This window comes from Streptomyces sp. NPDC048424 (genome assembly GCF_040651555.1).
In the GTDB taxonomy this organism is placed as follows: domain Bacteria; phylum Actinomycetota; class Actinomycetes; order Streptomycetales; family Streptomycetaceae; genus Streptomyces.
On the sequence record NZ_JBEZKE010000008.1, the window covers coordinates 169,825 to 227,495 of the forward strand.

The window sequence follows — 57,671 nt, forward strand, 5'->3', positions numbered from 1 at the left end:
ACGGCGCCAACCTTGAGCTGAAGCCCGACCTCGGCCTGCTGCGCAGCCCGGAAACCGCGTTCCCCGTGTACATCGACCCCCCGGTGAGCGGTCTCACCGCGGCCGACTGGACCGCACTGTCTTCCGACGGCGACCGGTTCTGGGAGTTCACCGGAGACAAGGGCGTCGGCCGCTGTTCCAACTACGGCGGCTACCTCTGCTCGAACTCCGCATACACGCAGCGCATGTACTTCGAGTACCCGATGACTTCGCTGTACGGCAAGAAGATCCTGGACGCGACCTTCGAGGCGTACCAGACCTGGACCTTCACCTGCTCGCAGCACAACTACTGGCTGGTGCGGGTCGACCAGGACATCTCGAGCTCGACGTCGTGGGGCTCGAAGCCCAACTATGCCGACCTGATGAGCGACCGCTGGTCCGCCATGGGCAGGGGCACGCTGTGCAGCCCGTCCCAGCCTGCAGACTGGCTCCGGTTCAACGACAACCCGGACGAGTCGGACGAGAACCTGACGCCCACCGTCCAGTGGTCCGTGGACACGCAGCGCCCGAACCTCACCCTTGAGCTCCGTGCTGAGGACGAGTCCGACGCCGCTTCGTGGGCCCGGTTCCGCAGTGACGCGAAGCTGTCCGTCACCTACATCTCCAAGCCCGGCGTGCCGGACCCCGTCGGAGTCCAGAGCGGCACCACGGGGCGGGCGTGCAACACCTCGACCGCGCCTTTCGTCACCAGCACCACGACCCCGCGGTTCCTCGCCGGCGTCCAGTCCCCCGACGGCTCGCAGGCGCAGCTCCAAGCCGCGGTGGAGGTATGGAAGGCCGACGGATCCCAGATGGTCTGGGGCGCCTCGTCGCCCGACAACGCCTGGGTGGCGGACGATGCCCTACGGGACTTCACCGCCCCGGCCCTGGCTCCCCAGACCGACTATGCGGCACGGTTCGTCACCAAGGCCCACTACGCGACGGACCGGGGAGAGACCGGGGTCCTCTATTCGGACTGGTCCACCTGGTGCTACTTCCGCATCGACACCGACAGTCCACCGGCGCCCACGGTGGCCAGCGCGGACGGCATCTACAAGCCGGCCACCACAGACCCTGCCGCGGGCGGAGTCGGCGTACCGGGGAAGTTCACCTTCACCCCGGTCGACACCAACGCGACGCTGGCCGGGATCCAGTCCGATGTCGTCTCGTACAAGTGGCGTCTCAACAGCGGCGCACAGAGCAGCCCGATCGCCGTACCCGTGGGTACGGCGACGACGGTGAGCATCTCTCCGGACCAGCCCGGGGAGAACACGATCCAGGTGTGGGGCTACGACGCCGCCGGCCACAGTTCCCTGACGGGGTACTACAGCTTCAAGGTCAAGGGCGGTGAAGCTCCCGCCGGTGTCTGGTCCTTCAACGGCTCCGGCGCCGACACCAACTCCGGCCAGACGAAGCGTCCCCTGACTCTCGCAGGCTCGGCATCCGTCACGCCGCAGTCCCGGGCCGGGTCGGGCGCGCTGGCCACGAACGGCACCACCGGCTACGCCGCCTCCGCGGCGTCCCCGTTCGACAACACGAAGTCCTACTCGGTCTCGGCATGGGTCCGCCTGAATCCCGGGACAACCGGAGTCAAGACCCTCCTCGGGGTCGACGGCACGGCGGGCAGCGGCTTCTACCTCTCCTACGAGGCCACGGCCAACGTCTGGTCGTTCCGCATCCCGAAGGCGGACACCACCGAGGCCGTCACGTACCACAGGGCCGCGGGCAAGCAGCCCGCGACCCCGGGTGTCTGGACGCATCTGACGGCCGTATACGACTCTGCCGGCCAGCAGATGCGCCTCTACGTCAACGGCCGGATGCAGGAAGCAACCGCCGTACCGTCCGTCTGGAAGGCCAACGGTCCCCTCCAAGTGGGCAGGGCCCTTTGGCGCGGCACGTACGTCGACTACTTCCCCGGTTCGATCGACGAGGTCAAGACCTGGTCCAGGGAACTGACGGCATCCGAGATCGCCCAGGAAGCAAGCCTCGAGGACGAGGACGCGAGCGACGGCAGGGTGGGTGATCCGATCGCGGCCAAGGCGGGAGACTGGAACGCGACCACGGCCACGGCCGGCGGCACCACGGTTGCGGACAAGTCCGGCTACGGCCGGCCGATGACGCTCTACGGCGCCACGCTCGGAATCGACCCCGACACCGTCGGGAACCCGGACCTGGGGCTTCCCACGCGGCAGGTGATGGCTCTGGACGGAACCAGCTCGTACGCCAGCGTCACCGGCCCGCTGGTCGACGAGACCGGGTCCTTCACCGCCACGGCCTGGGTCCGACTGGACGGCGAGAAGTTCAAGGACACGACGAAGAGCTACAACGTCCGCGTGATGGGACAGTCCGGAACGGCGAATTCCTCCTGGTCGCTCCGCTACGAGCAGGCCGCTGGTTCCAGTGCCGGCAAGTGGAAGTTCGCCCGTCCCACCAGCGACGTGAACGACCCCGTTTACGCGACCGTGACCCAGTCCGACGTCGCCGACAAGGACCGGTGGGTTCGCCTGACCGTCGTCTACGACGCCCAGCAGGCGAGGAGCACCGGTGACGGCGACGCCGTCACCCGCGGAGGGATGTTCCTCTACGTGAACACCGCCCAGTCCGGTGGATCCACGGGCATCTCTCACACGACCCCGTGGCAGGCGGCCGGCAACTTCGAGGTGGGCCGTGGCATGTCCGACAGCGTGCTGAAGCGGTACTTCCCCGGACACATCGCGGACGTCCGCGTCTGGACGGGCGCCATGTCGGCTTCGACCATCGGTGACCTGTACGCGGGCGAGCAGTAGGCCCCAGTCCAGCTGGTGTGGCCCGGCCGTTTCGGCCGGGCCACACCCACACCTTCCCCACGCACGGCCCGGAAACCACCGGGTCCGCTTTGTCCTGCCCAACTCACAACAGGAAGATCCACCGTGAAACCTGTCGCACGCGGAACGAGGGTGCACAGCACCCTCGGCCGCTGGCTCGCTCGCGGCGCAGTGACCGTCTCACTTGCGCTCCTGCCACCCTTGCTGGGCTCCGGCCTCGGAGCTACGGCCGCCGGCAACGGGAACAAGTTCCCCGAACCCACGAAACCGAAGATCGACAAGGTGGTGCCGTTCAAGAAGCGGGACACCAAGGCGCCCACCGACCAGGTCGGCCCCGCCGCCGAACGCGCAAAGGAGGCCGTCGCCACCGCGCACTGGCCCAGCGCCGGCGCGGTCACGCTCAGCGCGGCCCCCGGGAAGAGGACCCAGAGAGCGACGGGCGACCTCGTCGTCGCCCTGCGCGACGGCCGGCAGCCCGCGAAGGCCGGATCCGGCATCAGCGCCGCGGAGCGGAAGGACCCTCGTACGGTCACCTCCGACGCGAACAGCGTCCGGGTGGAGGTCCATGACCGGAAGGCCACGGAGCGCGTCGGCGTGGCAGGCGTTCTGCTGGGCCTGACGGCTGCGCAAGCACCGTCGGGCGAGACCGTGCAGTTCTCCCTGGACTACTCCACCTTCGGTTCCATGTACGGCGGCGACTACGGTGCCCGCCTGCGCCTGGTGCAGCTTCCCGCCTGCGCACTCACGAACCCCGAGCGCACGGAGTGCCGTGCACGAAGGCCCATCGCCGGCGACAACAACACCACGGCGAAGACGCTGACGGCAGACGTACAGGCCCAGAGCCTGGCCGCGGGCCCGATGCTCCTGGCTGCGGAGGCCGGATCATCCTCCTCGGCGGGCGACTACGGCGCGACCCCCCTGGGGCCGTCCGCGACGTGGGAAGCCGGCGGATCCACCGGCGACTTCAACTGGAACTACCCGATGCGGGTACCGCCCGCCACGGCAGGACCGGCTCCCCAGCTCTCCATCGGCTACAACTCGGGCAGCGTCGACGGCCGCACTTCGGCCGAGAACAACCAGACCTCCGTCGTCGGCGAAGGCTTCTCGATCACCGAGTCGTACATCGAGCGCAAGTACGGCTCGTGCAGGGAAGACGGGCAGACCGGCAAGGGCGACCTGTGCTGGAAGTACGCCAACGCCGCCCTCGTCCTGAACGGCAAGGCCGCCGAACTCGTCAACGACTGCACCACCGAGGCCGCCTGCGCGACGGCCTCACAGTCCGAGGCGACCGGCGGGACGTGGCGCCTCAAGAACGACGATGCCACCAGGGTCGAGCACCTCACGGGCGCCCCCAACGGTGACAACAACGGCGAGTACTGGCGCATCACCACGACCGACGGTCTCCAGTACTACTTCGGCCAGCACAAGCTCGCCGGCTGGAGCGATCACGGCACCGCGGCCGACGACGAAGTCACCGATTCGACCTGGACCGTCCCGGTCTTCGGTGACGATGCGGGTGAACCGTGCCACGGCGCCAGCTTCGACGCCTCCTTCTGCAACCAGGCATGGAAGTGGAACCTCGACTACGTCGTCGACCCGCACAACAACGCCATGACCTACTGGTACGGCAAGACGCAGAACAACTACGCCAAATCGGGCGTCGCATCACCCGGTACCTCCTACACCCGCGGCGGGTACCTCAAGCGCATCGACTACGGCCAGCGCGCCGACCAGCTCTTCACCAAGCCCGCCGCGCAGAAGGTCACCTTCATCTACGCGCAGCGGTGCGTCGTGGCCGGCGGCTGCACCTCGCTGACCGTGGACACCAAGAAGGACTGGCCGGACGTCCCGTTCGACATGATCTGCGACACCGGAAAGGCCTGCACGGGTCTGATCGGTCCCTCCTTCTTCACCCGCTACCGGCTCACCGACGTCAACACGTACGTCTGGACCGGCACCGGCACCACCAACCGGCAGGTGGACAACTGGCACCTGGACCACTCCTTCCCGGCCTCCGGAGACGCCTCGGCGCCCAGCCTCTGGCTGAAGTCGATCCGGTCCACGGGCAAGGCAGGGGGGACGGATGTCGCCATGCCACCGGTCGTCTTCTACGGCGACCAGATGCCGAACCACGTGGAAGGCGGTGACAACACCCTCCGCTACTACAAGTGGCGCGTCAGACAGGTGAAGTCGGAGAGCGGCTCGCTCGTCACGGTCAACTACTCCGATCCGGAGTGCATCAGCGGCACCAAGATGCCCGCATCACCCGACAAGAACACCCTGCGCTGCTTCCCCGTCTACTGGTCGCAAGCCGGCGGTACCCCAGAACTCGACTGGTTCCACAAGTACGTCGTCACCTCGGTCTTCCAGGAAGACCCCACCGGGGGAGGCGACACCCAGGAGACCTACTACGACTACGCCGGCGGCGCCGGCTGGGCGTACGCGGACGACGACGGCATGACCAAGGAGCAGTACCGTACCTGGTCACAGTGGCGCGGCTACTCCAAGGTGACGACGACCACGGGTGACGAGACCGGCCCCAAGGGCAAGAACTTCACCCTCTACATGCGCGGCCTCGACGGAGAAAAGGAACTCGACGGCACCCCACGAGCGGAGAAGGTCACCGACTCCACCGGCACGGCCGTCGACGACTCGCGCCAGTACGCCGGTTTCATTCGCGAGACGATCACCTACGACGGCCAGACCGAGATCAGCGCGGCGGTCAACGACCCTTGGTCCCACCGCACGGCATCCCACAAGTACGCGTGGGGAACTACCGAGGCATGGCTCGTCAAGGCCGGCACGACGACCTCGCGCACGGCAGTCACGGGCGGCACCCTCAAGAAGTCGACCACGACCACGTACGACACGACGTACGGAATGCCGACCAAGGTCGACGAGAGCGGAGACCTCGCCAAGTCGGGCGATGAGACCTGCTCCGTCAAGACCTACGTCCGCAACACCGCAGCCTGGCTGGTCAACTTCGCCTCGCGGATCGAGACCTACGCCGTGGGCTGCGGCGGCCTTGGTGCTCTCAAACTCCCCGAGGACGCCATCTCGGACCTGACCACCGGCTACGACGGCCAGGCCGTGGGAGTTGCCCCGACCAAGGGCGACGCGACCTCGGCCTACCGGCTCAGCGGGTACACGGCAGGCCAGCCCGTCTACCAGAACGTCTCGACGTCCACCTACGACCAGCTCGGACGGCCCATCACGGCGAAGGACGCCCTCGGCCGCCAGATCACGACGGCCTACACGCCGTCCGACACCGGCTACGGTCCCCTGACCAAGAAGACGGTCACCGACCCCAAGAACTACTCCGCGACGACCGAGATCGACCCGGCGTGGGGCTCGGCAACCAAGCTGACCGACGCGAACGGCAAGGTCACGGAGTGGGGCTTCGACGCACTCGGCCGCCTCGTCGCCGTGTGGCAGCCGAACCGCGTCCGCGCCCTCGGCGATGGGGCCACCACCGTCTATGCATACGGCGTGCAGCAGGACAAGGCGACCTGGGTGCGCACCGACACCCTCAAGGCTGACGGCGCCACGTACAACACCTCTTACGAACTCTTCGACTCGGCCATGCGGCCCCGGCAGACGCAAGCCCCCTCGCCCGCCGGCGGTCGCGTGATCACGGAGAAGCTCTACGACGACAGAGGCATGGCCTACAAGGCCAATGGCCAAGTCCACGACAACACCGCGCCGAGCAGCGACCTCGCATCCACGCTCTCCGGGTCGGTCCCCGCTGCCACGGAGACCCTGTTCGACGGTGCGGGTCGTCCCACCGCAGCGATCTTCTCCGTCTACGGACAGGAGAAGTGGCGAACCAGCACGAGCTACTCGGGGGACGAAACCGCGGTCACTGCTGCTCCCGGGGGGAGCGGCGTACGCACCTACACCAACTCTCTCGGCCTCGTCACCGAGCGGCGGGAGTACGCCGGTCCTGCGCCGACCGGCACCAACTTCACCAGCACGAAGTACACGTACGCGCGCGGCGGTCAGATCCAGGCCATGACAGGGCCCGACGGCGCGAAGTGGACTTACAACTACGACCTCAGAGGGAGGCTGATCTCCAAGACGGACCCCGACTCCGGAACCGTCACCTCCACCTACAACGACAACGACCAGGTCCTGACCGCTGCCACCACCCAGGGCGGCGCCACCAGGACGATCATCCAGGAGTACGACGAGCTCGGTCGCAAAACGGGTACGTGGGACGGCGTAAAGGACAACGCCCACCAGCTCACCAAGTACACGTACGACACTCTGGCCAAGGGCAAGCTCACCGCCTCCATCCGCTACGTCGGCGGAACCACCGGGCAGATCTACGCCAATTCCGTCACCGGATACGACTCGATGGGCCGGGCCACCGGCGTGAGGACGGTCCTGGCGGCCACTGACCCACTGGTGGTCGCCGGAGCCCCGCAGACGTTCACCACGTCCACGGCCTACAACGTCGACGGGACGGTCGGCAACCTCAGCCTCCCGGCGGTCGGCGGCCTGCCCGCCGAGACGGTCGCCTACACCTACAACAGCCTCGGCCTGGCGATGGGCGTGGAGGGCATGGCGGACTACGTCCGGTCCGTCGGCTACTCCCCATTCGGAGAGGCCGAGCAGACCACTCTGGGCATCTCCAGCACCGCCAAGCAGATGCAGGTCCTCAACCGCTACGAGGACGGCACACGCCGCCTCATGAACATCCACACTCTTGACGAGACGAACCCCGGCTACACCAGCGACATCGACTACGCCTATGACGCCAGCGGCAACGTCCTTTCGGTCAAGAACAAGGCCGGTACAGCGGACAGTCAGTGCTTCGCCTACGACGGCTACCGCCGACTGACCGAGGCTTGGACGCCCACGTCGAACGACTGCTCGACCACCCGCTCGGCAGCAGCACTTGGTGGCCCCGCGCCCTACTGGAACAGCTGGACCTACAAGGTAGGCGGGCTTCGCGACACCCAAACGGTGCACGCCGCCGCGGGTGACACCAAGACCACCTACACCTATCCCGCCGTGACCGCCGCCGGCGGAGGCCAGCCGCACACGCTCCGCACGGCCGTAACCGGGGCGAAGACGGATGCCTTCGCCTACGACGAGACGGGCAACACCACGGCCCGCAAGTCTCCGGCCGGCGCCGACCAGACCCTCAAGTGGAATACCGAAGGGAAGGTCGAGAGCCTCACCGAAGGCGCAAAGACGACCCAGTACCTCTACAACGCCGATGGCGAACTGCTCATCCGTCGCAGCGGAACAGAGAACGTCCTGTACCTCTACGGCCAGGAACTCCACTACGACCCGGTCAAGAAGGCCTTCTCCGGTCAGCGCTACTACGCGGCGGGCACCGGTAAGGCAGTTCGAACCAACGCCGGCCTGAGCTGGCTCGTCGATGATCACCACGGCACCGCCTCGCTGACCGTCGACGCGACGACGCAGGTGGTTACCCGCCGCTTCACAAAGCCGTTCGGCGAGAGCCGCGGCCCCAGCCCGTCCTCGTGGCCCGACGACAAGGGTTTCCTCGGAAAGCCCGCGGACTCGACGACCGGCCTCACTCATGTCGGTGCACGCGAGTACGACCCGACGGTGGGCCGGTTCCTCACGGTCGACCCGGTCTTCGATGCCGAGGACCACGAGTCCCTCAACGGGTACGCCTACGCGAACAACACGCCTGTCACCATGTCGGACCCCACCGGCCTCAAGCCCATCATCACGCAAGAGGGCGGACAGGCAGATGAGGCATACCTCAAGGCGAACAACGCGTTTTGGACGGGCGGGCCGGGTGGGTGGACGTACAACCAATCACGCGTGGACAAGCTTCAGTTCGCTGACGGGTCAAGTGGCGCCCTGATTACCACGACCAGCTACGGAGGAGGAAGCGCCAGCAAGATCACGCAAACGCTGATCAAGGGCCCCAAGCCGGCACCCACCACGAAGGAGGGCGAAAAGCCGATCAGGAATTCGAAGGGCTACATGACCTGGGGAGCGGGAGAGGGGTATGTAGACCCGGACAACATCGAGCGCGGACCGCTGGCCATGTGGCAAAAGGTTGCCATAGGCATCGCGGCAGTCATTGGACTGGCGGTCACGGCAGCCCCGGTTCTCGCCCTTGCGGGCGAGGCCTGTATCGCAGCAGCCATAGCCTGCGCAGAAGGCGCCGCGGACCTCATAGCTGGGGAAGCGGCGGGCAGTGGCGTCACCGTCATGGGTGTCGGCGGCGGTACCTACCTGATGGGTGAGGCTGACACCTTCCAGCAGGTCGCGATAAGGAAAACCGATTCGGTTGAGAATTTCCATGACGTTGTGGTGCATGGAACGCCCCACGATTTCGGACGCAACCTCGACTCCTGGGACAAGGGTGAAAACTTCGGCCACCGAGTCCTGGCAAACATCGTGAAGAACGATGAGGCGTGGGGTGGAGGTCCGATCCGACTGCTGTCCTGCAATACTGGGGTGGACGGCGCCACTGCGGCACAAAACCTCGCCAACAAGCTCGGCGTGGACGTCCTGGCCCCCAATGGGTTCGTGTACATTTACTCCAGCGGGCGTGTCGTTCCTCGCTTTACGGAACACGGATCGTCACAGGAATGGCGGCTGTTCACGCCTGGAGGAAATAAATGAGTAGTGGAGCCCGCCTGATCCCAGTCGGTTTCTATTCAGACATCGAGTTTGGCCATTCGGGGCAGCCGACGCTTTACGAGTCGATCGTCAAGCCGCACCCGGACAAGGATCTCATTCTCGGATATCTGAGATCTGCCTACATGATTCTCGTGGGGGGCATGGGCATGCGCGACGAACTTTCACCCGATCGGGAGTTCGTTGACGAGTTCAAGCTGATGACGGATGGCGTCTGGATCTGGCCCAGCAGCTATCCGCACTACGTCGAGCGCTATGACGCGGAGATCCCGCCCCTCCTCGCGGAGCTGGCGGCATCTCGAAACTGGGTTCCCCCAACCTTCCACGAAGAAGAGTTTGAGGATCGAATGCCGTTCGGCGACTAAACTGACTGGCAGCTACTAGTTGGAGGGGGTGCGAAGTGGTTCGCACCCCCTCTCAACCCCGGGCGGTGGGCCACCACCCCGCCGCGCGACGAGACGCCAACACACCTGACGAACCGTCACCAAAGTCGACATGGGGACAGGCCGACCGAGCGGCCGCCTCGGAAAGGTGCCGGTCAGCGCACCGACACGGACCCGGGGGCGGTAGAGCTTGCATCACGTCGACAAGAATGTAGACGCAGGGGTGGAGATTTAGGTTAGCCTTCCCTTATGCAGCTCATACATCTGGCCGCCGCGGCCGGCTACACCACGCCTCCGCTCTGGCGCGTCCTCACCAAGGCCGGCTACTTCGTCGGCCTGTCCGGGGCCATCGGAGCCACCGTCACCTACGCGGCATCAGTACGCCCCACGCTGCGCGCCCCGGAGAGTCATAGCGGCGACGTGGCGGTCATACGACGAAGAACGGCAGGCTACCTGGCCTGGGCCGGAGTTGTTCTGCTCGTCGCGGGCTACTTCCAGCTCGCGGCCCGCCTGGCCCGTGCCGGAAAGGGCATGCCGTTCGGCGACGCCCTCTCGCCCAGCCGAATCTGGGACTTCCTTCTCGCTCCTGCGGCCAAGGGCGCGTGGATCGCTCAGGGCACGATCTACCTGGCGCAGAACGCCGTCCTGGTCATCGCCTCCGCCACGTTGATCGCGCTGTTCCTCCCGAAGGTGCGTCAGCGGCTGGACGTCCTCGCGCTGACCGCCCTGCCCCTGAGCCTCGCGGTCACGCTGATCGGGGCGGTGCCGGCCACCAAGCCGAAGGACGCGGACAAGGTCCTGGACCTCGTCTTCGGCCAGACCCACATCATCAGCGGTGTGGTCTGGGTCGGCGGCCTCGCGTTCCTCGCCGCACTCGCCACCTCCCGCAGCCGCCTCGGCGACAACGCGGGCCTGCTGTGGGCGGACGTCTGGCGCCGCTTCTCCCTCGTCGCCCTCGTCAGCGTCGGTGCGGTCCTCACCTCCGGGCTGTGGCTGAGCTGGAAGCACGTCGGCGCCATCAGTCAGCTCTGGACGACGACCTACGGGCTCTTCGTCCTCATCAAGATCCTCCTGGTCCTCGGCATGATGGCGGCCGGCACCGTCAACCAGTTCTGGTTGATGCCGCGCATCGTCAAGGCCCGTGAGGCCGACGACACTTCCTCGCTCCTGCACCTGACCCTGCGGCACTTCCCCAAGGTGGTCTGGGGCGAGGTCGCCCTCGGGATCGCCGTTCTGGCCGTGGTCCCCTTCCTCAGCGGCTCCGCCCGTTCCGAGGCCGGCAGCCCGGCCGCCGTCTCGAGCGGCAGCATCTTCACCGTGGGTGTACTCCTCGTCCTCACCCTGGCGGCTTCGCTGTACATCACCGTCAAGGCGTCGGACGCCCTTGCCCGGCGCGCGGCTGCCACCACGGCCTGACACCCGATCCGATCTCACAGCCGGCCCGCACTGACGGGGATCCGGACCGTGGAACGACCTGAGGGCGGCCCCGTTGCGGGGCCGCCCTCACCGTTGTATCTCCGCCTGCGCACGAGCCCGGAGCCGGGTCTCGGCTCAGGTGAGGCTGCCTCAGCCGGAGGCGACCTGATATGAGTTGATCATGAATGCAGAAACTCTTGACCCGATGGAGCGCCTGCTCGCAGAGCGGGCATGCGAGCGACTGGTCGTCGAATTCGTCCACCGGCTCGACCTCGGGGACCCGAGCTCGGTGGCGGACCTCTTCACGCAGGACGGCACCTGGGAATGGCCCGCCGGCGACCGCCGCATTGCGGGGCACGACGCCCTGCGCATCTACTTCGGCACACGGCCCGCAGACCGACTGTCACGCCGCATATGCACCAACATCCTGGTCACCGTGGCCTCTGCGGACACCGCCTCCGCCACCACCTACTTCACCACGTACCGTGTCGACGGCTACAGCGAGGGCCTCGTACCGCCGCGGCCCCCGGTTCAGGTGGGGCACTACGAGGACACATTCCGCAAGGTGGACGACACGTGGCTGCTCACCACGCGGACTCTCTTCCTCTCCTTCGCCGGTCCCACGGAACGCCTCGACGTGCCCGGCCGGTCATAAGAGCCGGCAAAGCCCTGCTCGCCACCGACGCCCTCATGCTCGAATGACCCGGGCGTGGCCGCGTTGTGGACGGTCACGCAATTCCCCAGGTGCTCGTGGCGGGGGCGCCTGGTGGGTCGCGGGTCAGTCCCACCAGAGCACGACGAGCAGGTGGCGCTCGGCTGCGTCGAGGTAGAAGTCGCGCAAGGCGTTGAAGTGCGCCAGCAGGTACGGCCTCAGACCGCCGGTGATGGGGCCGCCCGTCAGACCGATCAAGGATTCGGCGTCACGCTCGTCGGCCGGCAGGGCGGCGAGAAGGACGGGCATGTCGATCTGGCCGAGCAGTTCGCAGACGCGCGCCACTTCAGAGACGCCCAGGCCGCTGGGGGCAGCCCCGAAGGGGGCTATGGCGTGGGGGTGAGTGTCGAGGAAGCCCAGGTCGAGAGCAGTGTCGCCGTCGGTGGCCCGGCGCAGGGCATCGAGATGGACCTCTTCGAGTCCGGCCACCTCGCCGACGCGTTTCAGCAGCGCCGGTGCCCAGTCCAGGTCCAGGACGTCATGCGCCGGTGGATCCCAGTGGGGATCGCGGTCCGATGACGCGGCGGCGGACTGACGGCATGCGGCGAGATACCCCTCGGGGATGCGGGCGAGCTGCTGCGTAACGGCCATGTCGGCAGTATCCCTGCCGCGTCCACCGGATTTCGGGCTGCGGGCTTGGAGGCACCCAGGTCGCCACCCCCATGGGGACTCGCGACCGCCGGGGTGGGGATTTGCGTGACGCCCAGGTCCCCAAGCCCGGGGAAATCCGTGACCGCTCACACGCGTCGATCGTCAGCCCCGTATCCGTCCCGCTCGTCGGTACGGTGGCTGCGTGAACGCCGAGGTCGTGAGCGTCTGCGGGCCGAGGGCGGACCTGGCCATCAACTGGTCTTCACCGATCGGGTGATCGCCAACCCGATGGTCCTGCGGTTCCAACTCCCGCATGCGGCTCTGGCCGTCTTCTACGGCGTCGACCGCTCCACCATCACCCGGGCCGTCCCTGCTCGCCCGCCGCGGCTTCGCGGTCCCCGGCAAGGCCGGACTGCGCCTGCACACACTGGCCCACCCTTTCGCCTACGCCGACGCGAAGGCGTTGAGATGCGGCTCAACGGCGCCGAGGCGCGCGTACGACGCCCGAAGGCAGGTCGGCCCGAACGGCGAGGCGCTGCCTCCGGAAGCCCGGGAAAGACGCCGCGCGTACCATCGCGCACCACGTCGTGAGCCGTTCACACCGCGCCGGCACGGGCAGCCGTCGCGCACACCCGCCGCAGGAGATAGTGCAGCTGGGCGCGCTCGCCCTTGGTGAGGCAGCCGAGCAGGACGTCCTGCACCGACCGCATGTCCTCATGCGCCGCATCCAGCACCGCGGTTCCGGCCGGGGTGAGCGTCACCACCTCGTGACGTCCGCCGATGTTCACGACCATCTCCTGTACCAGCCCCTGCTCCAGCAGATCACCGACTGCGCGCGCGACGTCGGCCACCGGTGCCTCCACCTGCGCGGCGAGATCGTGCCTGGCATGCGGCCCCAGATCCGCCAGCGTCCTGAGAACCGACCGGTGGAAAGCGCCCAAGCCGCGCGCTCCCAGCCGCTCGGCCACCAACACGTCCACGGCCCGGTTCGCTGCCGCCAGGAGATGCACGGTCTGCTCGGAGGGATTCGAGAACCCGTTCCCCCTGTCGTACACGTCGCGTCCAATCACTGGGAGTGGAAGGTCACCTCCGCCCCGGGACACGCGGACCACTGACGCCGACGGCACATTGCACTCAGGGTACGAGGCGCCCCGGATCGGGGCCCACGCAACGCTCGGGCCTGGAGAGGTAGGTGAAGCAGGCCTAGGCTCACCATACTTTCCCCAGACCCTTCGGTCTACGTCAATGTCGTCACTCGGGCGCTCATTCGGCCAGGAGGGCCCGCGAGGCGAACTCCACGTACTCGTGCAGTCCGTAGGCCAGCCCCAGGCCCAGCAGGGCCGACACCGCCACCGCCGTCACCAGCCCCGCTGCGGCCGCCCGCGTCCTGCGGGCCTGCGGCCGTACCGGCACCGGCCCCAACAGGGCCTCGACCCGCTGCGGAACCGGACCGGTACTCACCGACAGCAAGGGACCACGGCGTCCGCCCGTCTTCTCGGCGGACGCGGCGGCCAGCGCCGCGCGTGCGATGGCGGTCGCCGCCAGCCTCCGGTTGCCCACCGAGGAGGCCGCCGACTCGTCCGCCCACCGCTCGAGGTGGAAGTCCAGGGCCGGGCGCAGGGGCCGCAGCGCGGGATGGACCGCGGCGGCCAGGTAGGCGACGACGGACCACACATGGTGGCGGCCCGTCAGGTGTGCCCGCTCGTGACCGAGCAGCACTTCGCGCTCCGCCGGGCCCAGGGTCTTGAGCATGCCCGTCGTCACCACGACCCGGCCGCCGCGCTTGCGCCACCCCGGCAGCGCGAACGCCTGCGGTTCGGCATCCGGCACGACCAGCAGATCGCCATCGGACACCGCGTCGCGGGTGGACGCCCAGGCCCGCGCGAGCACCGAGCGACGCTCGCACCAGCGGCGGACCACCAGCACCGCCTGCAGGAGAAGCACCGCACCCGCGACAGCGGCGACCGGCACGGCGGCCGGCCATTCGGAAGCCGCTCGCGTCAGCGAGATCTGTTCCAGGGAGGCGAGGAAGGGCACGTGGAACAGACCGATGAGCGCCGCAACGGTGCCACCCGCCAGCAACACGGCGGCCCCGGTCAGTGCCGCGCACGCTTCCCTCGGAGGCAGGAGCGCGGCCAGCCGGCGGGTGGCCGGCGCCGCGCCCCACGGAAGCACCAGGGTCAGCATGACCAGGGCGAGGACCAGGGTCATCAGCCCTCCTCGGACTCCAGGAGCAGGCGCCTCAGCGCTTCCTCGTCGGCATCGGACAGCGAGGACACGAACCGCTTGAGCACGAGGTCCCGCTGGGGCTCCCGTTCCAGCTCGCGGTGCATGCGTCCGGCCGCCAGCCCGGCGGCGTCGTCCGCCGCGGCGTAGCCGAAGCCCCTGCCGACGCGGGTCCGCACGACCGTCCCCTTCTCGTAGAGGCGGGTGAGGATCGTCGTCACGGTCGTCCTGGCCAGGTCCCGGCCGAGCGCGGTGTTGATCTGCTGCGGCGTCAACGGCCCATCGGCCGCCCACAGAACCGCCAGCACGTCCGCGACGAGTTCACCGTGCGGACGCCTTGCGTCCGCGCCGCCCTCCACCATCCCGCTACCGCCCTGCTGCCGCCCCGGGCTGATGCGCCCGGTCATCGATAAATAGGTTTGCCTCATCTCACTCTACGGGGGCACCAGCCGAGCCCCGCGCGCCTGCCCCGCCGCTCGGCCGCCGCCGGACGCCGGACGCCGATCGCCGCCGAGGCCGGCGCCGTAGGAACCGCGCGGCTCACTCCTCGCCCGTCTCGCCCTGTGCGATTTCGATGCCGGAGTGCAGATCATCGGCGGCCTGGAGGGACGCGCCGGCCGACACGACCAGGCAGGCCAACAGCGTCACGGCCGCCAGGCGGTGCGGGGCCCTACGGGCACGGGCCCGGGCGGGCCCGTCGAGCAGGGCCGCGACCCGCCGGGGCACCGGGCCCGTCGTGGCGGCCAGTGCGAAGCCGGGCCGGTACCGGTCGGGAGAGGTACGGGCAGCCAGTGCGGTCCGGGCGATGGCGCGGGCCGCGAGGCGGCGGTCCCCCACTGCCCGCGCGGCGGATTCGTCGGCGCAGCGCTCCAGCGCGTAACGGAGGGGCTCGCGCACGGCGCGCAGCCCCGGATGGCAGTGGGCGGCCAGCTCGGCCATCGCCACCAGGAGGTGGTGGCGGCCTTTCAGGTGGGCTCGCTCATGGGCGAGCAGGACCTCGCGTTCCTCCGCGGACAGGGCGCGCAGCATGCCCGAGGTGATCACGATGCGGCCGGGTCGGCCCGGCAGCGCGTACGCGTCGGGGTGCTCCTCCTGCAGGACCACGAGTTCGCTCCGGCTGTCGGCGGCAAGCACGCGCGCCTGCCTCAGCTGCCGCCACCACCGGTACGCACCGTGCAGCAGCAGGGCGCCGCGGGCGGCGAGCAGCGAGCCCGCCGCGACGGTGATCGCGATGACCGTGCCCGGCGAACCGGACGCGAGGGGGGTGAGCAGGTGGCCGAGCTCCGCCACCGGCCGCAGGTGCGTGGCACCGGGGACGACCAGCAGGGCGAGGGCCGCGGTACTGCCCGCGGCGAGCCCGGAGGCCGAACCGGCCAGCAGCCGCACCGCCTGCCGCGGCGGCAGGCTCGTCACCAGCGCGCGGCACGCCGGGCCGGCCAGGAAGGGCAGCAGGAGCGGCAGGAGCAGCAGCGACAACCACATCATGCGGCGCCCCCGGTGCCGTCCTCTTCCAGCAGGGCGCGCAGCAGGGCCTCGTCCTCGTTGCTGAGCTGGGAGACGAAGCGGCTCAGTACGGTCACGCGGTCCTCGGTCCTGGCGAGTTCCGCGTGCATGCGGCGTGCGGTCAGCCCCGACGCGTCCTCGGTCGGCTGGTAGGCGAACCCGCGGCCGGACCGGGTGCGGGCGACCACGCCCTTCTCGTAGAGGCGGGACAGGACCGTCGTCACCGTGGTCCGGGCGTGGGAGGAGCCGAGCGCCTCCTGGACCTGCCCGGGTGTCAGCGGGGTTCCGGCCGCCCACAGCACCGCCAGGACGCTCGCCCCCAGCTCACCGGCGGGCCGCCGCTCCGCATGCGCATCCCCCATGAGAATCTCCTCATCACCGCGATCGTCTACAGTGACGTAGACCGTCTACAGGACTGTAGTCGATGATGCCGCCACCGCCCGATCCACTCGCCGCCCGATCCACTCACCAGCAGGGGAGCCCCCCACCATGGCCCTATCCGCCCACACGGCAGTGCCACAGGCCGTGAACCTGCTCGACGCCGGATCCCTGCTGTCCACCTTCGGCGCGCTCGGCATCGCCGTCGTCCTCTTCGCCGAGACCGGACTCCTGGTCGGGTTCTTCCTGCCCGGCGACTCCCTCCTGTTCACCGCCGGCCTGCTCTGCGTCCCGGGCGGGGACCGCCCCGTCCACCTCTCGCTGCCCCAGGTGCTGGCCTTCGCGGTCATCGGCGCGCTCCTGGGAGCGCAAGTGGGCTACCTCATCGGGCGGCGCGGGGGCCGCACACTGCTCGGCCGGAGCCGTAGCCGCAAGCTCCACGAGGGGGCCGAGCGAGCCGAGGAACTCCTCCACCGGTACGGCCACGCCAAGGCGATCGTGCTGGCCCGCTTCGTACCGGTCGTACGCACCGTGCTCAACCCCCTGGCCGGCGCCCTGAACGTGCCCGCCCGCGTCTTCACGCTCTGGCAGGTCGTGGGCGGGCTGGTGTGGACCGTCGGCCTCGTCCTCGCCGGCTACGCACTCGGCTCCTCCGTGCCCGACGTGGACCGCTACCTCCTGCCGATCGTGGCCCTCGTCGCCCTCGTCTCCGTCACCCCGCTGGCCGTCGAAATGATCCGTCGGCGGCGCCACCGCGCCCCGAACGGAAGCGCGCATTGAACCTGCGCGCCCCGGACGGGCCGTCCGTGAACGCACCGCGGTCCCACGGGCGCCCACGGACCCCAGCGCCTCCACCCACCGCCTCCACGCCCACCGACCGATCCACGACCGGTCCACACCGGTCCACACCGGTCCCTGAATCCTCTGGACGGGAGATGACCCACCACCCCGGTCGCGCGCTGATCCTCGCCGCCGCGCTGCCGCTTGTCGTGAGGCACGGCGCCTCGGTCACCACCTCGATGGTCGCGCGGGCTGCCGGGGTCCCGGCAGCGGCGGTCTTCACCGCGTTCCCCGACCAAGCCGCCCTGCTCGAAGCCTGCGCGGCCGAGGCCCTCAGGGCGGACGAAGCGGCAGCGGCCATAGCCGCGGTCGACCTGGACCAGCCGCTCGCCCACCGACTGGCATCAGCCGCCGTCCATCTCCGCGGCTACGCGGCCCGCGTCCTCCTGCTCGCCGACGCCATGCCCGCAAGCCGGCACCGGCGCCCCGAGCCGGAGGACACCGACGGGCGCCGCGCCCGGCACGAACAGGAACTCGCGTCGCTCCGATCAGCGTTGACGGCCCTGTTCGAACCAGAACGCGAACGCCTCAGAATGCCCCCCGAGCACCTCGCCCGGCTGTTCCAGTCGATGGTCTTGGCCGACACCCCGACCGGCCCTGCGGAGACCCTGCCGACCGAAGAGCTGGTGTCGCTGCTCCTGTGGGGCGCACTGACCCCTCCCTGACCGAAAGCAGCGCCCCTCCCGTGCCCGATGCCATCCGACCGTGCCGCCGTGGCGGTCTGTCCGGACAGGACGCCCGCCCCATGTCCCGTTTCCCCCCGGCCGTTCCCCGCGCCGCCGGCGTTCAGTGGTGGCCGGCCGTACCGGTGTTCGTGTGCTCGATGCTGCTGGCGGCACTGTTCGCGGCGACCCGCGTCGCGCACGGCTCACCCTTCGGGGTGGACGACGCCGTGCACGGCTGGGTGTTGGAACACCGCCCGCGCTGGGCGGTCGCAGCAGCCGTCACCGTGACGGGCAGCGGAGTGCCCGCCTACCTGCTCGCGGCGTTCGCCGGGGCACTGGCCTTCAGAACCGATCGGGGGTGGCACGGGGCGCCGGCAGGGGCTCTGGCGGGAGCCCTGGCCCTGCTGTCGGTGCAACTTCCGCGCATCGCCCTGGCGTCATGGCTCGCCCGACCCCGGCCGCCCTCCGACGACTGGGCGTGGACGGCGAGCGGATACGCCATGCCCTCGGGGCACACCACGACCTCCGCGGCCGTGGCGGTCCTCCTCACCGCAGGGGTCCACCGCACGGTGCGCGGCCGAGCCCGGCCGCTGCTCCTGGTCGCGCCCGCCCTCTGGGCCGCGACGGTGGGCCTCAGCCGCGTCTACCTCGGCATGCATTGGCCCACCGACGTCCTGGCGGGGTGGCTGCTGGTCTCCGCATGGGCCGGGCTGCTCGGATTGTCCCTGGTTCTCCTCCGGCGCCGAAAGAGCGGCGCCGTCCCGTCGAACGAAAGCGAAGGCACGTGAGCGCGATCAGTGTGGGACAGGCCGTGGTCCTGGGCATCGTGGAAGGGGTGACGGAGTTCCTGCCGGTCTCCTCCACCGGCCACCTCAAGATCACCGAAGGGCTGATGGGCATCCCCGTCGACGACAAGTCCGTCGTCGCCTTCACCGCCGTCATCCAGGTCGGCGCGATCGCGGCCGTCCTCGTCTACTTCTTCAAGGACATCGTGCGCATCGTCTCCGCCTGGGGCCGCGGGCTGGCCAACCGCGAGGAGCGCTACCACCACGACTACAAGTTCGCCTGGTGGGTCATCTACGCCACCATCCCGATCGTGGTCGTGGGGCTCGCGGCGAAGCCGCTGATCGAGGGACCGCTGGCCTCCCTGTGGGTGGTCGCCGGATCCCTGATCGTCGGCAGCGGCCTGATGTGGGCGGCCGACCAGATGGGCCGCCACAAGCGCGGTGAGGACGACACCGACCTCAAGGACGCCATGCTGGTGGGCAGTTCCCAGATCCTCGCCCTGCTCTTCCCCGGCTTCTCCCGCTCCGGCGCCACCATGTCCACCGGCCTCATCCTCGACCTGGAGCGGGTCGCCGCAACCCGCCTGTCCTTCTTCCTCGGCATCCCCGCCCTGACCGGTGCGGGCCTGTACGAGCTGAAGGACGCCGTGGGCGCCGGCGTCGACATCCTCCCGCTCGTCGTCGGCACCGCCGTGTCCTTCGCCGTCGCCTACGCCTCGATCGCCTGGCTCCTGAAGTACGTCGCCCAGCACTCCTTCAACGCCTTCGTCATCTACCGGATCGCCATCGGCGTACTCCTGTTCGGCCTGCTGGGCACCGGCGTCCTGCACGCCTGAAGCGCGGGCCCCGAGTTCCGTTGGACTGACACCCAAGTCCGACGGGCCCCGAGTCGCGCATTCTGGCGAATCGACCGCTGAAGGGCGACGACCGCCCGGTGCTACGTTCAGTGCGGCCGAGGCGAACCCCCGGTCGCACACGCCCCGGGTTACTGCGGGTCTTGGGGCGTGTCAGACTCCGGACGAGGGCGCGGCGGCACTGCTCCGCCGCGCCTCCGCTCGGTCGCACCTCCGCACGGCGGGCGCTGCACAGCTTGTCGCCACGTCCAATACTTCCTGCGCATACGCCGCGAACTTTGGGGATTCTGACAAGCATTTGCCAGGAGATTGTCGAATATTCACCGCAGATGCAGGATGAGACCTGAAGGTGTCCGGTGGAGGAGGCGGCAGGTGAGTGACCGAGAGCAGGGCGACAGGCTCCGCAGCTGGCTTCGGGGCATCGAGGTCTTCGCAGGGCCGCTTCCCGAGTTCGCGCCCGAGCAGGCCCCGGAGGACCCGGTACGCCTGTTCCTGTCCTGGCTGTCCGACGCCGTCGCGGACGGGCTGCGCGATCCGCACGCCATGACCCTGTCCACGGTCGACGAGGCCGGCGACCCCGACGCACGCGTGCTGATCCTCAAGGGCGTGGACAGCGCCGGCTGGCAGTTCGCCGGGCACGGCTTCAGCCCCAAGGGGCACCAGCTGGCCGTGCACCCGCGGGCCGCGCTCACCTTCTACTGGCCCGAGCACGGCCGTCAGGTCCGCTTGCGCGGGCCGGTGACGCCCGGCTCCGCGCAGGACAACGCGGAAGACTTCCGCGCCCGGTCGGCGACCGCCCGCGCCGAGGCCCTGCTGGCCCGCCAGAGCCAGTACCTGGCGGACACGGCCGAGCGTGACCAGGCCCTGGAGAAGGCGCTGGCGACGGTCGAGAAGGAACCGTCGCTCGTCGACTCCGCCTGGACGCTCTACACCCTGTCGCCGATGGAAGTGGAGTTCTGGCAGGCAGCGAAGAGCCGCGTCCACACCAGGCTGCGCTACGAGCGGACCCCGAAGAGCTGGGAACGGTTCCGACTCTGGTCGTGAGCCTCCAGCCCATCCCCATCCGCCCCCAACCGTCCCCCATGCCCGGTCGGCACAACCGCGGGCGTGCGGGCACCCTCTCCACCGTCCCTGCTCACAAGGCGAGGTAACCCCATGACGACACGTACCCAGGACGGCAGCGCCGGTGACGTCGACTACGGCGCGATCGGCGGCGGCTACGCCTCATACCGCCGGCCGGACGAGCACATCGCCCGGTTCATCGCCGAGGCCCTGGGCGACGCCCGTACGGTCCTCAACGTCGGGGCGGGCACCGGGTCGTACGAGACCGCGGCGCGCACGGTGACCGCCGTCGAGCCCTCCGAGTCGATGCGCGCCCAGCGGCCGGCACGGCTCGCCGGCGCGATCGACGCCGTCGCCGAGGCACTGCCGTTCGCGGACGGGGAGTTCGACGCGGCGATGACGCTGTTCAGCGTGCACCAGTGGTCCGACGTACGGGCGGGTCTGCGCGAGATGCGGCGCGTCACCCGCGGCCCCGTGGTCATCCTCACCTGCGACCCCGCCCTCGTGCGCGACTTCTGGCTCTACCGGTACGCCCCCGAGGTGCTGGACACCGAGGCCCGCCGCTACCCGAGCGTGGAGGAGCTGGCGTCCGCCCTCGGCGGCACCGGAGCCGTGCAGACCGTGCCCATCCCGCTCCACTGCACCGACGGGTTCAACGAGGCCTACTACGGCCGCCCCGAGATGCTGCTCGACCCGGCCGCCCGCCAGGCGTGCTCGGCCTGGAGCTTCGTCGACGACCAGGTCCGGGAACGCTTCGACGAGTCCCTGCGCCGCGACCTGGGATCGGGGGCCTGGGACGCGGAGTTCGGCCACCTGCGTCGCCGGCCCACGTACGAGGGTTCGCTCGTCATCGTGCGCGCGACCCCGTAAGCAGAGCAGCGCGAGAAAGAGACACGGCGCGATGGCGACATTGCCGACCCCCGGAAGGAACAACGGCACTCCTACAAGGAGGAGGACTCCCCCTGAGGGCCCGTCCGGCGGATCCGATCGGATGCTGCCGGACGGGCCCCGGGCTGGTCGAAGGACTCAGCGCTTGAGCGGGAGGGTGACGCGCCCTGGAGCCGGCTACTCAGCGGCCCCTTCGGCGATCAGTCGCACCGGCCGCACAGGTATTCGCGCGGCAAGGAGGACCGAGGATCCGCCACCCCCGGCACGGGGGCCCACCGGCCACGCTGCGCCCGGCCCGACGGCGGACCGTACGGCGACTGCCAGGCCGGCCGGTCCCTTCGACCCGAGACGCCCAGGTCGGGGAGCTTGTGGTGCGCGTTGACACGGAACGTGCCGTGCGCCCGGAAGTGCCCGGAGGGGCACCCGCGGCAACGGCGGAGAACGATCGGCAGGCAGGCGGGAACGACCACCCAGGTTCTGGACATGGAGATGCACCGGTTCCAGTGAGAAGACCACAGCGAAAGGGAGCACGGCGCACAGGTGCGACGCGCGACGGTTCAGCGCTCGGGGATCTCACTTGGTGTACATCGGCACGTCCTTGCCGGGGGCGACTGCGGGCGGGAGCACGCTAACGGCCCACGGGAGTACGGCACCACTGAATTTCGGGCGACATCGCGGCGAAGAAGCTCCCCCGGCGGTCGCCGAACGTCAGTCGAAATATGAGGAGCACGGCAGTAGTTACCGAAGTGTCCGTACTCCGCGGCCACATCCTCGAACCGCGCTGTTTGCATCCCCGCCGGGAGGACTGTTCGCCGCGGGTTGAGGAACCCGAGCTCCGGGTCGCCGGGGCGATACTCGAGTGGGAGGCTAGGCGGTCACCGTCCACGGGAAGTTCGGCAGGTTCGCTGCGAACCACCCGTCAGCCAGCTCCAGCACCCGGTCAATATGCGCGGCATCGAAATACTCCCAGCCCATCGTCGGTCGGATGCCCTGGCCGGCCAAGCAGTCCAGGACGTGCCGCTCGACATCGCGAGCTGCGCCGACGGGCAGGTCGGTTATGAGCCTGCGGATTTGCCCCAGACCGTGCTGGCTGCGGTGCGTATCGAGCCGTCCTCTTCCGTCACCCGAGGAGATTCCGGGCTTCACCACGGCCCCGTCGGTCACCACGTAGTACACGGTTGGTTCGGGGCGAACGCCCGCTCCGCCGCATCGGGCGCACAGCAACTCGCGCTTCAACCCTGTGTTGATTGCCGCCGAGGTCAGGTGCCCGGCAACGCAGCACAGGCGCACAGTCTGGGCGATGCGGTCCGACATCACGTCCAGGATCATCACGTTCTGCTCGCGGGCGCGGCGCCTGAACTCGACGAGCTTGGGCGTCTGTGTGATGCCGAGACACGTAACGCAGGGGTCGCCGGCACCGTCGAAACCCGTTGTGAACCCGTAGGTACACCCCGGCATGCGCCCGGGGGTTCGTGGATTCATCGCGGTGATGGTGAACTCATGCCCGTGCAGGCAGCGAACCTCTTTCGCCGGATACCCGTGAGGAGATGCGGCGTCGGCCAGAATTCGAAGATCGGTCTCGATGGCGTAGGCAGTGAACGACGCACGGGCGGCTTCCTCCCACCGCTTCCGCGCGCAGTGCTCGCATTCCTCCAGTGCCTTGGGGAACGCCGCCACCTTCGTCAATCCCGTCGGCAGGAGGAACGCGCCCCCCGTCTCTGCCCGGACGATCGTGCTGCCGAGCTTGGGGTGCAGCGCGGTCACGGGTGTGACCTGCGTCGAATGTCCCGCGTCGCACGACAGCGTCACGTGGTCCAGCATGCCGCTCAGCTTGCTCCGTACCGTCCAGCCCAGTTCGTAGACCCGCGTGGCGAAGAGCGCCATGACGGCCGCCTCGGCGCGGGCAAGCAACCGGGCAGAGCGCAGCGCGTCCTCCGGTGAAGGCTCGGACGTCCGTGTGGCGTCACTCATGTCGTCCCCCATCTCAACAGGCGCGCCGGCTGCACGAGCGCTTGGGCCAGGCTGAGCGTCGCATGGCGCGCTGACAACGGGCCCGGATGCGAGCCCGGTTGGTGGACGCGGCCGACGTACGGACCGCGTGGAGGGACTCACCACGACACGCTGTCGCGCCTTCAACTCAGCGTTCGACTCGCGGAGGCGGCCGTCCGTCGCGAGCGACGCCACCTGAGCTTCCGGGAGCACCTGCAACCAGCCTCTCAGGAACGATCTCCGAGAGGCGTCACCTCCGACGCGACCGCGAGCCGCGGCTACCAGCGCCTCCGCGCCCTCGACGGGCGGCGGCCGAGCGGCGCGGCGTTATCGGTGAAGACCCAGGACTCGGCGCCATGCGTACGGCCCTCGCCCCTGGTCCGAGTTCATGGTGACCTGGTGGCTGGTGTTGAACAGGGCCGCCTCTTCGTCGACACCGCCCACGAGCCGTGTTGAACGCGTTCAGAACATCTGACAGCATGGCGTGCGGAAAGGCCCGCCAGACCAGGGGGACGTGCATCCGTCTGCCTTCGGCACGAGTTGGCCACGAGATCCGGAGGTCGGTACGACATGATCATCGCCTTGCTCGTCTTCTTGTTCCTGGGCCTGATGGCGGCCGTCGCGCCGGGCCTCCTCGTCGGGTATGCCTTCGTCGCGGTGAGCGGCAAGCTGTCGCTCACCGCGAGGATTCCGTTGCTGGTGGCTCTGGCGATGGGTACGGCGGCGCTGTGGCTGAGCCTGGGGGAACCCGCCAACGTCCTGCTGCCGCTCGCCATGTTGGTGTCGTTCCTCGCGACCGTCACCTCGGGAGCCACGTTCCTCGGGCTCGAAGCCCGCAAGCGGCACGCACGCCACTACCCCGCCCCGGCGTGGCAGAGCTGGTAGCCCCAGCCCCGTCCGGGCTGCTCTGCGGCACCGGGCCCCCGTGTGCAGAGCGCGCCGGTCCGAAGGGCCTGCTTGGGGCATGCCCCCCTCTGGGCTACCAGCCGCCCGTCACGGTGTGGGGTGCAAGACGGACACAGGGACGCAGCGCCCGCCGGCCCCGGCAAGAGAGTTCTTGCCGGGGCCGGTGGGCAGGTGACGTCGGGGTCCGGGCCGGGGGCCGGTGCCGGGTCAGCTGATGGACTTGATGGCGCCCCAGCCGCCGCTGCCGACCTGGGTGCTCGGGCCGTCGATGGGGCCGTGGATGTCGGTGCCGCCCTTGTAGAACTTGAGGGTGCCGTCGCCGGCGGTGGCCCACATGTCGGCCGTGCCGTCGAGGTTGGCGTCCGCGGCGCCGGCGATGAGCGGCCGGTTGGCGGTGGTGTAGGCGCGGCCGAACTCGTTGAGGTCGCTGAAGGTCTTCCCGTCCGGCTGGCCGAGGTATGCGTAGAGGATGCCGTCACGGGTGTCGCGGGCCAGCAGGTCGGGGCGGCCGTCCTTGTTGGCGTCGCCGAGAGCGCTCAGGTCCATGACGTCCCAGCCGCCGTTGCCGATGACGACGGGAGCGCCGACGGCCGCGGCAGTGCCGACGACACCGGGGTACAGGAAGAGCTTGTTGGTGTGCGTGACGACCAGGTCCGGCTTCCCGTCGCGGTTGGTGTCACCGATGCTGACGACCTGGGCGGTGGCGGGCAGACCACTGGCGATCTTGATCGGCGCGCCCAGGGTGCCGTTGCCGAGGTTGGGGTAGACGCGGATCTCGCCGCCGACGCGGGCGACGACGTCCTCCATGGCGTCGCCGTTCCAGTCGCCCCGGTGCGTCACGGAGGCTCCCGACCAGCCGCCGCTGCCGATGATCGTGTGCGCGCCGAGGCCGCCGGTGCCCGTACCGGGGTACAGGCGCAGCTTGCCGGTGTCGTCGACCGCGACGAGGTCCGGCTTGTTGTCGCCGGTCAGGTCGCCCGGAACGGCGTACGACGTGCTCGCGACCCAGGAGCGCACGTCGTCCACGCGAGTCGCGACGGCCCCCGTACGGGTCTCCGTGGACGGCGTGCCGAGGCATCCGCCCTGCCACGAACGGCTGGTGACGGCGAGGAGCTCCTGGGTGCCGTTCTTCTCGCGCAGCACGGGGCCGCCCGCGTCACCCTGGCAGATGACCCCGTCGCCGGAGGCGGTCAGAGCGAGGTCGGCGGAGCCGTTGCCGACGGCCGTGAAGGCAGCGGTGTGCAGGCGGTCGGGGACCCAGGTGGTCTTGGTCCGGCCGAAGCCGGCCGCCCGCACGGCCTCGTCGGCGCCGGCGGGAGTGGTGGCCAGGACGGCCGGCTTCAGGTTGGCGATGCCGGTGTCCAGTTTCACCATGACGAGATCCCGCTCAGGGTGCGGGACGAGCCGGATCGCGGAGCGGGTGGCTCCCGCGGTGGTCTGGGTCAGGTCCGTCCTGCCGACGGTGACCGTGGTGGCGGTCTTGGGCTTGCCGGGCTGGACGGCGCCGGTCGCGTCGGCGAAACAGCTCGCGGCGGACAGGACCCACTGGGGGGCCACGAGGGTGCCCGTGCAAGCGCGCTCGGCGTTGCCGATGACGATGCTGGCGGTGTGGGCGTGGGTGGCCGCGTCGGCCGCGGTTCCCTGCAGGGCGTGCGAAGGCGAGGCCAGCAGGCCTCCGGCCACCGCGGCGAGGACGGCGGAGCCGCCGATCCAAGCTCTGCGCCTACGTGCGTTCGACATGACGTTCTCCGAAAATCGAGTCAGGGCGTTCCGGCCGCGCGACACGGCGGACGGAAGGGTGGTCGCATGCGACGCTCCGGCGGGATCTCCCCCGCCGGCCGTCGGTGAAGGGCTACGAGGAGACGGTGATCTCGACGAGGTCGTGGTCGCGGCGTTCGGGGTCGGCGGCCTGGCCGACGCCCTTCCACTCGTTCGGGGCCACGGTCACGTTCTGCGTGCTGCCCTCGGCGGTCAGCGTCACATCGGCCTCGTGGGTGGCGTCGCCCTTCATCCCGTAGACCGCGGGTATCTCCAGGCTGAGGTGGCCGGTCTTCCCGGTGGCGCGGAAGCAGATCTTGCCCGCGGTCCGGGAGTACACCTCCATCAGGCCCGTGGCGGAGGCGCAGTCGGCGAGGGTGATGTGCCCGTCGCCGCGCTTGAGGGTGATGCCGAGTTCGGTCTGGATCCTCGTGGCGTCCGGGTACCTGAAGTCCTCTGTCGCGTAGGGCGGCAGGTCGGCGCTCACCGCGGCCTTGTCCTGGGCGGGGGCCTCACTGGCGTGCGTCGCGGTGACGGCGAGGGCGATGCAGGCCGCCGCTGCCGCGGTGGTCGCGAGGACGCGTCGTACGAGCTTCATTGCGTTGTTCCTGTCATGCGGAGGGCGGAGGGTTGCGGGCCGTCGATGCGGCCGTGAACGCTGAGGGGGTTGAGGGGCTGAGTGGGTCGATGGGCTGGGGAGGGCTACCACTCCAGCCAGCCGATGACCGTGGTCACGGCTTCACCCGTGAAGTCCGCGACCTTGCCGCCCACCGTGTGGGCCAGGCCCGTCCTCTCGAGATAGCCGGACTTCCCGAGGAACATGCCGCCGAGCACGAACATCCCGAGCGACGTGTGGAACTCGCTGCTGTCCCAGCCGTACGCCTGGCCGGTGAAATAGGCGCTCACCCCCTTGAGGGCCACGGAGACACCGCCGAGCACGAGACCGGCCTGCAACAGGAAGGGTGAGGCCGGGGTGGGGATGAGGCCGAGCCCCATGGAGACGAGCGAGGCCGTGCCGGCGAGCGTGGACCAGTGTTTGGTGACCTTCGCCCAGTCCTTGTCGCTGCCGGTGTCCGAGGGCCACAGTTCCTTTTCCACGTACCAAGGAGTGTCGTTGGCGGTGGTCTGCGAGGGATGGGTGCCGTCCGCCTCGTACCGCCGCGCGTCCTCGGCCGCCTGCCGCGCCTTGGCGATGGCCTCGGCCCTCGCCTTGACGTCGGCGGTCCGGCGGGCCTCGCTGGCCGCGTCGGCGGCCACCCGCGCGTCCTGGCCGGCCTGCAGGGCGGAGTCACGGGCCTGGCCGGCGCTCGCCTGGGCGCTCGACGCCGAGGAGACCGCCTGCCGCGCCGATGCCATGGCCTGCCGCATCGAATAGTTCGCGGAACGGGAGGCCACCTGGGCCGCGGAGGCCGCCTGCTTGGCACTCGCCGCCGACTTGGCCGCTTCGGCAGCCGATGCGTCAGCGGCATTCGCGTTCGTCTTCGCGTCCCGCGCCGCGGTCTCGGCGTCCGCGGCATGCTCCTGTGCCTTCAAGGCCCACTTGTTCGCGTCGGCTGCGGCCTGCCGGGCCTCGGCCGCCGCCTTGCAGGCCAGCGCCGCGTCCTCCAGGGCCTTCGCCGCCACCTTCGCGGCGTGCGCGATCGAGGCACGGATCGCGCAGACGTGGGTGGCGTGGTCCTGGTCCAGGCGGGCGATGTCGAACCTGTCCTGGAGGATGAAATTCCGCCGCATGCGGGCGGGTCCCTCCAGGACGATCTGCGCGGCCGACTTCATGTAGGGGCCGCCGGCCGAGAGGAGGGTGAACACCTGGGCCTGGTCGTCGACCTTCACCGCGTCCGCCAGTTCGACGGTGAGGAAGCGGTGCAGGGCTGCGGCGCTTCCGTCGGCCAGGGCGGCCTCGGCCTTGGACTTGACGTTGCCGCCCGGGTTCTGGTTCAGGAACTCGAACACCATGACGCGGTTCCGCGTGGCGGAGGCTTCGATGACCCCGTGGGTGAGGAAGTCGCGCGCCGCGTTCGGGTCGTCGCTCGCCAGCGCCCGGTGGGCGGCTGCGGCGACCTCCGAGCCGGCCGTCCCGGCCATGGCGAGCACGGTCTCCCGGTCGTCCTGCCGCTCGGCGAGGAGACGGTCGCTGTCGATCCAGTTGGCGACGTCCTGTTCGCCACCGGCGAGGGCGAACTCCGCGGCGTCGCGCGTCCACGTGCCCGGTGAGTCGAGGAGCCGTACGGCGGCCTGCCGGCCGGCCGTGACGGCTGCGGCCAGGTCACCGCCGCGCAACGCCTCGGAGGCGGCCGCGACGAGGTCCTTGATGTCCGTGGCGGTCCTGTCGGCCTGCGTGCGCTCCCTGGCCGCCCGGGCGATTTCCTCGGTCTCGGCCTGCGTCCTGAGGCGGGCCTCCTCGACTCCCATCGTGGTGTCCTCGGCGATACGGGCGCTCTCCGCGTCCCGGGCCGCCCGCTCCACGGCCTGCGCTTCCTTGACCGCGTCGGCTGCCGTGTTGGCGGCCTGCAGCGCGGCCTCCGCGTAGGCGGTGGACCGCTTGGCGTAGTCGATCGCCTTGCCGGCGTTCGCCGCGGCGTCGTCCGCCGCCGCCGCGGCCTTCTCCGCATGGTCGGCGGCGCTGTTCGCGGCGTCGCGTGCGACACGGGCGGCGGCGGAGGCTCGGTTCGCCAGGGTCTGCGAGATGGTCGCGGCGCGGGAGGCGCGTGCGGCGGCCCGATCGGCCTCGGCCGCTGCCGCCCGCGCCTCGGCCGCCTGAGACTTCGCGCTGCCGGCGGAGGCGGCCGCGTCGGCGGCGGCGTTGGCCGCGGCCGCCGCGTTCTGGGCCGCGCTCGTGGCGGCGGCGCAGGCGGCGGACGACTGCTGCGAGGCGACGCCGGCCTGCTCGGCGGCAGCGGCGGCGGTGCGCGCCCGCCCGGCCGCGTCCCGTGCGCCCTGGGCGGCCTGGCGCGCGGCCGAGGCCTTGCCGGCGTCCTTCGAGGCGGCGATGGCTGCGCCGTAGGCCCGCGAGGCGGCGCGGCCCGCGGCGGCGGCGGCGCCGGCGGCGGCCTGCGCGGCCTGCGCGGCGCGGCTGGAGGCGGCCTGAGCGGTACGGGATGCGGAGATGGCCGTGTGTGCGGCGCTCGCGGCGCCCCGTGCGGCACTCGCGGCGCTGTTCGCCGCCTTGGCCGACTTCCGTACGTCGTTCTGCGCCGCCCTCGCCTCGTCGGCGGCCTTCAGCGCGGCGGTCTTCGCCTTCTCCGCCGCGTCCTTGGCCCGGTTCGAGGCGGCCACGGCCTGCTCGGTCTGCAGCTTCGCCCGTCGCCCCTCCCGCACCACGATCCTGACCAGTTGGTCGACCGTCGCGGCTTCCTCGTCACGGGCCCTCGCGATGTGCTGGCCGGAGACGAGGAACTGGCGGATCGCCTCGGGCGACCCGTCGTTCAGGGCGCGCTCCGCGTACTTCTTGACCTCGGGGGAAGCGGTGGTGAGGATCGTGAAGACCTCGGCCCGGTCGTCCTCCTGCTGCGCGGTGTGCTGCGTCGTCTGCAGGAACGTGCGCAGGGCGGCCGGAGTGCCGAGCTCCAGCGCCTTGGCGGCTTCCCGCTTGACGGCGGTCCCGCTGTTGTCCATGACGGTGAAGACCGCTGCCCGCGTGTCCGTGTCGAGCGACTGCGCGTAGCCGCCGCGCAGGTAGGCGGCGATCGCCGCGTCCCCGGCGGACAGGGCCGCGTTCGCGCTCTCGCGGACCGACTTGTCCGCGAGGGGGAGGACGGCGAGTACGCCGAACCGGTTGTCGTCCGCCTTCGCGGGGGGCAGTTCGCCCGTGAGGAAGGCGGAAACTGCGGCCGGGCTGCCGACGAGGGCGGCGGCAGCGGCCTCGCGGACCGCCCGCCCGCCGCTCTGGTAGGCCCGTACGGCCTTGCCCCGGTCGGTATCGGGCAGGCCGTTGCCCGGGGCGCCCTCCGCGGCCCGTGCCGGGCCGGCGCTCAAGGTGACGACGGACCCCATGGCCGGAACGACGGCGGCCCCGGCCATGGTGCTGAGTATCCGGCGTCTGCTCCACAGCGACGGTGGCGTCACGGGCACACCTCTGTGACGTCTTCGCGTGACGGGCAGGGCAGGGTGACGAACTTGCCCAAGGGAGATCTCCTCGGTTCGGATGAGAAGCGGGTGGTCGCGGCATCCTGGCCGGGCGATCGATCGCCGGCCGGGCCGACCCACAGCCTCTCGTTTTGGAGATCGTCCGAACAACACCCAATATTGGAACCCGTGTTTAGCCAGGTTCAACGCACGGGCCGAACAAAGGGGTGGTGCCCGGGTGCTCGAACGCCTGGAAATGGAAGCGTTCCTCGGGCTGGCCGTGGAGCTGCACTTCGGACGTACTGCGGAACGCCTGCACGTGACCACCGGCAGGGTCAGTCAGCTCATCAAGAAACTCGAACGCAGGGTCGGGGCGCCGTTGTTCGAGCGGACCAACCGCAGCGTGCGCCTGACTCCGCTCGGCCAGCGGCTCTACGACGAAGTCCGGCCCGCGTACGAAGAGATCCAGGCCGCCTTCGCCCGCGCCGTCAGCAGCACCCGGGCGACCGTCGACACGTTGCGGGTCGGCTTCATGGGTGCCGCCGCCGGCCAGATCGCCCACCAGGCGGGCGACATGTTCCCCGAACGCGAGCCGGGCTGGCGCGTCCGCATCCGCGAGGTCCAGCTCTTCAACGCCCTGGCGCGACTTCGCGAGGGAGAGGTCGACGTCCTCATCCTCGCCCTGCCGATCAGCGAACCCGACATCGTCGTCGGGCCCGTGCTCTTCTCCGAGGCGCGGATGCTGGCAGTTCCCGCGAACCACGCCCTGGCCCGCCGTGAAAGCGTGACCATGGAGGACCTCGCCGACGTCGCGCTCGTACGCGTCGCCGGCACGCCTCCCGGGGCATGGCTCTCCGAGCTTTGGCCCGACCGCACGCCACAAGGCAGGCCGATCGCCCCGGGCCCCGAGATAGAGACGTTCATGGAAGCCCTGCAAGTGGTCGCTTCAGGAACCGGCGCCGTCATCGTCGGCGAGCAGGTCACCCGGTTCTACACCCGTCCCGGCATCGCCTACGTCCCGCTCACCGGCATACCACGCCTGGACCGGGCTCCCGTCTGGTTGAAGTCGTACAACTCCCCCGCCCTCCGCCCCTTCGTCGCGACCGCCCTCGAGTCGGCCCGCCGCCTGCGGCTGCAGGAGGCGGCCGCCGGCGTATATGAAACGTAGATGGACGGCTGCGAGTGTCCTCGGCAGAACCGCCCGCAAGCCAGCCAGGGGCCGCACACGGCACCTGGACCAACAGACAGGATCCACCGTGCCGCACATCCGCACGTCCGTCACGCGCCGTCTGGCCTTCGTCGTCCCCGCCGCGCTCGTCGCGCTGCTCGCCGTCGGTGCCACCGCCGGCGCCCCCGTCCTCACGGCGGACCGCGGCACGAGCGTCTCGGCCGACGACGCCACCGGGCCCCGCCCGCGCCACGACCACAACGAGTTCAACAGCCGGGCCTGACCGGCACGCGCGTCTCCAGCAGGGTGCGGGCCTCCTCGGCCTCCGGGAGGCCCGCCCGCTCGAACACCTCCAGCGCCTCGGCCGCGTGCCTCAGACCCTCCTCGCGCCGGCCCGCCGCCAGGCAGACCCCGGCGTGGATCAGCAAGGCGTAGCCGCGGTCCCGGCCCCGGCCCGGCACCGTGCGCAGATGGGCCACGGCCCGGGCGGAGGCCTCCAGCGCCTCCCGGGGGCGGCGGAGGTCGCTCAGCGTCCGGGCGCAGCGGTAGTCGGCCTGCGCGCGCTGGCCCGGGATCCGGACCGCGTCGCACAGGTCGAGGCACTCCTCGTACGCGGCCAGCGCCTCCTCCAGCCGGCCGAGCTCGTGCAGGGCCTGCCCGCGCACGCACAGGGCGTGGGCGACCCCGTGGTGGTCGGCCATCTCCCGCAGCGCCTCCAGGGCCTCCTCGCACCCGGGGAGCGCCTCGGCCGCACGGCCCCCGCGGACGCGGGCCAGGGCGGCGTTGAGGGTGATCGTCAGGGCGCCCGAGCGGTGGCCCTGCTCCCGCGCCAGGACGAGCGCCTCGTCGAAGCACTCGGCCGCCTCGCCGAAGCGGTGCTCGAACTGGGCGATCACCCCGAGGTCGTTGTACGCCTGCTGCAGGATCGCCCGGTCGCCCGCCCGGCGGCAGGCCCGCACGGCCAGCTCGGAGGCGGCGCGGGCCCGGCTCAGATCGGTGGCCTGGAGCGCCGCGTTCCCGGTGAGGAAGTGGGCGCGCCCGGCCGCGCGGTCGTTGCCGCGCAGCGTCGCGGCCCGGGCCAGTTCGGCGGCGGTCGCGGTGATCCGCGCGTACGGGATGTCCTGCCCGAACGAGCTGAGCGCGACCAGCAGGTCGGCGGCCATCGTCAGCTGCTCCGTGTCCGCGGCGTCGGGCCGCCGCACCACGTTCTGGACGGCGTGCAGCGCGCAGTCGAACTCCGCGACGACCCAGTCGCGGGCCTCGGTCAGGTCCGCGAGCCGTCCCTCCCCCGGTTCGGCGGCCGCCGCGACGATCGAGCGGTGCACCGGGTCCCCGGGGATCATCCACTGGAAGGCCTCGGCCGCCATGCCCAGCAGGTGGTGCAGGAGGCGGTGCTGCACCGGCGGGCCGGACTCACCGGCCGGGGCGGGCAGGTTGAGCGCGAAGTCCCGTCCCAGCTCGTGGTGGCGGTAGCGGCCCGGCTCCGGTGATTCGAGCAGGGCGGCGTCCACCAGGGCTTCGAGCAGTTCCTCGGCCGCCGGCTCGGCCAGGTCCAGGGCGGCGGCCGCCGCGGCGAGCCCGATGCCGGGCCGGGAGACGGGGGCGAGCCGGCGGAACACGCTCGCCTGGGGCCCGGTCAGCTGGCGGTGGCCCAACTCGAAGACGGCGGCGACGGCCAGGTCGTCGGCGCGCAGTTCGGTCAGCCGGCGCCGCTCGTCGGCGAGGCGAGCCACCAGGTGTGCGACGGTCCAGCCGGGCCGGGCGGCGAGGCGGGCGGCGACGATGCGGACCGCCAGCGGCAGCCGGGCGCAGGCCTCGACCAGCGCGGCCGCGGCCTCCTCCTCCCGGTCCACCCGGTCGGCGCCGACGATCTGGCGCAGCAGCCCGAGCGCCTCCGCCGGGGTGAACTCCGCGAGCTGGACGTGGCGTCCCGACAGCAGCCCGCCCAGGCGGGCCCGGCTGGTGACGACCACGGCGCAGCCCGCGGCGCCCGGGAGCAGCGGTTTGACCTGGGCGATGTCCCGGGCGTCGTCGAGCAGCAGGAGCAGCCGGCGGCCGTCCAGGACGGTGCGGAAGAGCCGGGCGCGGTCCTCCGTGGAGGGCGGCACCTCACGGCGGGGCACGCCGAGGGCGCCGAGCAGGCTGGCCAGGACGGTGCCGGGGTCGGCGGGGTCGCTGCCGGTGCCGCGGAGGTCGGCGTAGAGCTGGCCGTCGGGGTGGGCGTCCTTGACGTGGTGCGCGACCCGCAGGGCCAGGGCGCTCTTGCCGATGCCGCCCATCCCGCTCACGGCGGCGACGGCCAGGGCGGTGCGGGCCGGGTCGCTGAGGACGCCGGTGAGGGCGGCGAGTTCGGCGGCGCGCCCGCTGAAGTCGGTGATGTCGGCCGGGAGCTGGGCGGGCCGGACGTACCCGGTCGCGGCCGGGCCCTGCCCCTGCGCGAGGTCAGGCGCTGCGGCAGCCCCGGACACGGCGGCCCGGGCCGCGTCCTGCATCCCGGCACGGTCGGCTCCCGGGTCCCCGACCCGTGGAGCCCCGAAGGCCTCGGGAACCGTGGCGACCCCGGTGGCTGCCGCGGTCCCGGGCCCGTGCGGCCCCGCCACAGCGGTCCCCGGCACCCCGGCCGGAACGATGCCGTACGCCCCCGCCGGCCCGGCGGCGGGCGCCCCCGTGAACCCGGCCGGTGCCCCGGCAGCCCCGGCGGACGCCGCCGCGAACCCCTCGGGTCCCGCGGGCGCGCCCCCGGAAGCCGGTGCGCCGCCCGGGGCGAGACCGTGCTCTCCCGCGGGTGCCGTCGGCGCGGCGCCGGAGGGCGCGGCCGGGAGGCGTGCGGGCGGCTCGCCCTCGCGGCCGGGGGCCGGGGATGCGGGGGCGGGGAGGAGGGCCGGGTCGCCCGACAGGATGCGGGCGTGCAGGGAGCGGAGGTCCGGGCCCGGGTCCAGGCCGAGTTCGTCGGCCAGCACCTCGCGGGCCCGGCCGAAGACGGCGAGGGCGTCGCCCTGCCGCCCCGCGGCGTACAGCGCGCGCATCAGGAGCCCGTACGGGCGCTCCCGCAGCGGCTCCTCGCGGATGAGGGCGGTGAGCTCGGGAACAGCCCGCTCGTGCCGCCCGAGCAGCAGGTCCACCCCGAGGCGCTCCTCCAGCAGGTGCAGCCGCAGCTCCGCCAAGCGCGAGCGCTGGCTCTCGGCGAACGGACCCGGCACCCCGGCCAGTGGCTCGCCCCGCCACAGGGACCCGGCCTCGGCCAGGGCTTCGGCGCAGACCTCCAACTCCCCGGCCGCGTGGGCGCGGGCGGCCTTCGCCGCCAGCTCCTCGGCCCGTACGGCGTCGACCGAGCCCGGCGGCACCGCGAGCCGGTAGCCGTCGTTCGCGGACTCCAGGATCTGGGCCCCGGTCTTCCCGGACTCCCCGCCCTCCAGCAGCTTCCGCAGCCGCCAGACGTAGGTCCGCAGGATCATCACCGCGGAGCCCGGGGCGGACTCCCCCCAGACCGCGGCGGTCAGTTCGTGCAGCGGCACGACATGGCCCGCGCGGAGCACCAGGACGGCGAGGGTAGCCTGCTGCTGCGGCGGTCCACCGTTCAGCACCGGTCCCCCGTGGGACACGCCCACGGATCCGAGCACGAAGAATTTCAAGAGTTCCCCCTGTGCGCGCGCACAGCTCCACACGGCGGTTGGTCCCCAGTTGTCCTGGACCGCCGTTGTACGGAGCGTCATCCTAAGCGGTTCACATGACCATGCCGTCGGTATGGGTCGCGGCGGCCCGGCCGGGCCCGCGCGGCGGAGCGGAGGGTTGGCGTCCGGGTCACACCCATCCGAGGCGGGCCGCGCGCAGCCCCGCCTCGAACCGGCTGCGGGCGCCCAGCCGTTCGATCAGCGAGGCCATGATCCGCCGGGCGGTGCGGGCCGAGATGTGCAGCTGTCCGGCGGCGGATTCGTCGGTGTGGCCCTCGGCCAGCAGGCCCAGCAGGGAGCGCTCCTGCTCAGTGGGTACGTACACGGCCTCCGACGGGTCCGCGCCCAGCGGTACGGCCGCGCCCCACTCCCGCTCGAAGAGCGCGACCAGCGGGGCGATCATGCCGGGCGCGGAGAGGAACAGCGCGCCCTGGCGGCTGTTCGCCGGGTCGATGGGGACGAGGGCGTGCGTCCGGTCGACCAGCACCATCCGGGTGGGCAGCGCGGCGACCGTACGGAAGGCCCCGCCGCCCGCGAGCAGCGCCCGGCTGTAACGCAGGGTGCCCGCATCCTCCCGTACGAGGTCCAGCCCGATGGTGCGGATGGCTACGCCGCGGCCGAGCACGAGGGCGTCGTTGCGTTCGGCGGCCTCCAGCGCGGCCGCGGACTGGGGACCGCCCGGCATGAAGGTCAGCACCTCGGTCCGGGCCTCCAGCGCCAGGCGCTCCAACCGCCGCTGCACGGCGTCGAGTCCGGCCAGCCGCTCGACGCCCTCGGCCGGGCGGCCGCCGGAGCCGGCGCCCGCGAGGATGCGGACCAGGGCCTGCTGGTGACCCGCGGCCTGGCGGTGCCGACGCACCAGTTCCTCGTGCTGCTGGTCCAAGAGCCGCTGCATCCCGAGGACCGGGTCGACGACGGTGAAGCGGCCGGGCGTCTCGAAGGACGCCTGGACCAGGCGCAGCGCGAAGAGCCGGTCGAGGCAGTCGCGGACCCGGTCGGGCTCCACCCCGAGCCGGGCGGCAAGTTCGACCAGGCCCAGTTCGGGCCGGGCGAGCACCTCCTCGTACACCGTCTGGTCGAGCTCCTCCAGGTCGAGCGTCACGGACATCGGTTCCCCTCTTGGCATGCGGTCGCCCCCGTCGATCTGCGAGCAGCCTGCCTGCCGGAGATCTACGTGACATAGACGCGATCTCTACGCGCGTCGACGGGGCTCCGGTCGGCCGTCGGCGGGGGCCCGGCCGGGGGCGGCTGTCACAAAGCGTCCTGGCCGCTTCCGCCACCCCTGAACCCGTTCCCCCAGGTCAACACCTTGGCCAGGATGGAGGTGTGCCGCTCGGCACCCCTTCCCCACTCCCGATGAGGGCACCTCCATGACTTCTCGCGTCCACACCGCAGTCCGTCCGGTCCGCACCGCTGCCGTGGCCGTCGCCGCGGCCGTCGCCTGCGCCGCGATCGCGCTCACCGCCGGCGGGCCGTCCGGTGCGGACACGGCCGGGGCCGCCGCCGTCCGGGCGGCCTCGGCGCCCCTCCCGGCCGCCCCGGGCGCGGTCACGTACGGCCTCATCTGGGACTGACCCGGGCGCGTGGAGCTGACCCTCGTCTCCCTCATCCCGCCCGGGACCGGGCCCGGCCCCGGTCCCGCGGACGACGGCCGCCTGCTCCGCCTGCTCTGGGGCGCGGCCCGCCCGGAGGAGCGGCTGGAGCACATCAGCGTGCGGAACGGTCCGCACGGCGTGGACCTCGGACTCTTCACCGTGGCCACGCCCGGCACGACCGCCGCGGAGGCCGCACTGGCCATCTGCCGCCGCGTGCTCGCCCCTCCCTCCCCCTTCCACGGCTGGCACCTCGCCACCGGATCCACCAGCCTCGCGCGACCCGGCGCGATCCCCACCACCACGACGTGACAGGAGCACCCGTGACCAACCCCTTCGAGGACGACGAAGCCACCTACTTCGTCCTCGTCAACCAGGAGAACCAGCACTCCCTGTGGCCCGCCTCGATCGAGGTGCCCGCCGGCTGGACGGCCACCCACGGCCCGGCCGGTCGCCAGGACTGCCTGGACCACATCGAGAAGACCTGGACCGACCTGCGCCCGGCCAGTCTGGTCGCCGCCCTCGGGGAGGTCTGAGCCGATGACCGTCCAGCGCACCGCCCGTCCCCGGCACTACCTGATGTGCCGCCCGTCCCACTTCACCGTCGACTACCGCATCAACCCCTGGATGGACCCGGCCAAGCCGACCGACACCGACCTGGCCGTCCTGCAGTGGGAGCGGCTGTACGCCCTCTACCAGGAGCTCGGGCACACGGTCGACCTGATCGACCCGGTTCCGGGGCTGCCCGACATGGTCTACTCGGCCAACGGTGCCACCGTGCTCGGCGACCGCGTCCTGATGGCCCGTTTCCGCCACCCCGAGCGCGCCGCCGAAGCCCCCGCCTACCAGGCCTGGTTCGAGGCCAACGGCTACGCCGAGGTGGTCGCCCCGGAGCACGTCAACGAGGGCGAGGGCGACTACCTGGTCGCCGGGTCCCGGATCCTGGCGGGCACCGGCTTCCGTACCGACCCGGCCTCGCACGCCGAGGCCGAACGGGTGCTCGGCGCCCCGGTGGTGGGCCTGACCCTGGTCGACCCGCGCTTCTACCACCTGGACACCGCCCTCGCCGTGCTCGACGACGACGAGATCATGTACTTCCCCGGTGCCTTCTCGGCCGAGTCGCAGGCCGTGCTGCGCGCGCTGTACCCGGACGCGCTGCTGGCCACGGAGGAGGACGCCGAGGTCTTCGGGCTGAACGCGCTCTCCGACGGGCGGAACGTCCTGCTCGCCGAGGCCGCCCGCGGGCTCGCGGACCGGCTGGCCGAGCGCGGATTCACGCCGATCGGCGTCGACCTGTCCGAACTGTTCAAGGGCGGCGGCAGCGTCAAGTGCTGCACCCTGGAGCTCCGTCACTCCGCGCAGGCGCCGACCGCGGGCGGTGCCGCATGAGCCCGCACCCGACCACCCCCGCACCGGCCACCACTGCCGAGGCCACCGCCGCCGAGGCCGCCCCGTTCGCAGGCGTCCCCTTCGCGGGTGTCCCCTTCGCGGGCGTCCTCGACTGGCTCACCGAGCCCGGCGCCCCGGCCACCGTCCGCGCCCCCGAGCTGGCCGACGCGGCCGCCGCGCGGGACTGGATCGCCGAGCACCACGCCGAACTGCGCGCCGGACTCGACCGGTTCGGCGCCGTGTACGTGAGCGGGCTGCCGGTCCGCAGCGTCGACGACTTCGCCGTCGTCCGCGACGAGCTGGTCCGCCGGGCCACCCCGTACCGCGAGAAGGCCACCCCCCGCAGCGACTTCGGCTCCGGCGTCTTCTCCTCCACCGACCTGCCCGCCGCGCAGGCGATCCGCCCGCACAACGAGAACAGCTACACGCTGACCTTCCCCGGCCTGCTGCTCTTCGGCTGCCTGACCGCCCCCGAGGAGGGCGGCGCGACCCCTGTCACCGACTGCCGCGAGGTGCTGCGCTCGCTCCCCGCCGCTCTGGTCGAGCGGATGCGCGCCTCCGGCTGGGTCCTGACCCGCACCTACTCGCAGACCCTCTCGGTCGCCTGGCAGTCCGCCTTCGGGGCCACCACCCGCGAGGAGGTGGAGGCGTACTGCGCCGAGAACGCCATCGCCTGCGCCTGGGACGAAGAGGGCACGCTGCGCACCAGCCAGGTGCGGCCGGGCATCGTCCGCCATCCGCGGACCGGCGACGAAGTCTGGTTCAACCACATGGCGTTCTGGAACCGCTTCTCGCTGGACGAGGAGCTGCGCGAGGTCCTGCTGGACGAACTCGGCCCCGGGGGGCTGCCCTTCGACACGGGTCTCGGTGACGGCGTCCCGCTGACGGAGGCGGACCTGGCGGCCGTCAACGCCGCCTACGAGCGGGCCACCGTGCGCCGCGCCTGGCAGCCGGGGGACCTGCTGATCGTCGACAACGTCCTGACCGCGCACGGCCGCGACCCCTTCCGCGGCGACCGGCGGATCGTCGTCGCCATGGGCGACCCGGTCGCGGTGGCGGACTGCGCCCCGACCGTCGCCCCGCGCGCCGGAACCGTGGCGGCGGTGTCCCGTGGCTGAGCCGACGAACCTGGTGGAGCGGTTCCTGGAGACCGCCCGGACCTTCCCCGGCCGGGCCGCGGTGCACGCCGCGGACGGCGCCCTGACCTTCGAGGAGCTGGCCGGGCGCACGGCCCGGCTGGCGGCGGCGCTGCGCGCGCTCGGCGTCCGCCCGGGCGACCGGGTCGGCGTGAGCCTGCCCCGCGGCACGGGCTGGGCCGTGGCCCCGCTGGCGGTGTGGCGGGCCGGTGCGGCCTACGTCCCGCTGGACCCGGCGTACCCCGGGGAGCGGCTCGCGCACATCGCGGCCGACGCCGGGCTGCGTGCGGTGGTCGGGCGGGCGGGGGACGCGGCCGAGTGGGCCGAGGGCCTGCCGGTCCTGGACCCGGACACGGCCGCCCCGGACACGGCGCTCCCGGACACGGCGGCGCCTGCCGCGCAGGCCGACGCGGAGCCGTCCGGCCGTGCCGGGCACCCGGCCACCACGGCCTACGTCATCCACACCTCGGGCTCCAGCGGACCGCCCAAGGGTGTGGAGGTCACTCACGCCGGCGTTGCCGCCCTCGTCGCGGGCCTGGAAGAGCGGGGCGTCTACCCGTCCGGCCACCGCGTGGTCGCCTGGAACGCCAGCCTGTCCTTCGACGCGTCCGTGCAGCAGTGGGTCCGCGTGTGCCGCGGCGACACCCTGGTCGTCCTGGACGACGAGGACCGCACGGACCCGGCCCGGCTGGACGCGCTGCTCGACGCGTACGGCGTGACCGACCTCGACTGCACCCCCTCGCACTGGCGGCTGACCGGTCCGCGGCTGCGGCCCGGGCGTCCGCTGCGACTGCTGCTGGGCGGCGAGCCGGTGCCGGTACCGATGTGGCGGGCGCTGGCCGAGGACCCGGCCGTGGAGGCCTGGAACCTGTACGGCCCGACCGAGTGCACCGTCGACGCCACCGCGACCCGGATCACCGGGGCCGCCCCGCGCCTGGGCGAGCCGCTGGTCGGGGTCCGCGCCCAGGTCCTCGACGAGGGGCTGCGGCCGGCCGCCACGGGCGAGCTGTACCTGGCCGGTCCGGGCGTGGCCGTCGGCTACGTCGGCCGGCCCGGGCTGACCGCCTCGCGGTTCGTCGCGGACCCCTTCGCCACCGACGGCAGCCGGATGTACCGCACGGGCGACCTGGTGCGCTGGCGGGCCGGCTCCGGTCTGGAGTTCCTGCGCCGCACCGACCGGCAGCTCAAGGTCCGCGGCTTCCGGGTGGAGCCGGGCGAGCTGGAGGACCGGCTGCGCGACCACGCGGCGGTGGAGGCGGCCGTCGCCGTGACCCGGACCGGGCCGGACGGCGACACCCTCCTCGCGGCGTACTGCGTCCTGGCTCCCGGGGCCCGGGTGAGCGACGCGGAGCTGCGCCGGCACTGCGGGGCCGCGCTGCCCGCGTACTTCGTCCCGTCCGTCTTCGTCACGCTCGACGCGCTCCCGCTGACGCCGAACGGCAAGGTGGACACCGAGGCGCTGCCGCCGCTGCCGACGGCCCCCGCAGCCGGGCCGGAGTCCTCCGGGCGCGCCCCCGAGGGCCCGCTGGAAGTACTGATCGCGACCGTGTGGGCCGAGGTCCTCGGCCGGGACGGCGTCGACGCGGACGCGAACTTCTTCGCGCTCGGCGGCCATTCGCTGCTGGCGCTGCGCGTGGTGTCCCGGCTGAAGAAGAACGCCGGGATCGCACTGCGGACCAAGGACGTCTACCGCTTCCCGGTCCTCGCGGACCTGGCCCGGCACGCGCAGTCGGTGCACGCCCTGGCCGCCGGGGAGGCCTCGTGAGCGTCCTCGACACCACCGCGGTGCGCCTGAAGGAGACCGGGGAGGGCGCGCCCACTCTGGTCTGCCTCGCCTTCTGCGGCGGGGGCACCGCCACCTTCCACGACTGGATCCCGGCACTGCCGGACGGCGCCGGCCTGGTGGCCGTCTGCTATCCGGGGCGCGAGGGGCGGTTCGCCGAGGAGTTCGCCCGTACCTGGGACGAGCTCGCGACGGACGCCGCCGCCGGGGTCGCGGCGGTGGCCGGACAGGGCCCGTACGTCCTGTTCGGGCACAGCATGGGCGGCTGGATGGCCTTCGACGTCACCGTACGGCTCGCCGCGGCGGGCGCGCCCGCGCCGCGCGCCCTGGTCGTCTCCGCCTGCAACGCCCCGGACCGCGGGGTCACCGACCGGGACCGGTTCCTGGACCGGGGACAGCGCGACGACGAGCTGCTCGGCTGGATGAGCACCCACGGCCTGCTGCCCGAGCACGTCCTCGAAGAGCCCGAGCTGACCGAGATGGCCGTGGAGCTGATGCGGGCCGACCTGGCCGCCCGGGACACCTTCGCCCACACCCCCGGCGCCCGGACCGGCGTCCCGCTCCAGGTGTTCTCCGGGGACGCGGACCCGGTCATCGGCGCGGACGCGGGTCCGCGCTGGGCGGCGCTGACCGACGGCCCGTTCCGCCACGACGTCCTGCCCGGCGGCCACTTCTACACCCCGGAGGTGTGGCGGGGCCTGCCCGCCCGGATCACCTCCCTGACGACCGGGGCCGCCGCGGCCCCCACCCCCGTGCTCTCCGTGTCCGCCGCCCCGCGAGGGACGGCGGCCCCATGACGAACGGCAGCTCCATGACCTTCTCCCCCGCCTTCGGCATCAGCCACGTCGAGTCCTACGTCGCCGACCTCGCGTCGGCGGCGGCCGAGATGACCGGCCGCTTCGGTTTCCGTGCGGTCGCCCGCGCCGCGTCCGCCGACGCGGAGTCCCTGCTCCTGCGCCAGGGCCGGATCTCCCTCGTCCTCACCCAGGCCCGTTCGCCGCACCACCCGGGCGCCGCCTACGTCCTGGCCCATGGCGACGGCGTCGCCGACATCGCGCTGAGCGTGCCCGACGTGGCCGCCGTCTTCGACGAGGCGGTCTCCCGCGGCGCGGTCCCCCTGGCCGTGCCGCGCCGCGACCCCGACGGCCGCACCCGGGCCGTGGTCGCCGGGTTCGGCGACGTCGTGCACACCCTCGTCGAGCCGGACCCGGCCGGTCTGCCCCCGGGCTTCACCCCGCTGCCGGACGCCGCCGCACCGGACGCGGACGGCGAACTCCTGGAGGAGCTGGACCACTTCGCGGTCTGCCTGCCCGCCGGACAACTCGCCCGGACCGTGGAGTTCTACACCCGCGTCCTCGGCTTCCGCATGATCTTCCAGGAGCTCATCCGGGTCGGCGGGCAGGCCATGGACTCCAAGGTGGTGCAGAGCGCCTCCGGCGGGGTCACCCTGACCCTGATCGAGCCCGACACCTCCCGCGAGCCGGGGCAGATCGACCGGTTCCTCGCCGAGCACGGCGGCGCGGGCGTCCAGCACATCGCCTTCGCCTCCCGGGACGTCGTCCGGGCGGTCGGGGCGCTGCGCGAGCGCGGCGTGGAGTTCCTGAGCGTCCCCGACACCTACTACACGATGCTCGCGGACCGGCTCGACCTGGCCCGGCACTCCACGCAGGAGCTCCAGCGCATCAGCGTCCTGGTCGACGAGGACCACGACGGGCAGCTCTTCCAGATCTTCACCCGCTCCACCCACCCGCGCCGCACCCTCTTCCACGAGGTGATCGAGCGGTTCGGCGCCCGCACCTTCGGCAACGGCAACATCAAGGCCCTGTACGAGGCCGTCGAGGCCGAGCGGCTGGGCGCCGGAGAGGTCCTGCGGTGAGCGCCGGTCACGACACCGCCCCGGTCCCGGTCCGGCTGGAGGACTTCGCCGGTCCCGCCCGCCGGGCCCTGCCCCCGGAGGTCTGGGACTTCATCGCGGGCGGCAGCGGCGAGGAGCTGACCCTGGCCGCCAACCGGGCCGCCCTGGACCGGATCCGCCTCGTCCCCCGCGTCCTGTCGGGTCCCGGGGCCCGCGACACCTCGGCCGAACTCCCGGGCGGCCGGGCGGCCCTGCCCGTGGCGGTCGCGCCCATGGCCTACCAGCGGCTGCTCCACCCCGAGGGCGAGCTGGCCACGGCCCGCGCGGCGGCGGCCGCCGGGGTGCCGTTCACCCTGAGCACGCTGAGCAGCGTGCCGGTGGAGGAGGTCACGGCGCTGGGCGGGGTCACCTGGTTCCAGGTGTACTGCCAGCGGGACCCGGGGCTCACCGCCGAGCTGGTGCGGCGCGCCGAGGACGCGGGCTGCACCGCGGTGATGGTCACGGTCGACGTCCCCTCGATGGGCCGGCGCCTGCGCGACCTGCGCAACGGCTTCGCCCTGCCGGCGGGCGTGACGGCCGCTCACCTCGACCCGGCCACGACCCGCCGGGCCGCCGAGCGCCGGGCCGGGACGTGCGCGGTGGCGGAGCACACCGCCGAGTCCTTCGCCCGCGCCCTGGGCTGGGACGACCTGGCCCGGCTGCGGGAGCAGACGGGACTGCCGCTGATCGTCAAGGGGATCCTCGATCCGGGTGACGCCGCGACCGCGAGCGCGGTCGGTGCGGACGCCGTCGTCGTCTCCAACCACGGCGGCCGCCAGCTCGACGGCGCGGTCGCCAGCGCGGACATGCTGCCCGCGGTCCGGGAGGCGGTCCCGCCGTCCTGCCGGCTGCTGCTGGACAGCGGGATCCGCGGCGGGACCGACGTCCTGAAGGCCCTGGCGCTCGGCGCGGACGGGGTGCTGCTGGGCCGCCCCGTCCTCTGGGGGCTGGCCGCGGACGGCGCGGAGGGCGTGTCCCGGGTGCTGGGGCTGCTGGCGGCCGAACTGCGCTCCGCCCTGGAGCTGTCGGGCTGTGGCACCCCCGCCGACGCGCCCTGGCTGACGACGCTGGGGGCGGGCCGGTGACCCTCACGACCGTGGCCCTGGACCGGGCCGATCTGCACGCGTCCCTCGCGGACCCCGCGCTGCTGTCCATGACCTTCCTCAACGAGATCGCGGGACGGTTCCCCGAGGCGGTCTCCTTCGCCCCCGGGCGGCCGACGGAGGACTTCTTCGACCCGTCCGACCTGCACCGCTACCTCGACGCGTACATCCGCCACCTCACCGCGGACAAGGGCTACGACGCGGCCGGGGTGCGGCGGGAGCTGTTCCAGTACGGCCGCACCAAGGGCGTCGTGCACGAGCTGATCGCCCGTCACCTCGAACGGGACGAGGGCATCGTCTGCGACCCGGAGGCCGTCCTGGTCACGGTGGGCGCGCAGGAGGCGCTGTGGCTCGTGCTGCGCGCCCTGAAGGCCGGCCCGCGGGACGTGGTGCTGGCCCTGGACCCGACGTACGTCGGACTGACGGGCGCGGCCCGGCTGCTGGACCTCCCGGTGCGGTCGGTGCCCGAGGGCCCCCGCGGGGTGCGTCCGGAGCAGGTGCGCGAGCGGATCCGCGAGGTCCGCGCGGCCGGGGAGCGGCCCCGGGCGCTGTACCTGGTGCCGGACTTCTCCAACCCGAGCGGCCACTCCCTGGACACGGGGACGCGCCGGGAGCTGCTGGAGGTCGCGGAGCAGGAGGACGTGCTGCTGCTGGAGGACAACCCGTACGGGTACTTCCGGGTGGCGGACGACGACTCCCGGCCGCCGACGCTGAAGGCCCTCGACACCGGGCAGCGGGTCGTCTACCTGGGCTCGCTGTCCAAGACCTGCTTCCCCGGCGCCCGAGTGGGCTTCGCCGTCGCGGACCAGCGGGTCACGGGGGCGGGCGGCCCGGCACTGCTGGCCGACGAACTGGCCCGGGCCAAGAGCATGCTGACCGTCAACACCCCGCCGGTGACGCAGGCGCTGGTCGGCGGCATGCTGCTGGAGCACGGCGGCAGCCTGCTGGAGGCCAACCGCCGCCAGATCGACGTCTACCGGCGCAACCTGCGCTGTCTGCTCCAGGGGCTGCACCGGCGGTTCGCCCGGATGTCCGGGGTCCGGTGGATCGCCCCCGCGGGCGGGTTCTTCGTCGTGCTCGACGTGCCGTTCCCGGTGACCGACGCCCTGGTCGAGGAGGCCGCCGTCCGGCACGGGGTGCTCTTCACCCCGATGCGCCACTTCAGCGAGCAGGAGCGGGCCGGGCGGCAACTGCGGCTGTCGTGCAGCTCCTTGGACCCCGACCGGATCGAGGACGGGCTCGACCGGCTGGCGGCACTGATCGACGAGCACGGCGCGGCAGCGCATGGCTGAGCCCGCCGCCCCGCCCGTACCCCTCCCCGCTCTCCTCCCCGCTCCACCCCCAGAAGGGACGTCCATGCACACCGACGACGCGCGCGGACCACGGCATTCGCTCGTCCGGCCCCTGATCCGTGCCGTCCGGCGCGACCCCGCGGCGGTGGCCGTCGTCGACGGCGGCGTCGCCCGCACGTACGGCGAACTCGACCGGCTGTCCGCCGAGATCGCGGGCGGTCTCGCCGCCCGCGGCCTGGGACCGGACGACGTGGTCGCCGTCCACGGTCAACGGTCCTGGGAGCGCTGCGCCGCGGTGCTCGGCGCCTGGCGGGCCGGCCTGGGCGTGGTCTGCGTCGACCCGGGCATGCCCGCGCCGCGGGCCGCGCGGATCGCCCGGCTCTGCGCCCTGCTGGTCCGTCCCGATCACACCGCGCCGACCGGGCTCGGCCCCGCCGAGGTCGCCTTCGGCGAGCTGCGCGGCGCCCCGCTGGAGGAGCTGCGCGAGGGGACCGTCGGGTACGTCATCCCCACTTCCGGATCGACCGGTGAGCCCAAGTCGGTGGCCGTTCCCCCGTCGGTGCTGGCCGCGCTCGGCGACTGGCACGTACGGCACTGGGTCCACGACCGCCCGCCGCACACCCTCCAGGCGGCCTCGATCGGCTTCGACGTGGGCTACGAGGAGATCGTCACCACCTGGCTGGCCGGGGCCGCGCTGGTCGTGGTCTCAGACGAGGAACGCCAGGACCCCTTCGCGCTGATGGACCTGATCCGCGAACAGCGCGTCGCCCGGCTGTTCCTGCCGGTGGTGGGGCTGCACGCGCTGGCCACGGCCGCCGTGTTCGAACCGGACGCGATGCCCGACCTGCGGGAGATCGCGGTCGCGGGCGAGCGCCTCGTCGTCAACTCCGAGGTGCGGGAGTTCTGCGCGGCCGCCGGGGTCGCCCTGGTCAACGAGTACGGGCCCAGCGAGACCCACGTGGTCACGCAGTACCGGCTGGACCCGCGGGAGGCCGCGTCCTGGCCCGAGCACCCGCCGATCGGCGGTGCCGTCGCCGGGGCGGAGCTGCTGCGCGAGGCGGACGGCGTGCTGCGGCCGTTCGCGGCGGGCGAGGAGGCGGAGCTGGTCGTCGGCGGGGGCAGTGTCGGCCTCGGCTACCTGGGCGACCCGGAGCTGACCGCGGCCCGCTTCCGGACCCTGCCCCACGGCGACGGGACCCCGCGCCGTACGTACGCCACGGGGGACGTCGTCCGGTTCGACGGGGCGGAATTCCACTTCGTGGCCCGGGCCGACGACCAGCTCAAGGTGAGCGGGTACCGGGTCGAGCCCGGCGAGGTCGAGGCGGTCCTGGGCGCGGTCCCGGGGGTCCGCCGGGCCGTGGTGGTGACGGTCGAGGTCGCGGGCTCGCGCCGGCTCGCAGCCGTGTGGACCCGGACGGGGGCGGACGGCCCCGGGCCCGAGGAGCTGGCCGCGGCGTGCGCGGCGCACCTGCCCGCGTACATGGTGCCCCGGCACTTCCGGCCCGTGGAGGACCTGCCGGTGACCGCCAACGGAAAGGTCGACCGGGCCGCCCTGCGGGCGCTGTTCGCCCCGGCCCGCACCGCCGTCTGACCAGCACGCGCAGGCCCGTGGAGGCCCGCGGCGAACGAGAACGAGGAAGACCATGAGTGGAATCGACGTGACCGAGGCGGAGCGGATCCTGTGCGGCGTCCTGGCGGACCTGTTCGGAATCCCGGAGGTCGGCCCGCAGGACGGCTTCGTCCGGCTCGGCGGTGACAGCATCATCGCCGTGCAGGTGGTCGGCGCGGCCCGCCGCGCCGGGCTGCGCATCACCGTCCGGGACGTGCTGACCCTGCCGGACGTGGCGGCCCTGGCCGCCGCCGCCCGGCCGATGGCCGGGTCCGCCCGGCCGGGTGCCGACGACGGGGTCGGGCCGGTCCGGCCGACGCCGGTGATGCACTGGCTCGACGAGCGCGGCGGGCCCGCCGACCGCTACTACCAGTACCTGGTGGTGCGGACCCCGGCCGGACTGACCGGGCAGAGCGCGGCCGAGGTGCTCCAGGCGGTCCTGGACCGGCACGACATGCTGCGCGTGGTCCGGGACGGCTCCGGCTGGCGGACCCGCCCGGCCGGCTCGGTGCGCGCCGCACAGTGCCTGCGCCGGGTGGCGACGGAGGGCCGCGAGGCCACCGCCGAGGAGGTCGGGCGGGAGGTGCACGCGGCCCGCGACCGGCTCTCGGTGGGCGGCGGGGTGATCGTGCAGGCCGTCTGGTTCGACGCCGGGGCCGGGCTGCCCGGGGCGCTGGCCCTGGTCGTCAACCACGTGGTCGTGGACGGGATCTCCTGGCGGGTGCTGACCGGCGACCTCACCCGGGCCTGGGAGGAGGTCGCCGCCGGACGGGCCCCGGCCGGCGCCCTCGACCCGGTGGCCACCTCGTTCCGCCGCTGGTCCGAGCTGCTCACCGCGGAGGCGGCCGGGGCGCGGACCGCGGCCGAAGCCCCGTACTGGAGCGGTGTGGTGCGGCCGGGTGCGGGCATCGCGGGCCGCCGCCCGCTGGACCCGGCCCGCGACCACGAGGACCGCGCCGGGCACCTCGCCCTCAGCCTGCCCGCGGCGACGGCCGGGCCGCTGCTGACGTCGGTGGCCGACCGGCTGGGCGCCGACGCCAACGAGGTGCTGCTGACCGGGCTCTCCCTGGCCCTGGCCCGGTGGCGGCCCTGCGGCCCGGAGGTCCTGGTGGAGCTGGAGGGCCACGGCCGGGAGGACATCGGCGCCGAAGCCGACCTGTCCCGTACCGTCGGCTGGTTCACCACCCTCTTCCCCACCCGCTTCGCCCTGGACGGCCTGGGCGCGGCGGACGCCGAGGACGGCGGCCCCACCGCCGCCGAGGCACTGCGGCGGGTCCGGGAGCAGCTGCGGGCGATCCCGCGCAAGGGCATCGGGTACGGCCTGCTGCGCCACCTCGACCCGGTCGTCGGCAAGGAGCTCGCCGCGGCGGAGCCCGCGGGCCTCGGTTTCAACTACCTGGGCCGGCTGGGCGGTCCGGGCGGCGGCGACTGGCAGCTGCTGCCCGCCCACGGGGCCCGGCTCGACGCCCCCGGCCCGGGCATGCCGATGGCGCACGCCGTCGAGGTGAACGCCTTCGTCCTGGAGTCGGCGGACGGACCCGTCCTGCACGCCGACTGGGCCTGGGCCGACGGCGTCCACGACGAGGCGGAGGTCCGGGCGCTGGCCGAGGGCTGGTTCCGGATGCTCGGCGCCCTCGTCGTCCTGGCCGACCGCACCGGCCCCGCGGTCCCGTCCGCCGTCCCGTCCACCGTCCCGTCCGCCTCCGGCCTGACGCTCGACGCGATCGGCCAGGACGAACTGGACGACCTCGCGGCCTCCCTCGGCCTCCTCTGACCCCGACCGGACCGCATCCCCCGCTCCGCCGCCGCTCTACGACGGTCTCCCAGAAAGCGATATCAGCCATGAACACCAGCCGGCCGGCCATCGAGGACGTCCTGCCCCTCTCCCCGCTGCAGGAGGGCATGCTCTTCCACTCCGGGTACGACGAGGACTCCAAGCACCTCTACATCGCCCAGTTCACCGTCGACCTGGACGGGACGCTCGACGCGGGTCGGCTCCGCCGGGCGGCCGGGGAGCTGCTGCGCCGTCACGCCAATCTGCGGGTGGTCCTCACCCACCGCAAGAACGGCGATCCCGTCCAGGTGGTCCGCCGGGACATGGAGCCGGCCTGGGAGGAGCACGACCTCGGCGCTCTGCCGGCCGGGGCGGCCGCGGAACGAGCCGCGGAGCTGACGGAGGAGGACTGGGAACAGGGCGTCGACAGCCGCCGCCCGCCGCTGCTGCGGTTCACGCTGCTGCGGCTGGCGGACGACCGGCACCGACTTCTGGTGACGGCTCATCACATCCTGTTGGACGGCTGGTCGTTCGGGCTGCTCTTCCGCGAGCTGTTCACCCTGTACGCGGGTGGCGAGCCGGAGCCGGTGCGGCCCTACCGGGAGTACCTGGCGCACCTCGCGCGCTGCGACCGGCCCGCCGCCGAGGAGGCCTGGAGCACCGCCCTGTCCGGTCTCGACGCGCCCGGCCGGATCGCGGACGGCGCCGGCCGGGTCTCCCCCGGCGCCACCCCCGAGGACGTGGTGGTGCGGCTGGACGAGGAGCGGACGGCGGCGCTGACCGCGCGGGCCCGGGAGTGCGGGCTGCTGCTGACCAGCGTGGTCCAGGGCGCCTGGGCGGTGCTCATGGCCCGCGCCACCGGGCAGGACGACGTCGTCTTCGGTCTCACGGTCAGCGGCCGCCCCGCCGAACTGCCGGGTTCGGAGCGGATGATCGGCATGCTGATCAACACCGTGCCCGTGCGGACCCGGATCGACGCGGCCGCCCCGCTGCGCCGGGTTTGCGCGGAGCTCCAGCGCGAGCGGGCAGAGCTGGTGGACCACGACCACCTGGGGCTGACGGAGATCCAGAAGCTGGCCGGTTCCCCGTCCGCCCTCTTCGACACGAACCTGGTCTTCGAGAACTTCCCGATGAGCGACTACGCGCTCGACCTGCCCGGCTTCGGCCTCGAGGCGCGGATCGGGTTCCGGGACACCACGCACTTCCCGCTGACACTGGTGGTCGAGCCGGGCGCGGCGCTCGGGCTGCGGCTGAGCCACCACCCCGGGCTGATCGGCACCGAGCGGGTGCGGGAGTTGGGCGAGCGGCTGGTGCGGCTGCTGGAGCGGTGGACGGCCGACCCGGACGCGCCGGTGGAGGTCCTGGACGCGCTGACCGCGGCCGAGCGCCACCGGGTCCTGGCCGAGTGGAACGACACCGCCGCCGCCCTCCCGGAGTCGACGCTGACCGCGCTGCTCGCGGAGCAGGCGGCCCGGACCCCGGACGCCACCGCCGTCGTCTTCGAGGGGCGGTCCCTGACCTACCGGGCGCTGGACGAGCGGGCGGGCCGCCTCGCGGACGTGCTCGCGGCCCGCGGCATCGGACCGGAGAGCCTGGTCGCGGTCGCCGTACCGCGCTCCCTCGACCTGATGGTCGCCCTGTGCGGGGTGCTGAAGGCGGGGGCCGCCTACCTGCCCGTCGACCCCGGCCAGCCCGAGGAGCGCAACCTCGGGATCATGGCCGACGCCGCCCCGGCGCTGGTGCTGAGCACCGGCTGGGAGGCTCCGGGGACGCCGACGCTGCGGCTGGACGCCCCGCTCCCCGCGGCGGACCGCGCACCGCGGCCGACGGTGCTGCCCGACCACCCGGCGTACGCGATCTTCACCTCCGGTTCCACCGGCCGCCCCAAGGGCGCGCTGGTCCCGCACCGGGCCATCGTCAACCGGCTGGAGTGGATGCAGCGGGAGTACGGCCTGGGGGCCGGGGACCGGGTGCTGCAGAAGACGCCGAGCGGTTTCGACGTCTCGGTGTGGGAGTTCTTCTGGCCGCTGCTGACCGGGGCGACCCTCGTGGTCGCGAAGCCCGGTGGCCACCAGGACCCCGCCTACCTGGCCGACCTGATCGCGCGGGAGTCCGTCACCACCGCGCACTTCGTGCCGTCCATGCTCGACGTGTTCCTGCGCGAGCCCGCCGCGGCGGGCGCCCGCTCGCTGCGCCGGGTGATCGCCAGTGGCGAAGCGCTGCCCCCGCACACCCAGGACGCCTTCTTCCGGGTCCTGCCCGGCGCGGAGCTGCACAACCTGTACGGCCCGACCGAGGCCGCGGTCGACGTCACGCTCTGGCCCTGCCGGGCCGGGGACGCCACCGTCCCGATCGGCCGGCCCGCCGCCAACACCCGTACGTACGTCCTGGACGGCCGGCTCGCCCCGGTGGCGCCCGGTACCGCGGGCGAGCTGTACCTGGCCGGCGTGCAGCTGGCCCGCGGCTATCTCGGCCGGCCCGCTCTGACCGCCGACCGGTTCGTGGCCTGCCCCTTCGAGCCGGGGGCCCGCATGTACCGCACGGGCGACCTGGTGCGCTGGCGGGCCGACGGCGTCCTGGAGTACCTGGGCCGCACCGACGACCAGGTCAAGATCCGCGGCTTCCGCATCGAGCCGGGCGAGGTCCAGAGCGCCGCCGCGGGCTGCGCGGGCGTCTCCCACGCGGCGGTCGTCGTCCGCGAGGACCGCCCGGGCGATCCCCGGCTCGTGGCGTACGTGGTGCCCCGCCCGGGCGCCGCGCCGACCCCCGCCGGGGTGCGCGGCGAGCTGGCCGCGGCGCTGCCCGAGCACATGGTCCCGGCCGTGGTCGTGCTGGACGAGCTGCCGGTGACGCCGAACGGCAAGCTCGACCGGCGGGCCCTGCCCGCCCCCGCCCTGCGCACCGGCGGCCGCGGCGGCCGCACCGAGCGGGAGCGGATCCTGACGGGCCTGTTCGCGTCGGTGCTGGGCCTGCCCGAGGTGGGCGCCGACGACGACTTCTTCGAGCTGGGCGGCCATTCCCTGCTGGCGATGCGGCTGGTGGCGCAGGTGCGCGGGGCGTTCGGCGCGGAACTGGGCATCCGTGAGGTGTTCACCGCCCGCACTCCGGCCGCGCTCGCCGCGCTGATCGACGGCGCGGACCGGGCCCGTCCCGCGCTGCGGCCGCAGGCGCGCCCGGCGCAGCTGCCGCTCTCCCCGGCGCAGCGCCGGCTGTGGTTCCTGGACCGGCTCGACGGGCCGAACCCGGCCTACCACAGCGCGGTCGCGCTCCGGCTCGGCGGTCCGCTGGACGTGGCGGCGCTGCGCGGGGCGCTGGCCGACCTGGCCGAGCGGCACGAGATCCTGCGCACCGTCCACCCGGAGGCCGACGGCGAGCCCCGTCAGGTCGTCCTGCCCCCGGCCCCGCCGGCCCTGGAGCTCCTCGACGCGGCCGGCGCGGACATCGACGAGATCGCCGCACGCCCCTTCGACCTGGCCACCGACGCGCCCCTGCGGGCCGCGCTGCTGACGGCCGGGCCCGAGAGGCACACGCTGGTGCTGACCCTGCACCACATCGCCACCGACGGCGAGTCCTGGGGGCCGCTGCTGGGCGACCTCTCGTACGCCTACGCGGCCCGCACGGGCGGCGGCGCCGAGCCGCGCCCGCCGCTGGCCGTGCAGTACGCCGACTACGCGCTCTGGCAGCGCGCCCTGCTGGACGGCGCGGCCGAGGAGCAGCTGTCGTACTGGCGCACCGCGCTGGCCGGGCTGCCGGAGGAGCCGGTGCTGCCCACCGACCGGCCCCGGCCTGACGTGGCCGATCCGGCCGGTGCGGCCGTTGCCTTCGGCCTGGACGCGGCCCTGACCGCGCAGGTGGAGGCGCTGGCCCGGGCGCACGGCTGCACCGTCTTCATGGTGCTCCAGGCCGCGCTGGCGGTGGTGCTGTCCCGGCTCGGCGCGGGGACCGACGTGCCGGTCGGGACAGTCGTCGCGGGCCGTACCGACGAAGCCCTGGACGATCTGGTGGGCTTCTTCGTCAACACCCTGGTCCTGCGCACCGACCTGTCCGGGGACCCGACCTTCGCGGAACTGCTGGAGCGGGTGCGGGACACCGACCTGGCGGCCTTCGCCCATCAGGACGTGCCCTTCGAGCAGGTCGTCGAGGCGGTCAACCCGCGGCGCTCGCTCTCCCACCACCCGCTGTTCCAGGTGGCTCTGACGATGCGCCGGGCGGCCGCCGCCGGCCTGGAGCTGCCCGGGCTGACGGCGGTGGCCGAGGAGGTCGACGTACCGCAGGCCGAGTTCGAGCTGGCGCTGCAGTTCACGGAGGCGGCCGGGGCGGGCGAGGGGCTGAGCGCGGTGGCCAAGTACCGTACCGAGCTCTTCGACGAGGCCACCGTGCGCGCCCTCGTGGAGCGGCTGCGCGGGGTCCTGGCGGCGGCGGTACGGGCGCCGCGCGGCCGGGTCTCGGCCCTGGAAGTGCTGCTGGCGCGGGAGCGGCAGCAGCTGCTGGCCGACTGGCAGCCGCCGGCCGCGCCTCGGGCGGGTACGGCGGTGCACCTGGAATTCGCCCGGCGGGCCGCGCTGCACCCGGCCACCGTGGCCCTGGTGTCCGGCCCCGACGCCATCACCTACGGGGAACTGGACCGGCGCGCCGACCGGTTGGCGCGCCGGCTGGCCGGCCTCGGTGTCACCGCCGAGACCCCGGTGGGGGTGCTGATGGGGCGCTCCCCCGAGGTGGTCGTGGCGATGCTGGCCGTCCTCAAGGCGGGCGGCGCGTACCTGCCGCTGCACACCGGCCAGCCCGCCGCGCGCACCCGGCGGATCCTGGAAGCCGCGGGCTGCTCCGTGCTGCTGGTCGACGAGACGCACGCCGGGCTCGCCCCGGAAGGCGTGCGGACGGTCCTGGCCGGCACGGCGGAGGCCCCCGGCGCTCTCGGGGACGGCGGGGTGTTCGCCCCCGCGCCGTGCCCGCCCGGGCAGCTCGCCTACCTGATGCACACCTCGGGCTCGACGGGCGAGCCCAAGGGCGTCGCCGTCACCCACCGGGACGTCCTGGACCTCGTGGCCGACCGGGGCTGGCACACCCGGGGCGCCGAGCGCGTCCTGTTCCACGCGCCGCACGCCTTCGACATCGCCGACTACGAGCTGTGGGTGGCGCTGCTGTCGGGCTGGCAGGTCGTCGTCGCCCCCAAGGGCGAGCCGACGGTCGCCGGGCTGGGCGCCCTGATCCGCGGGGCGAACATCACCGCCGTGCACCTGACGGCCGGTCTGTTCCGCGTGGTCGCCGAGGAGGAACCCGGCCTGCTGGCCGGCGTCCGCGAGGTGCTGACCGGCGGCGACGTCGTCAGCCCCGCCGCGGTCCGCGCCGTGCTGGCCGCCTGCCCGGACACCGTGGTCCGCCACCTGTACGGGCCCACCGAGGCGACCCTGTGCGCCACCACCCACCTGATCACCGGCGCCGCGGACGCCGACGGCCCGGTGCCGATCGGCCGCCCCCTGGACGGCACCCGTGCGTACGTGCTGGACGAGCGGATGCGGCTGGTGCCGCCGGGCACCCCCGGCGAGCTGTACCTGGCCGGTGCCGGAGTGGCGCGCGGCTACCACCGACGGCCCGCGGCCACCGCGGAGCGGTTCGTCGCCGACCCGTTCGGCGCGCCCGGGACGCGCACGTACCGCACCGGCGACCTCGCCCGGTGGCGGGCCGACGGGCTGCTGGAGTTCCTCGGCCGGGCCGACGAGCAGGTGAAGGTCCGCGGCTTCCGCGTGGAGCCCGGTGAGGTCGAGGCCGCGCTGGCCGCCTGCCCGGGCGTCCGCCAGGCCGTGGTCGCCGTACGGGCCGCCGCGGACGGCGAGAAGCGGCTGGCCGGGTACGTGGTCGGGGAGGTCTCCGGGCCCTCGGTGCGGCGTCGGCTGGAGCGGCTGCTGCCGGATTACATGCTGCCCTCGTACGTCCTGGTCCTGGACGCGCTGCCGCTGACCCCCAACGGCAAGGTGGACTACCGGGCCCTGCCCGAGCCCGCGCTGCCCGCTGCCGGCGGACGTGCCCCCCGTACCCCCCGGGAGGAGATCCTGGCGGGGCTCTTCGCCGAGGTGCTCGGCCTCGACGCGGTCGCCGCCGACGCGGGCTTCTTCGACCTGGGCGGCCACTCGTTGCTGGCGACCCGGCTGGTCAGCCGGATCCGTACGGCCCTCGGGGTCGAGCTGCCGCTGCGCGACGTCTTCCGCGCGCAGACCGTGGCCGCCCTCGCGGAGCTGGCCGGCAGCGCCGACCGGGCGCGGCCGCCGCTGCGCCGTGCGGAGCCCGGGCAGGGCGCGCCGCTGTCCTCGGCACAGCACCGGCTGTGGTTCGCGCACCAGGCGGAGGGCCCGTCCGGCCACCACAACGTGCCCTTCGCCTACCGGCTGAGGGGTCCGCTGGACGCGCCGGCGCTGCGTGCGGCGCTCGGCGACGTGGTGGCCCGGCACGAGGTGCTGCGGACCGTCTTCGACGAGTGCGGGGGCGAGCCGGTGATCCGGCTGCTGGAGGGTGCGGCGGCCGACGTGCCGCTGGAGGTCCTCGCCGTCGCGGAGGCCGGCGCCGTCGCCGAGGCGGTACGGGAGGTGACGGGCCACTGCTTCGACATCTCGGCCGAACTGCCGCTGCGGGCCCGGCTGCTGGAGCTGGGTCGGGAAGAGTGGGTGCTCGTGCTGGTGGTGCACCACATCGCCACCGACGGCTGGTCGTGGGGGCCGCTCCTGGCCGACCTGGCCACCGCCTACGCCGCCCGCCTGGCGGGCGCGGGGCCCGCCTTCGAGCCGCTGCCCGTGCAGTACCGGGACCACACCGTCTGGCAGCGGTCCGTGCTCGGCCCGGAGGGCGTCCCGGACGCTTTGATCACCCGTCAGCTCGACTTCTGGGCCAAGGAGTTGGCCGGCGCCCCGGCCGAGCTGGCCCTGCCCTACGACCGGCCCCGCCCGGAGGTGGCGAGCTTCGCGGGCGGTTCCGTTCCCCTGGAGCTGGACGCGGAGCTGCACGGACGGCTGCTGGAACTGGCCCGGCAGCACGGCTGCACCCTCTTCATGGTCCTCCAGGCCGGCCTGTCGGTGCTCCTGTCCCGCCTCGGAGCCGGCACCGACATCCCGATCGGGACCGTCGTCGCGGGCCGCACGGACGAGGCGCTGGACGACCTCGTCGGCTTCTTCGTCAACACCCTCGTCCTGCGCACCGACGTCTCCGGCGACCCGACCTTCACGGACCTCCTCGCCCGGGTCCGGGAGAGCGACCTCGCCGCCTACGCCCACCAGGACGTGCCCTTCGAGCGGGTCGTGCTGGGGGTGAACCCGGAGCGGTCCCTCGCCCGGCACCCGCTCTTCCAGGTGCTGCTCCAGGTCCAGAACGAGCCGCCCGCCCTGCCGCGCCTTACGGGCCTCACGGCCCGGCCGCACCCCGTCGAGTGGGCGGTGTCCAAGTTCGACCTCGGCGTGGACCTCGGGGAGCAGCGCGCCGCCGACGGCACCCCGCTGGGCCTCACCGGGGAACTCACCTACGCCACCGAGCTGTTCGACCATGCGAGCGCCGAGCGGCTGGCGGCGGACCTGGCCCTGGTGCTGCGCGCCCTCGCGGCCGCCCCGGAGCGGGCGGTCGGCTCGGTCGACGGCCCGGCCCCGCGCACGGCCGCGGCCGCCCCCGCCGCGCCGGAGCCGGCCGCGGACCCGGGCGGCAGCACCGAGGACCGCGTCCGCGCCCTGTACGCCGAGGTCCTCGACCGGGACGACGTCGGCCCGGACGACAACTTCTTCGCCCTGGGCGGCCACTCCCTGCTGGTCACGCGACTGATCAGCCGGATCCGGGCCGAACTCGGCCGGGAACTGAAGATCCGCCAGCTCTTCCAGCACCCGACCCCGGCCCGCACCGCCGCCCTGCTCACCGACGCGCCGAAGGCCCGTCCCACGCTCCGCCGCGCCGCCGATGCCTGAGCCGTCCGCCCACCCCCGCACCACCCCGCACGCCCCTGGAGGTCCTGTGTTTCCCGTTTCGTTCGCCCAGCGGCGGCTTTGGTTCCTGGGCCAGCTCGGCGAGACCGGCGCCGCGTACAACTGCCCGCTCACCACCCGGCTGCGCGGTCCGCTGGACCCGCAGGCGCTGGCCGCGGCCCTCGGCGATCTGACCGGGCGGCACGAGGTGCTGCGGACGGTCTTCCCCGAGGTGGACGGCGAGCCCGTGCAACAGATCACCGACCGGGCGCCGGAGCTGCCCGTCGTCCGCCTCGACGAGGCGGAGCTCGCCGACGCGCTGGCCGCCGAGGCCGGACACGCCTTCGATCTCACCGCCGAACTCCCGCTGCGGGCACGCCTCTTCGCCCTGGGCGACGAGGAGTGGGTGCTGGCGCTGGTGATCCACCACATCGCCACCGACGGCTGGTCCTGGGGGCCGCTCCTGACCGACCTGGCCGCCGCCTACGCCGCCCGGTGCGCGGGCGGGGCGCCCGCCTTCGAGCCGCTGCCGGTGCAGTACCGGGACTACACGCTGTGGCAGCGCGAGCTGCTGGGCGCGGAGGACGACCCGGAGAGCCTGCTCGCCGAGCAACTGGCCTTCTGGACGCGGGAACTGGCCGGATCCCCGGCCGAACTGGCCCTGCCCGCCGACCGGCCGCGCCCCGCGGTGGCGAGCTTCGCGGGCGGCTCCGTCCCCGTCGAGCTGGACGCGGAGCTGCACAGACGACTGCTGGAGCTGGCCCGTGAGCACGGCTGCACCCTCTTCATGGTCCTCCAGGCCGGCCTGTCGGTGCTCCTGTCCCGCCTCGGAGCCGGCACCGACATCCCGATC

At 72.8% G+C, this 57,671-nt stretch carries 40 protein-coding genes and 1 pseudogene (2 of these 41 only partly in view); 29 read left to right on the plus strand and 12 right to left on the minus strand.

The genetic code is table 11. The features are described from left to right. The 5 genes from AB0D29_RS14425 to AB0D29_RS14445 form a co-directional block, all read left to right on the plus strand. Window positions 1-2,804, plus strand: partial view of a LamG-like jellyroll fold domain-containing protein gene (locus tag AB0D29_RS14425; protein WP_362854241.1) — the 3' portion only. The gene continues 280 nt to the left of window position 1, outside the view; only the last 2,804 of its 3,084 coding nucleotides appear in the window; its start codon lies beyond the left edge, outside the window; it ends in the stop codon at window positions 2,802-2,804. Between the two features lie 189 nt (window positions 2,805-2,993). Further along, window positions 2,994-9,440 carry an RHS repeat-associated core domain-containing protein gene (locus AB0D29_RS14430; protein WP_362854242.1) on the plus strand — a complete coding sequence of 2,149 codons (6,447 nt, stop codon included), beginning with the start codon at window positions 2,994-2,996 and terminating at the stop codon, window positions 9,438-9,440. After that, window positions 9,437-9,820, plus strand: a complete 384-nt coding sequence (locus AB0D29_RS14435) for a hypothetical protein (protein ID WP_362854244.1) — start codon at window positions 9,437-9,439, stop codon at window positions 9,818-9,820. The genes AB0D29_RS14430 and AB0D29_RS14435 overlap by 4 nt, the downstream gene beginning before the upstream one ends. 267 nt (window positions 9,821-10,087) lie before the next feature. Then, complete coding sequence (locus AB0D29_RS14440; RefSeq protein WP_362854246.1) at window positions 10,088-11,254, plus strand: CopD family protein; 1,167 nt, start codon at window positions 10,088-10,090, stop codon at window positions 11,252-11,254. Window positions 11,255-11,435: 181 nt separating this feature from the next. After that, a complete protein-coding gene (locus AB0D29_RS14445) occupies window positions 11,436-11,909 on the plus strand; it encodes a nuclear transport factor 2 family protein (protein ID WP_362854248.1) in 474 nt (157 codons plus the stop codon). Window positions 11,910-12,032: 123 nt separating this feature from the next. Here the strand turns inward: AB0D29_RS14445 and AB0D29_RS14450 are convergent, their stop codons facing one another. Beyond that, window positions 12,033-12,557: a DUF1877 domain-containing protein gene (locus AB0D29_RS14450; RefSeq protein ID WP_362854250.1), complete on the minus strand. Its 525-nt coding sequence runs from the start codon at window positions 12,555-12,557 to the stop codon at window positions 12,033-12,035. 138 nt (window positions 12,558-12,695) lie between these two features. Between AB0D29_RS14450 and AB0D29_RS14455 the strand changes: the two are divergent. Beyond that, window positions 12,696-13,088: pseudogene (locus AB0D29_RS14455) on the plus strand (IS5/IS1182 family transposase); the annotation flags it as partial. 65 nt (window positions 13,089-13,153) lie between these two features. Here AB0D29_RS14455 and AB0D29_RS14460 read toward each other — a convergent pair. From AB0D29_RS14460 to AB0D29_RS14480, 5 genes are all read right to left on the minus strand, one after another. Next, window positions 13,154-13,612, minus strand: coding sequence for a MarR family winged helix-turn-helix transcriptional regulator (locus AB0D29_RS14460; protein ID WP_362854251.1), 459 nt, complete (start codon window positions 13,610-13,612; stop codon window positions 13,154-13,156). A 208-nt stretch (window positions 13,613-13,820) separates the two neighbouring features. Next, a complete protein-coding gene (locus AB0D29_RS14465) occupies window positions 13,821-14,768 on the minus strand; it encodes a M56 family metallopeptidase (RefSeq protein ID WP_362854252.1) in 948 nt (315 codons plus the stop codon). Beyond that, complete coding sequence (locus AB0D29_RS14470; RefSeq protein ID WP_362854410.1) at window positions 14,768-15,145, minus strand: BlaI/MecI/CopY family transcriptional regulator; 378 nt, start codon at window positions 15,143-15,145, stop codon at window positions 14,768-14,770. Before AB0D29_RS14470 ends, AB0D29_RS14465 begins: the two co-directional genes overlap by 1 nt. A gap of 178 nt (window positions 15,146-15,323) precedes the next feature. Then, a complete protein-coding gene (locus AB0D29_RS14475) occupies window positions 15,324-16,268 on the minus strand; it encodes a M56 family metallopeptidase (RefSeq protein WP_362854254.1) in 945 nt (314 codons plus the stop codon). Continuing rightward, the gene (locus tag AB0D29_RS14480; RefSeq protein WP_362854255.1) at window positions 16,265-16,648 is read right to left on the minus strand and encodes a BlaI/MecI/CopY family transcriptional regulator; all 384 of its coding nucleotides are present in this window, start codon (window positions 16,646-16,648) and stop codon (window positions 16,265-16,267) included. Before AB0D29_RS14480 ends, AB0D29_RS14475 begins: the two co-directional genes overlap by 4 nt. Before the next feature lie 127 nt (window positions 16,649-16,775). Between AB0D29_RS14480 and AB0D29_RS14485 the strand changes: the two genes are divergently transcribed. The 6 genes from AB0D29_RS14485 to AB0D29_RS14510 all read left to right on the plus strand — a co-directional run bounded on the left by AB0D29_RS14485 (window position 16,776) and on the right by AB0D29_RS14510 (window position 21,740). Then, a complete protein-coding gene (locus AB0D29_RS14485) occupies window positions 16,776-17,444 on the plus strand; it encodes a DedA family protein (RefSeq protein ID WP_362854257.1) in 669 nt (222 codons plus the stop codon). A 155-nt stretch (window positions 17,445-17,599) separates the two neighbouring features. Further along, the gene (locus tag AB0D29_RS14490; protein ID WP_362854258.1) at window positions 17,600-18,169 is read left to right on the plus strand and encodes a TetR family transcriptional regulator; all 570 of its coding nucleotides are present in this window, start codon (window positions 17,600-17,602) and stop codon (window positions 18,167-18,169) included. A gap of 80 nt (window positions 18,170-18,249) precedes the next feature. Next, complete coding sequence (locus AB0D29_RS14495) at window positions 18,250-18,957, plus strand: phosphatase PAP2 family protein (RefSeq protein WP_362854260.1); 708 nt, start codon at window positions 18,250-18,252, stop codon at window positions 18,955-18,957. Continuing rightward, a complete protein-coding gene (locus AB0D29_RS14500; RefSeq protein ID WP_362854261.1) occupies window positions 18,954-19,790 on the plus strand; it encodes an undecaprenyl-diphosphate phosphatase in 837 nt (278 codons plus the stop codon). The genes AB0D29_RS14495 and AB0D29_RS14500 overlap by 4 nt, the downstream gene beginning before the upstream one ends. Window positions 19,791-20,180: 390 nt before the next feature. Then, window positions 20,181-20,852: a pyridoxal 5'-phosphate synthase gene (locus tag AB0D29_RS14505; protein ID WP_362854262.1), complete on the plus strand. Its 672-nt coding sequence runs from the start codon at window positions 20,181-20,183 to the stop codon at window positions 20,850-20,852. 111 nt (window positions 20,853-20,963) lie between these two features. Beyond that, window positions 20,964-21,740 (plus strand): class I SAM-dependent methyltransferase, encoded by a 777-nt coding sequence (locus AB0D29_RS14510; RefSeq protein ID WP_362854264.1) that lies wholly within the window; start codon window positions 20,964-20,966, stop codon window positions 21,738-21,740. Between the two features lie 885 nt (window positions 21,741-22,625). Here the strand turns inward: AB0D29_RS14510 and AB0D29_RS14515 are convergent. After that, window positions 22,626-23,729, minus strand: a complete 1,104-nt coding sequence (locus AB0D29_RS14515; protein ID WP_362854266.1) for a hypothetical protein — start codon at window positions 23,727-23,729, stop codon at window positions 22,626-22,628. A 588-nt stretch (window positions 23,730-24,317) separates the two neighbouring features. On the opposite strand from AB0D29_RS14515, the gene AB0D29_RS14520 reads away from it, so the two are divergent. Next, the gene (locus tag AB0D29_RS14520; RefSeq protein WP_362854267.1) at window positions 24,318-24,632 is read left to right on the plus strand and encodes a hypothetical protein; all 315 of its coding nucleotides are present in this window, start codon (window positions 24,318-24,320) and stop codon (window positions 24,630-24,632) included. A gap of 228 nt (window positions 24,633-24,860) precedes the next feature. Here the strand turns inward: AB0D29_RS14520 and AB0D29_RS14525 are convergent, their stop codons facing one another. The 3 genes from AB0D29_RS14525 to AB0D29_RS14535 form a co-directional block, all read right to left on the minus strand. Further along, window positions 24,861-26,393: an FG-GAP-like repeat-containing protein gene (locus AB0D29_RS14525; RefSeq protein ID WP_362854269.1), complete on the minus strand. Its 1,533-nt coding sequence runs from the start codon at window positions 26,391-26,393 to the stop codon at window positions 24,861-24,863. A gap of 112 nt (window positions 26,394-26,505) precedes the next feature. Continuing rightward, entirely contained in the window at window positions 26,506-27,009 is a 504-nt protein-coding gene (locus tag AB0D29_RS14530; RefSeq protein ID WP_362854270.1) for a hypothetical protein, read from the minus strand. A gap of 104 nt (window positions 27,010-27,113) precedes the next feature. Then, window positions 27,114-30,428 (minus strand): ALF repeat-containing protein, encoded by a 3,315-nt coding sequence (locus tag AB0D29_RS14535; protein WP_362854271.1) that lies wholly within the window; start codon window positions 30,426-30,428, stop codon window positions 27,114-27,116. Between the two features lie 283 nt (window positions 30,429-30,711). Here AB0D29_RS14535 and AB0D29_RS14540 point away from each other — a divergent pair, with 283 nt between their 5' ends. Beyond that, window positions 30,712-31,641 (plus strand): LysR family transcriptional regulator, encoded by a 930-nt coding sequence (locus AB0D29_RS14540; protein ID WP_362854273.1) that lies wholly within the window; start codon window positions 30,712-30,714, stop codon window positions 31,639-31,641. An 88-nt stretch (window positions 31,642-31,729) separates the two neighbouring features. Beyond that, entirely contained in the window at window positions 31,730-31,924 is a 195-nt protein-coding gene (locus AB0D29_RS14545; protein ID WP_362854275.1) for a hypothetical protein, read from the plus strand. Here the strand turns inward: AB0D29_RS14545 and AB0D29_RS14550 are convergent. Further along, window positions 31,908-35,273, minus strand: a complete 3,366-nt coding sequence (locus AB0D29_RS14550; protein ID WP_362854277.1) for a BTAD domain-containing putative transcriptional regulator — start codon at window positions 35,271-35,273, stop codon at window positions 31,908-31,910. The two genes, AB0D29_RS14545 and AB0D29_RS14550, sit on opposite strands and share 17 nt — an antisense overlap. A gap of 169 nt (window positions 35,274-35,442) precedes the next feature. After that, window positions 35,443-36,420, minus strand: a complete 978-nt coding sequence (locus AB0D29_RS14555) for a helix-turn-helix transcriptional regulator (protein WP_362854279.1) — start codon at window positions 36,418-36,420, stop codon at window positions 35,443-35,445. A gap of 262 nt (window positions 36,421-36,682) precedes the next feature. Here AB0D29_RS14555 and AB0D29_RS14560 point away from each other — a divergent pair, with 262 nt between their 5' ends. From AB0D29_RS14560 to AB0D29_RS14625, 14 genes are all read left to right on the plus strand, one after another. Further along, window positions 36,683-36,886: a hypothetical protein gene (locus AB0D29_RS14560; protein WP_362854281.1), complete on the plus strand. Its 204-nt coding sequence runs from the start codon at window positions 36,683-36,685 to the stop codon at window positions 36,884-36,886. Window positions 36,887-36,895: 9 nt separating this feature from the next. Continuing rightward, window positions 36,896-37,216, plus strand: coding sequence for a hypothetical protein (locus AB0D29_RS14565; protein ID WP_362854282.1), 321 nt, complete (start codon window positions 36,896-36,898; stop codon window positions 37,214-37,216). 11 nt (window positions 37,217-37,227) lie between these two features. Then, window positions 37,228-37,440 carry an MbtH family protein gene (locus AB0D29_RS14570; RefSeq protein WP_362854284.1) on the plus strand — a complete coding sequence of 71 codons (213 nt, stop codon included), beginning with the start codon at window positions 37,228-37,230 and terminating at the stop codon, window positions 37,438-37,440. Between the two features lie 4 nt (window positions 37,441-37,444). Next, window positions 37,445-38,293 carry a dimethylargininase gene (gene ddaH / locus AB0D29_RS14575; protein ID WP_362854286.1) on the plus strand — a complete coding sequence of 283 codons (849 nt, stop codon included), beginning with the start codon at window positions 37,445-37,447 and terminating at the stop codon, window positions 38,291-38,293. Continuing rightward, entirely contained in the window at window positions 38,290-39,411 is a 1,122-nt protein-coding gene (locus AB0D29_RS14580; protein ID WP_362854287.1) for a TauD/TfdA family dioxygenase, read from the plus strand. The genes ddaH and AB0D29_RS14580 overlap by 4 nt, the downstream gene beginning before the upstream one ends. After that, the gene (locus AB0D29_RS14585; protein WP_362854289.1) at window positions 39,404-41,194 is read left to right on the plus strand and encodes a non-ribosomal peptide synthetase; all 1,791 of its coding nucleotides are present in this window, start codon (window positions 39,404-39,406) and stop codon (window positions 41,192-41,194) included. The genes AB0D29_RS14580 and AB0D29_RS14585 overlap by 8 nt, the downstream gene beginning before the upstream one ends. Beyond that, on the plus strand, window positions 41,191-42,009 hold the full coding sequence (locus tag AB0D29_RS14590) for an alpha/beta fold hydrolase (RefSeq protein ID WP_362854290.1): 819 nt from the start codon (window positions 41,191-41,193) through the stop codon (window positions 42,007-42,009). The genes AB0D29_RS14585 and AB0D29_RS14590 overlap by 4 nt, the downstream gene beginning before the upstream one ends. Then, complete coding sequence (gene hppD / locus AB0D29_RS14595) at window positions 42,006-43,088, plus strand: 4-hydroxyphenylpyruvate dioxygenase (protein WP_362854291.1); 1,083 nt, start codon at window positions 42,006-42,008, stop codon at window positions 43,086-43,088. Before AB0D29_RS14590 ends, hppD begins: the two co-directional genes overlap by 4 nt. Before the next feature lie 35 nt (window positions 43,089-43,123). Then, complete coding sequence (locus tag AB0D29_RS14600) at window positions 43,124-44,191, plus strand: alpha-hydroxy acid oxidase (protein WP_362854412.1); 1,068 nt, start codon at window positions 43,124-43,126, stop codon at window positions 44,189-44,191. Beyond that, window positions 44,188-45,501, plus strand: a complete 1,314-nt coding sequence (locus tag AB0D29_RS14605; RefSeq protein ID WP_362854293.1) for a PLP-dependent aminotransferase family protein — start codon at window positions 44,188-44,190, stop codon at window positions 45,499-45,501. Before AB0D29_RS14600 ends, AB0D29_RS14605 begins: the two co-directional genes overlap by 4 nt. A gap of 64 nt (window positions 45,502-45,565) precedes the next feature. Further along, window positions 45,566-47,092: an AMP-binding protein gene (locus AB0D29_RS14610; RefSeq protein ID WP_362854294.1), complete on the plus strand. Its 1,527-nt coding sequence runs from the start codon at window positions 45,566-45,568 to the stop codon at window positions 47,090-47,092. A 52-nt stretch (window positions 47,093-47,144) separates the two neighbouring features. Continuing rightward, complete coding sequence (locus AB0D29_RS14615; RefSeq protein WP_362854295.1) at window positions 47,145-48,884, plus strand: condensation domain-containing protein; 1,740 nt, start codon at window positions 47,145-47,147, stop codon at window positions 48,882-48,884. 68 nt (window positions 48,885-48,952) lie between these two features. Next, window positions 48,953-56,821 carry an amino acid adenylation domain-containing protein gene (locus tag AB0D29_RS14620; RefSeq protein WP_362854297.1) on the plus strand — a complete coding sequence of 2,623 codons (7,869 nt, stop codon included), beginning with the start codon at window positions 48,953-48,955 and terminating at the stop codon, window positions 56,819-56,821. Window positions 56,822-56,867: 46 nt separating this feature from the next. Continuing rightward, window positions 56,868-57,671, plus strand: the 5' portion of a protein-coding gene (locus AB0D29_RS14625) for an amino acid adenylation domain-containing protein (RefSeq protein ID WP_362854299.1). 6,372 nt of this gene lie beyond the right edge of the window; the window shows 804 of its 7,176 coding nt (coding positions 1-804); the start codon lies at window positions 56,868-56,870; its stop codon lies off the right edge, out of view.

Excerpts from the sequence above, each read along its gene's own strand:
- hppD (WP_362854291.1), top strand. The coding sequence starts at position 42,006 with ATGACGAACGGCAGCTCCATGACCTTCTCCCCCGCCTTCGGCATCAGC.
- AB0D29_RS14495 (WP_362854260.1), top strand. The coding sequence starts at position 18,250 with ATGTCCCGTTTCCCCCCGGCCGTTCCCCGCGCCGCCGGCGTTCAGTGG.
- AB0D29_RS14445 (WP_362854248.1), top strand. The coding sequence starts at position 11,436 with ATGAATGCAGAAACTCTTGACCCGATGGAGCGCCTGCTCGCAGAGCGG.
- AB0D29_RS14515 (WP_362854266.1), bottom strand. The coding sequence starts at position 23,729 with ATGAGTGACGCCACACGGACGTCCGAGCCTTCACCGGAGGACGCGCTG.
- AB0D29_RS14470 (WP_362854410.1), bottom strand. The coding sequence starts at position 15,145 with ATGGTGGAGGGCGGCGCGGACGCAAGGCGTCCGCACGGTGAACTCGTC.
- AB0D29_RS14475 (WP_362854254.1), bottom strand. The coding sequence starts at position 16,268 with ATGATGTGGTTGTCGCTGCTGCTCCTGCCGCTCCTGCTGCCCTTCCTG.
- AB0D29_RS14520 (WP_362854267.1), top strand. The coding sequence starts at position 24,318 with ATGATCATCGCCTTGCTCGTCTTCTTGTTCCTGGGCCTGATGGCGGCC.
- AB0D29_RS14480 (WP_362854255.1), bottom strand. The coding sequence starts at position 16,648 with ATGGGGGATGCGCATGCGGAGCGGCGGCCCGCCGGTGAGCTGGGGGCG.
- AB0D29_RS14530 (WP_362854270.1), bottom strand. The coding sequence starts at position 27,009 with ATGAAGCTCGTACGACGCGTCCTCGCGACCACCGCGGCAGCGGCGGCC.
- AB0D29_RS14465 (WP_362854252.1), bottom strand. The coding sequence starts at position 14,768 with ATGACCCTGGTCCTCGCCCTGGTCATGCTGACCCTGGTGCTTCCGTGG.
- AB0D29_RS14560 (WP_362854281.1), top strand. The coding sequence starts at position 36,683 with ATGACTTCTCGCGTCCACACCGCAGTCCGTCCGGTCCGCACCGCTGCC.
- AB0D29_RS14450 (WP_362854250.1), bottom strand. The coding sequence starts at position 12,557 with ATGGCCGTTACGCAGCAGCTCGCCCGCATCCCCGAGGGGTATCTCGCC.
- AB0D29_RS14485 (WP_362854257.1), top strand. The coding sequence starts at position 16,776 with ATGGCCCTATCCGCCCACACGGCAGTGCCACAGGCCGTGAACCTGCTC.
- AB0D29_RS14440 (WP_362854246.1), top strand. The coding sequence starts at position 10,088 with ATGCAGCTCATACATCTGGCCGCCGCGGCCGGCTACACCACGCCTCCG.
- AB0D29_RS14535 (WP_362854271.1), bottom strand. The coding sequence starts at position 30,428 with ATGGCCGGGGCCGCCGTCGTTCCGGCCATGGGGTCCGTCGTCACCTTG.
- AB0D29_RS14610 (WP_362854294.1), top strand. The coding sequence starts at position 45,566 with ATGCACACCGACGACGCGCGCGGACCACGGCATTCGCTCGTCCGGCCC.
- AB0D29_RS14510 (WP_362854264.1), top strand. The coding sequence starts at position 20,964 with ATGACGACACGTACCCAGGACGGCAGCGCCGGTGACGTCGACTACGGC.
- AB0D29_RS14580 (WP_362854287.1), top strand. The coding sequence starts at position 38,290 with ATGAGCCCGCACCCGACCACCCCCGCACCGGCCACCACTGCCGAGGCC.
- ddaH (WP_362854286.1), top strand. The coding sequence starts at position 37,445 with ATGACCGTCCAGCGCACCGCCCGTCCCCGGCACTACCTGATGTGCCGC.
- AB0D29_RS14620 (WP_362854297.1), top strand. The coding sequence starts at position 48,953 with ATGAACACCAGCCGGCCGGCCATCGAGGACGTCCTGCCCCTCTCCCCG.
- AB0D29_RS14615 (WP_362854295.1), top strand. The coding sequence starts at position 47,145 with ATGAGTGGAATCGACGTGACCGAGGCGGAGCGGATCCTGTGCGGCGTC.
- AB0D29_RS14435 (WP_362854244.1), top strand. The coding sequence starts at position 9,437 with ATGAGTAGTGGAGCCCGCCTGATCCCAGTCGGTTTCTATTCAGACATC.
- AB0D29_RS14555 (WP_362854279.1), bottom strand. The coding sequence starts at position 36,420 with ATGTCCGTGACGCTCGACCTGGAGGAGCTCGACCAGACGGTGTACGAG.
- AB0D29_RS14490 (WP_362854258.1), top strand. The coding sequence starts at position 17,600 with ATGACCCACCACCCCGGTCGCGCGCTGATCCTCGCCGCCGCGCTGCCG.
- AB0D29_RS14525 (WP_362854269.1), bottom strand. The coding sequence starts at position 26,393 with ATGTCGAACGCACGTAGGCGCAGAGCTTGGATCGGCGGCTCCGCCGTC.